This window comes from Mucilaginibacter sp. GW821-FHT07G05 (assembly GCF_059418565.1).
This window is the reverse complement of record NZ_JBWKQC010000005.1, coordinates 115,343-173,013: the sequence shown is the minus strand read 5'-3', so window position 1 is coordinate 173,013 and position 57,671 is coordinate 115,343. Positions and strand designations below refer to the sequence as shown.

The following is a 57,671-nucleotide window of genomic DNA, read 5'->3' as shown; positions in this document are numbered from 1 at the left end:
TTGCACTATTCTTATTTAGATTAATTAAAAATAATAAGCGTTTAAATCGAGCCACATTATCATCTTCCCAAGCACCATAAAAATGGGGGAGACAGGTAAGCTTCAAAAGATACAATGAATAAAAATATACTCAAATTTTTCAGGCAATTCGCGTTACCGGCAGCTATCGCCCTGCTGCTATTCTCATGCGGAAAAACCTACGATTTAAATGGAACCGATTTTCAGCCCGATACCCCGCCAAGCGATTCGGTATTCAGCAGGGAGATATTGATCCGTAACCTGGGCGATAACCTGCCTGCCGGTGATTTGCCCTTAGATAGTGAAGATCCGCTGTATTTCAGCCTCGAAAAATTTTCATCGGTACGTATTTCCTATAAAACTACCAACCGCTGGGATATGGCCTTTCATGGCAATTCGCGCAGCGAAATTGCCGGTAATAACGGTAAGGTAAGCGGTTTGGGTTATGGTTCGGCATCAGTAGGAGGTATCATCCTTACTAACCAGCCCTACAGTACCGTTACCGAAATACCCGACGATAGCCAGTTTCAAGTACCCGGCCGTTCGGGCCTGGATGCCATAGGCTTTTTCGGTGAGCCGATGGGCCATGTGGCCTACACCTTTTTTGGCAACATATTCCGGCCTGATAAAGTGGTAGGGTACTCTGACAGCAGTTACGACCCGGCCGTTCAGATAGAAGCCGCCAAATATGCCCACATGATGTATGCCCTGTCGGAAGACTTTGCCAAAGCCTTCCCGGTAACTACTAATGGCGATTCAACCAAATGCCGAACGCTGCTGGTAAGAACGGCAAAGGGCAATTACGCCAAGGTAGAAATGCTGAGCTATTACAAAAATACCATCGATCCTTTTGAGATGAACAGGGGCAAAGGTTACGCCATCAGTTTAAGATACATGGTGGTAAAGGCCGACGAAAAGCGCTTTGGGTTTATTGCCCGCCGAAAACCTATGACGGTGAATTTGAGCACCCGTACGGTTATCGTAGAAAAATAAAATGAACTATTCTTTAAATATAAATCTTCAAATAGATGAATAAATCTAAACTAAAAAACAATTATAAAACCTTTGCCCTTCCGTTGGTGGCATTGGTTGCAAGCGTGGGTATGCTGATGTCCTCATGTAAAAAGAAGGAGGTAGTACCTTATGAGCAAGATCCCGTAAACCGCATTACAACCTACCGGGTAACCAATGCCCCTGAAGCTATTAATGGCGTGGTTGATGATATAGATAATACCATTACCGTTGAAGTGCCTTATTATTTAAGCATCAATTTAATTGTACCTGAAATTAAACTTGCCGATGGCGCTACCCTTATTGATGCCCAGGGTAACAGCATAGATGTAAGGGAAAACCTTGACCCTGTTCCTTTTGATACCGTTGGTTATACCTACAGGGTTAAGGATGATAAGAACAACATTCGCAAGTATACACTCATCACCAGGATAGCCCCTTATAAAGACGCGCTTAAAATGGGTTATTTTGTAACCAGGGATGCCAATGGTAATGTAATAGCGGACGACGTAACTGAAAAGGAAGCGGCGGTTAATTCGCGTATTACAATTTTTGGTAACCTCGAATCGAGCGCTAATACGGCGAAGCTTACGCTGGTAAACAAGCAAACCAATGTAGCGGTACCTAACGCGTTGACAGTTAAATTAGTTGCCCGCAACCCTGAAACGCACTACATAACAGCCGATATATCTGCCAGTACCGATAGTGGTTACTATTACATTATTGCAGAGCACCAGGGCCGTAAAGATACTCTGCCTACCATTCACCTTGTTTATACCAAACCTTTCTTTGGTTTTTTACCTAAGCCATTAGCACAAGGTGATACGGTTACCATGAAATTGGCCACGCCAAATGAAAACGCTACCAGCAGCGGTGTAAATACAGGTGTTGCCCGTGCATACATCATACTTGCCAAATCATGGTTGGTAACGCGTCCGGCAAATTTCCCTGAAGATTTGTTTACTCAACAAATTGACCTGCAAATCATCAGCCAGAACCGTACAGAGATCAAGTTCATATTCCCTGAAGTGATACCGGCCGGTATATACGAAGTGAATATGGGATCTGGCATGGGCCAGATACAATACACCGGCTTCGGGATCTATTTTGATTTTAACAGCACGGCCTGGGGTAATACCAATTTGCTGGGCGGTATGCCTTATGCGCCTTTCGAGATCAAGCCAAAACAATAACCCTTTTATTCAATCACAATTCAAAGAAAAAATGAGAAAAATATATAGCGTACTTCCACTGCTGATACTTTTGGCCGGGCTTTGCCTTTCATCGTGTAAAAAAACTGAGTACGAATACCAAAAACGCCCTTATAATGATATTAAGGTATTCACTGTATTGAACGCCACCGGCGACTCTACTAAATGTTTCATAAGCGGTGATAGTATCACCGTTAACTGGAGCCCTGATGTAGCGCTTCCGGCAACCATTACACCTAAAATAGTAATTGACGGAAAAGCGACCATCAGTCCTGCTTCGGGTACTGCGGTACCTTTCAACAAAACCACTGTTTACACGGTAACCGCCGAAAACGGTGATGTTAAAACATACAAGCTTAACCCGTTAGTTGGTTTGCCTACGCCAATAATTTCAAGCGCTTCGGGGCCAATTACATGGTTAACAACTAACCAGATGACCATTTTTGGCGAGTATTTCCTGTCGGGTACCGATGCCTCGCAGTTGCAGGCTTATTTACAAAGGGTATCTGATGGTGTGGAAATACCTTTAACCGTTGATCGTGCCAGCATCACCAATTACGGCATGCGTGCCACCCTGCCCGATTTTTCTGCCGAGCAGGATACCGGGATGCACAAATTATTTGTTAAAGCCGGTAACCGTATAGCCAAAAGCTTTGATGTTAGGTTCATTACGCCGCCTATTACCAACATTACTCAATCCTCTAACCTGGTACAAGATGGTCAGCCTATACATTCGGGCGATAAGATCACCATTAATTATACCATGAGCGATAATTACGGTGGTAAGGTAGCCAGCTACTATCATGCAAGGAACATTGATCATATACGGTTATATTTTTCAAAAACATTTGAGATAGTAGAGATCAGAGATGGGGTTGTTAAAGGCGATAACACGGTAGAGATCACCCTGCCTAACCTTGATAAATACAAGGGTGAGTACATGACACAGTACCGGTTCATTTATAAATCGGCACCGCCGGCCGAAGCTTTGTTTTCATCATACTACCTGCGCGGGTTTCTTAGCACTACCGGTACAATTGTACAGTAGCCGCATTATATAATATTTTATATTGATGATAAAAATAATCAGCTATACCTTTTTATGCGCTCTGCTGTGCCTTATGTACTCCTGCTATAAGCTGGAAGACCCAAGGCCCAGTTACGATGACGGCCACAGCACGGTAGTACACGACCTGCCTGGTGACACGCTGGCTACCGATGGCTGGGATGATAATTACGCCAACGGCGACCTGTATTTGCGCCAGCGTTATTACACCGCCAACTGGACGGATTCTATCCGTTTTGTGCCCCGCGGTAACGAAATTATCAATGCCGCGGTAGGGGTGGATGGTAACAGCGAGGCCAATATCAAATGGCTGGCCAACGCGGCAAGTCACCCGGGTATGGTTGCCAATAACGATGCCTACCTGAATACCGCCGATGGTTACCGTTACATTTATCGCAGCAACGCGTGGTACCAGATGGGGATTGATGGCAATAGGGGTATAGCTGCAAATGATAGCATTTTTGTGAACTGGCGGGGATACATTGCAACCCCGCCGGTAAACCCGCAGCAGGGTTGGGCTTATCGTGATAACGACAATAACCGGGTTTACCGCTACAACGGCAAAGCCTGGGAGTTGATGGTGAACGATGCCAACTATAACCAGAACAACAATTTTGTACAGATAGAATACAGCAAAAGCGGAAAAGCGGCAGGCAGGTACAGCATGTTTTTGTTCCGTTTCAGGGATGGCTGGCAGCAGTTCATCCGCGACGCGGCAGATTCTGCAAGGTATCTGAAAACGGCCGATTGGGATATTGCCTTTACCGGCGAACTTAACAGTACTGTATGGTTAAATAACGGCCGTGCAAAAACGGGCCCGGGAGCGGGCAGTCCTATAACAAGGTCGTCGTTGATCATGTACGAGTACGGCTATGAGTTTATGAACGAAGCGCCCGAAGACCTGTTTTTTGATAATCGCCCTGCGGATTTCCTGCAAATCGGTTACTCGTCAGAGTTTGGTCCGGGGGTGAACCCTTGGTATGAGTTAGGCTCAACCTTTATTGCCAAACCATTGCCTTACCGGGCGTTTTATTTGCGGTTGGAAACTATTGATGCTAACACCGGTGAGCACAGTTACAAGTACGGTAAGCTGCAACTCATCAGCATGTACAAAGGCGCGCCCGAAGTACTTACCGACAGGAACTGGCCTTCGCCATACCTCACCTTCAGGTATTTTATACAGCAGGACGGAAGCCGTAATTTGAAAACAAAGGACTAATGAACAACATGCCGAACATGAAGAAACTACTCCTTTGCTTAGGTGTTTTTATTGCTGCTGTTACACAGGCCTCCGCGCAAAAGGCGGTTTTACACGGTAAAGTTACCGATAGCGAAGGGCTGGAGATACAAGGCGCTACCATTAGCGCAGGCAACACTAAAACAGGCAGTAACAACAAAGGTGTTTACGAACTGAAGAATTTGCCCGTAGGCAAAACCATAGTTACCGTAAAACATATTGGCTACGATACTTTTACTGATACCCTAATCCTTACGGCAGGCAACCAGGTGCTTAATGCTACGCTGCAAAAAAAGGATAATCAGTTAAATGCTGTAAGTGTAAGCACACAAAAGCAGGGCAACCGTAATGCCGAAACCCTGATAAAGGTAGAGAACAGCATAATGCCCGTTACTATTATCGACAAGCGCACCATTGAACTGATGGGGAGCCGCAGGTTGGATGAAGTGGTAAAAGAACAAACCGGTATCGCCATTGTAAATGATATATCCGGCGGGGCTCGTTCCGTAGGGGTGCAAATGCAGGGTTTTGGCAGTGAGTATGTGCTGGTGCTTATAGACGGGCAGCCGCTGGTAGGCCGTAATGGCGGCAATTTTGATCTGTCGCGGATCAGCGTAAGTAATGTTGAACGTATAGAGATCACCAAAGGTGCAGCCTCATTACTGTATGGCGGCGACGCCTTAGGTGGTACCATCAACGTGATCACCAAACACCAGGTAGACCGGCCAAGAGGATACCTGGCAACCAGCTATGGCACCAACGAAACCGTTGACGTATCGCTTGATGGCGAAACACCCATCCTAAACAAAAAGGGGAGTGTTGCCCTTAATACCAATTATTACCATACAGGCGGGTTTAATACCAGCCAGGGTTTAATTAAAGGTACCACAGCGCCGCCTTATGATAACTATGGCGTACAGGGCAGGTTCCGTTACCAGTTTAACGATAATAACCTGCTTTCGGTAATGGGCAGGTTTGGCTTGCGCCGCAGTTTCATGAGTAAAGATTTTGGCGTAAAGTATCAAACCCAGGATGTATTGGATGAGAAGGACATTAACCTGAGCACTAATTTTGAACATCGCTTCAGCAATCGGTGGCGTAGCATGACCCGCTATTACCTTACCCGCTACAATGCCGATATGAGCGTTACCCTGTCGCAGGGTGATAGCCTGAGCCAAAACAAGTTCGGCCAGTTGTTTAATCGTTTAGAGCAGCAGGTGGCGTACAGCATCCCTAACAAGTTAGATGTAATTACGGGAATTGGCGGTATCATTGAAAGTATCGACGAAAACATCCTGAGCGATCAAAATAATATTAAGGCTTACTTTGGCTACAGCCAGGCCAACTGGCATATTTTACCAAAGCTGGAAGCCATTGGCGGCTTACGGTACGACCATATACTGAAATACGGCTGGCGTTTAGACCCGAGCCTGGCGCTGAAATATAACTTCTTCGGCGGCTTTGTATTGCGGGCAGCGTATGGTACAGCGTTTAAAGCGCCTGATATGCGCAAGCTTTTCCAAACGTCATACAATCCGTCAAATAATTACCTGATGGTGGGTACCAACGTATTGCGTAATACTATCAATAATTTATTAGCAAGCGGACAAGTGAGCCAGTACGAACTGGAAAGCGTATATAACGAGATAAAGGGATTAGCCCTGAATGCCGAAATGAGCAAGTCGTACAACGTGGGACTGATCTGGGAGTCGAAAGACAAACTGATCAGGACTGAAACCAGCGTTTTTTATCATGATATTATCAACCAGATTAACCCGGTACTAATAGGGCGGGATATTAATGGTAACCTCATTTACTCGTACCGCAACAATGCCAGGGCATATTACAAAGGTGCGGATGTGTCTTTGACCATTACACCGCTTCCGGGCTTGCAGATCAGCGGCGGATATCAGTACCTGATCGCTAAAGACCGCAGCGTTATGGATGAGATCAGGGAGGGAGGGAAATTCTACGCGCCCCTGTTTGATCCTAACACCGGGGTGGTGAACTATCAGCCAACGGCAAGTGATTACTGGGGGATAGAAAACCGCTCGAAACACATGTTTAACGGCCGGATATTTTATACCCATGCGCCAACGCAGCTAAGCGGAAACGTAAGGGTTAGCTACCGCGGAACCTATCCGTTCAGCGATAAGAACAGCAATGGCTATATGGATCGTTTCGATACGTTTGTGAGAAATCATTACTTGCTGAATGCCGGGCTGGAAAAAAAATTCAGGGACAGAACAATCTCCGTTAGGTTAACAGTAGAGAACATCCTCGACTTTGTAGACCAGAAAGTACCATCACAACCGGGGCGGCTATTCTTCGCGGGGGTATCGTATAACCTGCGTTGATTTTATTGATTCGCGCAAAATAAAGCGGATAGCATACAAAATAAAACGGATTGCATACGCTTCTTTAAGAAATGGAAACGATATTTGCGTCTTATTTAGATTGATTAAAAATAATATCCGGATAGGATTCAATTTTAGCCAACAATGAAAAACAAAATAACTATAACACTACTGCTGGCAACCTTGGCATTCTGTTCGTGCAAAAAAAATGATGTTAGTCCGAACACGCTTTTGCAGGATGGTAAAAGCACCGTGATAACAGATTTGGCGGGCGATACCGAGGCATCTTTAGGGGAGGATATACCAGGGAAGGAGCAACGCCCGTTCTATATCTTTTTGTTCCGGTTTAAGGATCAAAAGCAGATATGGATCAAAACTAAAGCAGATTCGGCCAAGTATTTAAAAACAAATGACTGGGATATCGCCTTTACAGGATTATATAACAGTGAGGTGTATGCCAATAACGGAAGCGATGCGGTAAACCCCGGCTACGAAGGGCCTGCTGCCAATGCCGTAGTTAAGGTAGATAACACCTACGATAAAGTAACCGAAGCACCGGGCGATGACGCCTTTACGCAGAGCAGAGTTAGCGTGATCGGCCGGTCGGAGGCTGAAGGTTCGGCAGGTTGGTATAGGTATACGCTTAGTACGCACATTATGCAGCCCCTTAAAAACAGAACGTACATTATTAAGCTTACATCAGGTAAATTTGCCAAACTGGAGCTCATCAATGTATACAAGGGCAATCCACCCGCGGTTACCGATCTTTACTGGCCCGCGCCTTATTTAACTTTCCGTTACTTTGTACAGGAGGATGGAAGCCGGAACCTTAAAACGAAATAACAAAGACCGGCTAATGCCGTTCGTAATTAAACTGAAAACAAACCAAACTAATAAATATGCTTAGCACTAAAATTAAAGAAGCCACTCAAAGTGCGCACCAACAGTTGGAGAAAAAAGTGGTACTAAAACTAAAAGCTGTTCGTAGCAATGCTGATTATGCAGATGTACTGAAACACTTTTATGCATATTTCAATGCATTAGAAAATGCCATACGCCCGTATGTAACAGCAGATATACTTCCTGATTATGCTACCCGTCGTGATTCGGCTTATATTAAAAATGATATTGAAGAACTTGGCGCTGATGTAAACGAGTTGCCGCCGGTAGTTGTTCCGCAGATAGGTAACGTTGTTGAAGCCCTTGGCGCGCTATACGTTATGGAAGGCTCTATCATGGGCGGCCCGTACATTGTACAGATGCTTCAAAAAGGTGGTATTGATAAAGGTTTTTCGTTTTTCTCAGGTTACGGACAAGATACCGGCCGTATGTGGGCAACATTTACCGATGTATTAAACCATGCGGCAAGTACTGAAGCTGATGAGGCGGTAGCCATTAACACGGCAAACGAAACCTTCGCCAACTTCTCCGACGTATTTGAATTTAAGTTAGCCTAAACTGAAAAGCTCCCTGTAAATACCGGCTTCACCATTGCATAACATTCTTGTGCCTGAATAATAAGGGTACGCAAGAATGTTATGTATTGACAGGCCACTTATAGCGGGGCTTATATTTTTTATATAGCCTTGCTGTATAATTGTAGTTGGGCCACATTCAGCCGGATGGTAACACCCAATCTTACATCTATTTACCTCCCCCGGTAACATTTAATTATGATAATGTATGATATCATAATGGAAATAAATCAACCATTGCTTGTCCTATTAAAATTTAACAACAAGAAACCGAAACATATTTTATATGTTAGGCCAATACTATTAAAATAAAAATATGGCTTCAGGTTTTTTTGCAATTTTAGATGATATAGCTGCTTTAATGGATGATGTAGCAGTAGCAACCAAAGTAGCAACACGCAAAACCGCAGGCATATTGGGCGACGATTTAGCCGTGAATGCCGAAAAGGCTACCGGTTTCTTGTCTTCGCGGGAATTGCCTGTGCTGTGGGCCATTACCAAGGGTTCATTAATTAATAAAGTTATTATTGTGCCGATAGCTTTATTGCTGAATGTGTTTTTCCCGGTAGCAATCAAGGTCATACTCGTTCTCGGAGGGTTTTACCTGGCTTATGAAGGCGTTGAAAAGATAATCGAATATTTTTTTCATCACCCCAAGCCCGGGCAAAAGGTGATTGTAGAAAATCAGAATGATGATCAGGCCGAAAAAGCAAAAGTTAAATCGGCGGTAACAACCGACTTTATTCTGTCTGTAGAGATTGTAATTATAGCACTGGGTGCTGTTGCAGAAAAAAGCCTGGCTATACAGATCATAACTGTTTCGGCTGTTGCAATTTTGGCAACAATTGGCGTATACGGTATAGTTGCCTTAATTGTAAGAATGGACGATACCGGCTATAAACTAATTAAATACGCTGATAATAAAGGCTTTCTATCAAGCGTGGGTAACTTGTTGGTTAAGCTATTACCCATTATTATCAAAGTTTTAGCCTTTGTAGGCACTATTGCCCTCATCCTGGTTTCGGGCGGGATATTTACACACAATATAGACTACCTGCATCACTTACTACCTGCGGTACCCTCAATAATTAAAGAATTTTCCATTGGTATTATTGCAGGTTTAGTTGTAGTAGCAATACTTACAGGAGGGAAGAAAGTATATTCCTTATTAAGCCCACGTGCATAGTGCTTATAACGTTCGCCGGGTTTAAAAAAACATAACACCATTTAACAAAACAGCAGAAGCGGCTTATGGCCGCTTCTGCTGTTTTAAATAAATACTCCGAGTTTTAATCCTGCTTCGGGTTGCTTACCCAAACTTTATAAGCCGATGTTCCCCTGTTACCCAATGTGTAAAAAGGGATGGCGGTAAATGTTTTGGTATTGCCATTGTTGCTGCTAACAATGATTTGGGTGCCGCCTAATAATTTAGCGTCGTATGTTGGTTTAAATGTGGTGGCATTGCTGAAGCTGGAGGCATTCAGGTCGGTATTATCCGTAGTTTCCAAAGCATACACCAGTGGCCCTGATGCAAGGGCTACTTTGTTTTTAAGTGTAGCCACCTCTATGCGCGGACTTACTACCCGCGGTTGCATAGGGAGTTCGAGGGTTACCTGGTCGTTCTTTTTCCAGGCCCTGTTAACCGACGCGTAGCCCTTTACAATATTTAACGGTACCTGCTTGCCATTGATGGTCAGCTTAACATTACCTGCCTTAGTTGAGCTATACAAACCGAAAGGGTTTTCATTGCCCTGTGCCCAGCCGGGGATGCGGATATTCAGGTTAAATGCTTTAGCCTGTGTACTGCTTACCTGTAGCTGTATCTTTCCGTTGAACGGATATGCTGTAGTTTGTTTTATGCTGACATTGTTTTTACCCAATGCTACATTGGCTGTGCTGCCTATAAAGAGGTTTACATAAATGCCGTTATTATCTTTACCATAAATAAACGAAGGCAGCGCGCCCATCATTTTCAAAAACATCGGCGGGCAGCAAGGGCAGCTGTGCCATACCCAGCGAGGATGCTTGTCGGTGATCAGCGGGTTTTCGTAATGATAGTGTTGGCCATCCAACGATACACCCGAGAGTATGTTGTTGTAAAGCACCCGCTCAAACTCATCCATATATTTACCATCGGCCTGTAGTTCGTTCATCCGCTCGCTGAAGAAGCCCGCGCCTATGGCCGCGCAGGTTTCCAGGTAGGCAGATTCGGGGAGGTAATAATCATCGCCAAATTTTTCGTCGTTAGCGATAGCGCCTTGTCCGCCGGTGATGAAAAGGCGTTTGCCTATCATGTTGTTCCAGTAGTTATTAGCTGTTTCGGCGTAGCGGGCATCGTGGTTATAATTAGCTATGGTTGCAATGGCGGTGCCCAGCAGGGTAGCCCTTACCGCATGCCCCTCAATGGTTTTCTGCTCAAATACTGATGATTGATCCTGATCGTAACTGCCATAGCTTGCCCTTTCGCGCGAACCGTCGGCATCTTTGTAATTACCGCGGTGTTCAATCCAGTAGGTTACCAGTTTGTAGTAGTCATCGGTTTTTACAGGTGTTTTCAAACTTGCGGCCAGTGCAGGTTTGGTTTTAAAAAGAAGGTACATTTTAAAGAAAGCTTCCTCCGGGCCTGCATGGGCAGGTACTATATTCAGCTTAGGTGCATCACCCATTACCTTACACATATAGTTGGCCATTTTTACAGCTACCGTTAGCAATGTGGTTTTGCCTGTAGCCTGGTAATAATGTATCCCCGCTTCGGCCAGCATCCCCGCGTTGTACACGTCGTGCTGCCAGCGGTCGTCGCCGCCGTTTGTTCCCCAGCGCTGGTTAGGTTTGTTGAGGGTGGTGTAGGTGTTGATATAACCATCCGGATCGGCAGCTTGTGCTGCTGCAATCCGTTTAATATAGCCGTCAATTTTTTGCTCCAGTTGTTTATCCGGGTAGGCGATCAGCAGATCGGCCGCTCCACGGATAGTTTCATACACCAAACCATCATACCATGGCGGGCCATCACTTGTACCTATGTTCTTTTTCCCTTCGGCCACCAGGTCGAAGTTCTTAAAGGCGTTACGGGTGCTTCCGCGCTCGGCTTTTTCTTTGATCAAGTCTTCTCTATCGGGCTCGTATTTGCCCTCCAGCTTATCCAGTACATCGTAAACGGTTTGCTTATGCCAAACATCAAGCTTGGGCGACCAAAAACTATCGTCAATTTTTACCTGTCTTAAATTTAAAGGTGTAATGGTATGCTATGATTGCGCGTATGCCGTGCTTGCTAATGCAAACAGAACAGCAGGCAGCGTACTCAATATGAAGAGGGCTTTTTTCATGGGGCGTTGTATATTATCTTTCAAAGCGTAAAATGGTGTAAGAATTGGCCGGCAGATCGTGCTGAATAAGATCGCCATTAAATATACGATCATTTGTTTTAGTGCTGATAAGGTCGGGGTGTTCGGGCGTGTTTTCGGCATTAACGGCACCGCTAAGCTGGCTCACTTTTGTAGTGGGTTTCCTGTTTTTGAAACCCGCTATCTGTAAGTCGGTTTGTATTGTTTGGTTAGATGGGTTGACGATATGAATAACCAGTGTCTTGCCATCGGTGCTCAACGTAGCGGTAACATCAAGTCCTTTATCCGCATCGGATGATATGCGTAATGGCTGATGATTGCGCGCTGCCATCTGTTGTGAATAAAACGGAGGCATGCCCCATACTTGCGATGGCGTGTAAAATATCTGACCCTGATCCCAGCCGTTATCATTTTGCCCCAAAGCCTGTAGCGCGTTAGCGGCGCAGGAGGTAAGTAAAAAATCGCCATGACGGCGTACCGCGTTAAGGGTAGTGGCATGGCCAAGCGCACGGCCCAAATCGTGCCTGCCGCCGTTCTCTTCAAAAATGGCGCACTTCATTTTGTAATCAGGCACCCATTTTTTAAACAAGGCCTGCATGTTGGTTAACGTACTGTCAACCTTTAGGCCCGAGTTTGGCGCGTCCGCGTCGGTATGCACGTCCCAGTAATCGGCTTTGCCATTCAGTGCTTTAAACACGCGTTCCATATTCGCTGATCCGGGGCGCCACCATGCCGAGTTAATGAACTTTATCGACGCGTCCTTAGCGTGCATGACCTTGTGTAGAATAGTAAAGCGCTCAATATAATGGTCGTATTCGGCGGCATTATCGCCGTTAAATATTACCTCCTCGTTGCCAATTTCAAAGTACTTCACATTATATGGTTGCGGGTGTCCGTTTTGTGCCCTTTTCTTCCCCCAGGTGGTATTAATGCTGCCTTTCAGATATTCTACCATGTCGGCCGCGTCCTGTGGTGTTTCCTCAATGTTTATCGCGAAGGCGGCCTCAAAACCTGCCGCTTCACAAAATTGAAGGAAATCTTCAATGCCAAAGCTGTTGGTGGAGTAGGGGTACCAGTGCCCTTTGTAGGGTGGCCGTTTACTGCGCTCACCGATCATTTTTTTGAACCGGTAACCGGGCGCGTTAACCATGGTACCTCCGTAGCGCAAAAAGTTGAGTCCCTGCTGCTGCATTTTCACGGCGATATCGGCACGTAAGGGTAGTCCTTTAAACTGGTCTTTACCGGTGGTCATCAGCGTTACCTGGTCGGCCCAAAGCTTTCCTTTTTTAGCGATATAAAATGCGAAGCGGGCTTTAGTATCGGTAGTATTTGAGGTAAGGCGGAACTGATAAGCTTTCCACGTGCTGCTGATGTTGGCTATATTTTGTTGGGCGTAAATCTTTTTGCCATCGGCACTTTGCAAGGCCACGGTAACAGGGCCTTGCAAACCTTGTGCTTTCAGGTAAATACTGCCCGCAAAAGTTTGCCCCTTTCTCAATGCAATTCCCCAGCGGTTAAGGCTGCTGTTGGCCACACCGATAATTCCGCTTCCTCCCTCATGCACAATTACCTGCGACTGGTTGCCATTAAAAGCATGCTCCGTATCTATCGAAAAACTCCCCGATTGGGTAGTGTTAAAGCCATCCCATGCACTGCTTACGGCAGGTACCGGCGCTGCCTCGAAAGTTAGTTTTTCTGTTTTGCTACCCTGTGTTAGCGCTAATGAACGGTATTCAACTTCGGCATCAAAAGTACGTAGGGCAATTTTCCCGGCAGGTAAAGGCTGCTTTTCATCCGTGTAAACAAGTGCCGGTTCTTTGGCATCGTTTAAATACACACTTAACTTATTGACGTTAACTTCGATTTTCAGGGTAGTCCAGTCGCTGCCGTTTATATTGATCTTTTCTTCCTTAACAGGAATCCAGTTATTGAGGTGCTTTCCTAATACCAGCATTTGCCTGCGCGCGTCGATACTTACCTCGTAGCCATAAAAATTATCGGCACCCATGCCGGCCTTATCTACATTAAGCAGCAGGCCCGCATTAAGTCCGTTTTTAATAAATTTGAGTTGTACCTGTACGGTGTAATCACTGCTAAGCGGTTTGTTATTCACCAGTTTAAATCCCGGGCCGCCGTTCACTTTTATGCCGTCGTTGGTTTGTGTCCAGTTACCATCGTATACCGTCCAGTTTTTAAAAGAGGGGTTCGGCTTAGGCTCCTCAAAGCTTTCACCGAAAATGCGCTGATCATACAGTCCGCCATAAATTTCGTGGTTCACATCTTCAATACAGGAGCCGTACAGGTTGGCGGGTATATTGTTGAGTACCTGCGTGGCATTCACCGCAATGTGTGCCCGCTGGCCAAATGCAACCAAAGGCTGCATTAAAATAATGGTGTAAATAATGTTTTTTAGCAAACGGTTACGAGGTGGCATGTGTAAGTGATATTAGTTAGTTAAATTTGTTCAAAAATGGGCTATACTAAATCAATAAACTTGTACTTTGTTAGCCAATTCTGATACACATTTGATATTTTGAAACTATTTGAGGAAAAGATAATCACGGGGAACAGGTTATTCGTTGTAAAGGAAGAGCGTTTTCCGTATAACGATTTTCCGCTGCACATACATCCCGAGTATGAACTGATACTGGTGATGAAGAGCAGCGGCAAGCGTTATGTGGGTGATCACATGGCCGATTTCTTTCCGGGCGACCTCTGTTTGTTCGGCCCAAACCTGCCGCATACCTTTTATAACAAGCACCTACCCGGGGATAGGGAAGTGCACCAGATCGTTATCCAGTTTCATGAAAATTGCCTGGGCGAAGCCTTTTTTGATAAACCGCAGTTCAGCAATATTAAAACGCTTTTTAAACGGTCGGGGCATGGCATGTCGTTCAGTGGTGAAGTATGCCAACAAGCCGAATATAAAATGAAAGAAATGGTAGAGGCCGACGAAGCCGATGCCACGGCGCACCTCATCAGTATCCTTAATCTGCTGTCAAAATCGCCCGATTACCAGTTATTGTCCAGTCAACAAAAGGTATCAGCAAGCATCGAAAAGGATACCGAACGGATGAACCGAATTTATCATTACTTGTTGGATAACTTTAAGAATGATGTAAGCCTGACCGAAATTGCAGATGTGGCCAACCTTTCAACCGCCGCGTTTTGCAGGTATTTTAAACAGCACACCCGTAAAACATATTCCCAATTTGTCAACGATCTGCGCATCAGCTACGCCTGCGGCCTGTTGCAGCAAAAAGATTTGAGCGTATTGCAAATTTGCTTTGAATGTGGCTTCAACAATATATCCTATTTTAACCGCCAGTTTAAGCTGCAAACGGCATTTTCGCCTTTGCAATATCAAAAACGGTACAAGATGTATTGAAATGGTATTGCCGGCTAACTTATGGGATATACTTATTCTTTTAAGTTGAATGGATATTCTTTCTGGTTGTTTTTATATTGTTTAATTTCAAATAGTTAACTATATTGCTTGCGTCGAACAAGTATGAAACGGCACCAATTATATAAATGACCTTGTAAACCCCTGCAAGGTTGTTAGAATAGCCTATCCCGGCCTCCCCGACATGCATAGGGCCGGTAAGCGTATACATTTTTTGTACTAAGCAATTTTAGGTTTACTATGTCGAGTAAGTTTTTCTCTTTCAGCCGTAACCAGGGTGTTGTTATGGTTACCGTATTTTTTCTGGTGGCTATCGGGGCTATATATTTCTTTAAATATGTACCCAACAGGCAGCGCGAACTGGAAGAAAAGCAATTCCGTGGATTGCAAAATATTGAAAGCAATGTATCCCGAAAAATAGATAACTCGCTGGCCTTATTAAAAACGCTGAGCGATGCGTACGTGGCCGATAGTCCTAACTATCGGAGAGCAGCCGTAAAAACCTACGCGAAAAGCTTCCCCGAACAAAACTTTACGGTAGATGTAAATGTGCTCCCTGCCTCCAAAAAGCAAGACTCCAGTCAAAAAAATATCGATACCTCGTCAGTTGAATTTAATAACAGGGAAGTGATACTGCGGCTGATAAAAGAGCGAACTGAAGCAAAGATGACCTACACCATGCAGCAGTTCATGGAGCCCTTACTGTCTAAAGACATGTTTAATGAGTACATCCTTCTCAACAACAAGGATATTATTTATCAAACATTCCCGAGCGGCATTTCGGCCAACGTTATCGATTCTTTAAAAAATAGTTTCTCCAAGGGGCAAATAAAAGATGTTATTGTAAGCGGCACCACATATAAACCATTTATACAACAGCTGCATCTTAACAGCACTACTACTATTACCATAGCCGGTTTATTAACTAAAGAGAGTTACGATGCCGAAAGGAATAAACTGCCCGGCAGCGCGGTACTGCTTTTACTCACCATAGCCATTGCAGGCATACTGGCGCTACCGTGGATAAAACTGTATCAGGTTGGTAATAAAGACAGGCTTACCTGGGCCGATGGTTTGTTATCGTTCGGGGTATCTATGCTGCTGATGTCGATATTGTTTTTCGCGCTTTTTTCTTACAACAGCTCATGGCGACCGGGTGTTAAAGCAACCGAAAAATCCGGGAAGGTACTGGCAGGCAAAATTAAAAAATCGTTCGGTGCCGAAATATCCAGGGTGTATAATGTTTTAGATACCGCTGATAAACTGATCAATAAACCGGGCACAGGTAAAATTGAATCTGACGCGGTGGGCACGCTTTACGGGGCTCAGCTTAAAAAAATAACCAAAGGCATCAGCGTTAGCCAGATTTTTCAGCTGGATAAAAAAGGGATAGAGGTATACAACTGGTCGCCGGGTGGGCAGCCTTCACCGGCAGGAAACTTCTCAAACAGGGCGTATTTTCTTAATTTGAGGGATAAAAAGCCATTTTATTTAAACGGGGATGCCCGCAGTAAGTTCTCGCTGGAGCAGGTAATTTCATGGACCACCGGTACTTTTACTACTGTGCTTGCCAGGGAGTCGATAAAAAACAAAGCCGTGCCTTACATCGCTATCGCATTCGACCTGAAATGCCTCGACCGGCCAATATTACCCGCCGGGTTTATTTATTCAATTGTTGACGAGAACGGCCAGGTTTTATACCATTCTAACGTATCGCGGCAGTTGAACGAGAATTTATTCAACGAGTTTTCTGATCACACACCCTTAAAGGCGGCTATAGAGGCACGCGCCGATGTGTTTTTTAAAACAGATTATGCCGGTAAAAATTACAGTGCCTTTGTTAGCCCCATCAGCGATCTGCCTTATTCAGTGGTTATACTGGAAGATAATGCCTACACCGGTATCCGCGAACTCAATAATTTCTGCTTTAGCTATTTTATGTTGTTCGGGTTCTTTTTTATTTTGGCGATAGAATTGTTGCTGGTGTTTATTGTATCGTACAAAAAGCGTTACTACAAAAAAAGACATTTCGATATTTCGTGGATAGGCCCTAACGAGCGCTTTCATCAGCAGTACAATATTTCTTCGGTTGGTAATATCTTAACCATCATATTATTGTTTGGCGCCTTTTTCTGCACTACTTTTTTGCAGTATGTTTTCATTTTGCTGCTGGCCGCCACCATGAGCTTTATCTTTATCACTTGCCTCTATATTTTAGGTTATGATGAAGAGGACGATCCCGGTTTGATCAGCGATAAAAGAAACGGCCTGATCACGCTGGGTATTGTAATGCTTATCATCAACCTGTTCGCGGCAAATTTTACAAAAATTGTCCCGGTATTGGTTTTTCAGGGGATGTTGGGTATCATTTTACTGCTTTTAGGCTGGTACCACAAGGAGACGAAAAATAACAGATCAACCAATAACCGTGGCAGCTGGAATTTCAGCAGCAGTTTTTCATTGATGACTTTTACACGCCTTATTATCACCAGCGGCCTGCCGGTGGTTTCGTTCTATATAGCTACAACAACCTACGAGGTAAAGTTGATATCGCGTTACCGGCACACCGAGTTTTTAAAGAGCCTGCAACGGGATACCAGTATTGATCTTGACCATTTTAGCGCTGCCAGGTTTTACCTCGATTCGGTTTGGATAGTTAAGGTGGATACTGCGAGCGATACGATAAATCATGCCAATACAGCCGATGATTATTGTGCCAACGCGCTATTCAAAAAACTGATGATAGGGGCCGATGACCTGATGCCTGAAATTAAGGAGCTTGATCATGACGCGGCTGATACTTCGCTGATCTACAGCAGCCTGTTTAAGCAGGGAGTAGCAAGATCTTATTATTACTATCAAAACAAAAAACACTTCCATGTGGAGTCCGCCAACCTTTGGTATACACTGCCTAATGCTTTTGACCCCGATGATTGGTTTGTAGGGATTATTTACTGGCTTGTGTTTTTTGGAGCACTGGGTGGTTTTTGGTTTGTGCTGCACCATATTTTACGAAAGCTATTCGCCCTCAACATCACCTCCGAAGCTTATTGGGATGATATTGATACGCTGCTGCTCACTCATAACACACTTAACTCATTGGTGTTCCTTATCGGTTCGCCGGGTTCGGGCAAACTGGGGAAGGTAAAGAAGCTTATTGAAAAAGAGCTCATAAATGATAAAAACGGCAACCCTATTATTGATGCCGGCGACGATCAGCGGGATCCTACTTTTATTGTGATAGATATGATCCTGATTCCTAATGGAGAAGATAGCGAAGAAGAAAAGCAGCTATGGGAAGATATTTTGAAGAAGGCAGATAAGGATCAGTATAAATTGATCATCGTTAATCACTTTGAATACGATATTAAAAACCCGAAAACCAATACGATCAAACTGAACCTGTTGGAAGCGCTGCTGCAAAAAAATAAGAGTAAGTTACTGGTGATCTCTACCGTGCACCCGGTTAACTTTTTAGATTCGCTTAACCAGGAGCAAAGCGACAAAGCAAAAGACCAGCGGCAACCCGAGCATGAACTGGAAAGATGGCATGTGCTTTTAGGTCATTTCAATATCGCTATTGAACGACTTAAAAACTGCGAAATCAAATTTAGTGACGACATGGCTGCCTGGGAACGCATGTTGTTATACGAAACCCGTAACACCCACTTCCTGCAACGCCTGCGCGAACCTGTACTGGAAAAATTGAAAGAGAAGCAGGCAGAGAATTTAAAGAAAGGCGAGCAGATAAAAGAACTTGACGGCGACTCATTATCGGCCAAGCTGGGAGTAACCTCACACTATTTTTATATGTACGTGTGGCAATCGCTCACTAAGGAAGAAAAGTTTTTGCTGTACGATTTGGCCGAAGACGGCCTGGTAAACCCATACGACGATTATAATCTCACACTGCTGATAAGCAAAGGGTTGATTATCAGGGAAAATAATATCCTTAAGATCTTTAATAACGAGTTCAGGAATTTCATACTTACCGCTATAGGCCATGCCGAGGTAGTGCAAATTCAGCAGCAAATTAAAGATACCGGCAACTGGGGCAAGCTAAAAGTACCGTTGCTGATACTGATCGTAGCTGTTCTTATCTTCCTGTTCACTTCACAAAAAGAAGCCTATTCTACACTGCTCAAATACCTGGCTATTATTACCGCCGGTGTACCTATTGTATTGAATACGTTATCATTGTTGAAACCGAAACCAAAGGATGGTGGTTCAGGAACGTAATTGAGGGTTATAAATAAGTGCTATTAAAAAGTCGTCATTGATTTTTAATTGCTTTGGGGCTTTGAAGGCTAAATGAGAATGGCTCACACGCACTCCACTGTCATGCTGAGGAACGAAGCATCTATCGTAGATAAGCATAGCGAAGAAGATTCTTCAAACGTTTAGAATGACAGGTTTTTTAACATATCATGGGTAGGAACGAAGCAATATTTACTTAGGTTGTTCTTGTGCTATAATTAATGTTAGTCTGCTCTTGGGCGCAGTGCCCCATTACTTTTGAGGGCAAAAGTAACAAAACCCTTGTCCAGCAAAAGGCTTCTTTGCCGCACAAGGCCATCCCCTGCAAATCAGTCAGAACTTAGGGCTGGAACTTTTGCGCCATGCTTCGCCGCACATTTCCTCCCCACATGCAACAAGTTCCTATGCCCGCCTTTGCGCTCATGGCCTCCACAGTTCTGCCCGTTTTCGCCCGAAGCTGTTTGCTGACGAGAAAAGGAATGATATAAAAATATAAAGCTCTCTCCTTTGGAGAGGGTTGGATGAGGCAAAACAATAGCCTAACCCTTACACAAACGCCGCCACTCCATTCTTATACCTCGATACACGGTCGCTTAGGCCGTTGTAGCCGCCGTTTATTTTGCGGGTGATCAGTTTAAAATGATCGAGGTTGGGGCGTTCTTCTATTGATGTATGGATATTGATGTTATCGGCGATAGCGTTTAATGCGCGGTTATTCCAAAACCAGCCGGCGCTTAATGCGGCGTATTTTAACTGTTGCGGACTGCACACATCAATATTTTTACCGCCAAGCAAGGGTGGATTATTCACAAAATCCTCACCAAAATCGGTACCGAGCCATTTGTAGTTTCCACGGCCGGTTATTTGTATCAGGCCGCGACCTTTGTAGCGTATGCCATCGCCCGGGTGTGTATTACCTAAATCGGTACGACCTTCGTAAGCACGCCCGCTGGCCAGTTCTTCGGTGAAAAATAACCCGGCACTTTCATGGCCCAATTGGGCTAAAAAGCATAGCTGTCTTATCGGCGTGTTGATCTGGTATTTTGTGCAGGCGGCGGTAATGTAAGGCAAAAACTTTTGCGCGTTATTTAAAGTGCTGCCGGTGGCGGCTTTTATCTTTGCTGCATCCAGCGTTACCGGTGCCGCGGGGGTAAATAGTGCTACACCACTTCCCGAATAAAAGAAACCAGCGGTATCCTGGTACCATTTACCCAACGATGGATTGGGGATGTTGGCTACGTCTACTTCCTGTCCGTCAAATTCAAAGCCTTTTGCTACTTTTTCAACAATGCTGGCATCATCGGGTAAACTTGCCGGGATTGATCTGCGCTTGTTGAGTACGGTTGCGGTTACAATATAATGTGCCATTTTTGTGATTGTTTAATGTATGTTGTTGTAATACTATGCTTCTTTCTTTGGCTCGGGTTTGTTGCCATTCCCGCGCAGATTGGCTACCTTATTAAGCAGTTCGAACCAAAACGGCGCGCCCATCATTATGGCCAAAATCGTTGCTGCCAATCCCGCCACCTTGGTTGGTATGAGCCACCAGCAAAACACACCTTGACTGTTTTTAAAAATGCGGTTGTTCCAGCCCAAAGGTATCGCATCATCCAGCGCCGCCTCAGCCGAACGTAATGTATTCACACGGGCAGATAAAGTATCAGTGATCTGCTGCATAGTTTGGGCGGTAGTATCATTGGTAGCATGCGCGGTTTTCAGGTTTTGTACTTGTTTTATCAGTGCGGTATCCTTAGTGGCGGCATAAGCCTGGCCCGCTACATGCGCTCTCGCTGTAGGGTTGCTATATAAATATTGTGTAATGCTAACGGTATCGGCATTTAAAAAAAGCACAACCACTACCGATGTCCAAAAGGTAAACGGACGGGCGAGCCTTGTTTTTAAAGAACCGCTTACCCGCTGCATGTTGGTATCGTACCAGGTTTCTACCTTTGATTTGAATAGGTCTATCTCACTGGCTGTTTTTGTGCTTATGGCAGCATAGTTGGCTTTTGCTTCGCTGGCATAGCTTAGGAGCACACGCCTTAGTTCGGTTGGCAGGGCATCGCTGTTTTCTATTGATGTAACAATGTTAGTAAGATCGTGGGCGATACTTTTAGGGTTCTTTTCATCAAAGGTCACCTTTTCCAGCAGCGCCTCGGTAAAGTTGCGGGCATCCATGTACGAGTTTGACGAGCCTTTTGAGGATAATGCCGTGGTAGAGCAGTGATCCATAATAGCCTGCCCCAGCAATTCTTTTTTTCCGCTTGAGGTTGTAATTTCTTTATCAAAAATTGTTAACAGCCATTTTTCGAGCATTTTGGCGCGATACTTTCCAACGGTAATTAAAATTTCAACCATTGAACTGCAAATAATACTCAGCAGGAAATAGATAAATATAATACCTACAACCAAATCAAGAATAGGAAAGCCACTCATAAATTATATAGTGATTAAGGGTTTACTTAGTAGCAGCCGGGAATAACCGAACCGGGGTATAGTTCGCCATGTAATTGGTGTTATAATGTTAAGTATATTCTTTTAATTTTTAATGAATTTTTTGTTAAAATATAATTGATAATCAAATGATTGAGATGATTTATGTGCAATGGTGTGAGGTTTTGAGAAATGGCATGTCTGTGCATGAGTATTTGTAGGAATGATAACATTTTATCGGCACCTGCAAAATGTCGCATTTATTCAATGGCAGGCCTGGTGCAAGGGGTAGTTTTGCAGTGTTAATAAATTAGTTTACACATTAAAAATCAATAACATGCACACCCAACCAGACCTTACGGCTATGGAGCCGGGAAAACAATTTATAGTTTTCGGGCACTTTTTTAACATGCTGGTAACCGGCGACGAAACCGATGGCCGCTATTTTATTTATGAGGATGTAACGCCTCCGGGTGCGGGCCCGCCGCCGCATACCCATCCGGATGAAGAGCTGTTTTACATTATTGAAGGCGACTATGAGTTTATCCTGAACGATCTGTCGAAACCATTTAAGGTAGCGCCGGGCAAACTGGTGAAAATACCTGCAAATGCCGTGCATTGCTTTAAAAATGTAGGCACAACACCGGGCCGCACCATTACCATGCTGTTACCCGGCGAGTTGGAACAATATTACCGCGCGGTAGGTACACAGGTATTTGATGCCAACCAAATTCCCGACCTGTCGAAAACACCCGACTACGCCAACATGGATCTGTCGAAAGCATTCGCGCTGGCACCGGAGCATAACGTACATTTTGTAGTGCCCGAGGGCGTTTAAATCGAAAAGTGTTTGTCTTTTCTTGTTTGTTTACGGGCGATGATGCAAATCATCGCCTTTTTAATACATCAATTGTAACATTCGCGCCTGTTTTTAAGTCTTGGTAGTAATAATGAATTACAGGGAATACGTACCAACAACCGTTTTACAGCCTTATATTGATTGTTACTGGTATTGCGAGATGCAGGCATCAGCCGGCGTGGAGGTACCCGTACAACGTTGTATCCCATTGGGTACCGTTGAATTGATCGTTCAGATCAACCTGAAACCCTGTACCATTATGGATACTGACGGGGTTTATCGCGACAGTGCCGGCATTTATTTTACGGGGCTTTATACTGATGCCGCCTTCTGGAAACCGTCAACCGATAATGCCATGTTCGGCATACGCCTGAAACCCGAAAGCCTTATCGAGCTATTTAAATTGCCCGCTAACCTGCTGGTAAATAAGGTAATTAATGCCGAAGATTTGCTTGGTAAATCGGCAAAGCTGATGTGTGATGAAATGACGGGTGTTTTTGATGTGAGCCGCCTGATACAGATAGCCGAGAAATACCTGCTTGCCCTGGCTTGGAATATCGACAATCGCCATAACTATGTGGTAGGGGCTTGCCGCCTCATTCGCAGTACAATGGGCAGCCTTTCTGTTGAAAACATGAGCGAACGGCTCTACATCAGCAAACGCCAGCTGGAACGTTGCTTTAAAGACCAGTTTGGTACCAGCCCTAAGACCTATCAGCGTATTATCCGCTTCAGAAATGCTTATACACGGGTAAGGCTGGCAAGAGAAAGCCGCCTGCGGTGGACGGAGATCAGTTACGCGGCGGGCTATGCAGATCAGGCACACTTTATTCGCGATTTTAAAGCCTTTACAGGCGAGCTGCCCACCACACTTGTTGAAAATACAGACGCCTTTTTTCAAACACTCGAAGTTTCTGCGGCATTATAATCATCATAATATTGCTAACTGTTTAATTGGCAACGATTGCGTAAATAAATACCTGCTAAATCGATTGGTTTTTATCACTCTGCTTATAAATTGGCTGTATAATATTTTACGTCAGGTAATTGACGTATTTTTAAATAAGCCAATCATAAACCAATTAAACTCAAATTAAGCAATGGAAACTCAACCATTATTAAATGGGAGCAGGCGTTTTGCAATGTTCGCTATGTTATTGTGCGCATTTTGCTCTGCCCAAATAACCTTCGCTCAAACCAATGAGCCGTTTGCACCTGCCATATTGCCCGGCAATGGCCTTAAACATTTCGATTTCTTTTATGCAGGCGAGGCACAAGCCCGCAACATGTACATTGTGCGTAATGGCAAAATAACCTGGGAGTACATTGATACCACCGGCAGGGGCGAAATAAGCGATGCCATATTAATGGCCAATGGCAATGTGCTGTTCGCGCATCAGTACGGTATCACCCTAATTAACAAGGCCAAAAAAGTGCTTTGGCATTATGATGCTCCTAACGGCTTTGAAACCCATACTGCCCAGCTTATAGGTGCCGAACATGTAGTATTTGTGCAGAACGGGAACCCGGCTAAGGTTATCGTGATCAACATTAAAACTGATAAGGTGGTGAAGGAATTTACGTTGCCTTTTAAAAGCGGCACCCACGGACAGATCAGGCATGCACGTTTAACCCCTGCGGGTACCCTGCTGGTAGCACACATGGATTTGGGCAAGGTTAACGAGTATGATAGTAACGGTAAAATACTTTTATCAATAGATGTGCCGAGTGTATGGTCGGCAGCGCCGTTAAAGAATGGTAACATATTGGTGGCCAGTAACCAAAACTTTGTAAAAGAAATTACACGCAAGGACGAGGTGGTTTGGGATATACAATTGAAAGAAATCCCCGGCTACAAAATAACCGACCCGCAACTGGCTGTTCGCCTCCCGAACGGGAATACACTGATAAACAATTGGTTTAACCAATGGGATAAGAAACTGGATGTTAACAATGTGCCGGTTCAGGCTATTGAGGTTACTCCGGATAAAAAGATAGTATGGGCATTACGTTCATGGGTTACACCTGTAAACCTTGGCCCGGCAACTACAATTCAAGTACTTAATAATACTGATAATGGTACCGAAAAAGCCTATTTTGGCGATATCAGGTAAATTGTGGTAATTTATATCAACCCTTATAAATACTAATGAAACGAATATTGGTGCTTTTGTTCCTGATGACGGCTTTAACCGCCTTTGCTCCTGAAAAGAAGCTGACGTGGATGGCTATTGGTGATTCGATTACCTACCACAACGGCAAACCCGAGGAAACCAAAAACAGGATAACAAAAGGATATATGGATAGGGTAGTTGAAAAGCTGCCCTACATACATTTTGCCAATCATGGTCATGGTGGTTGGACGGCCCGGAGCATTGCTGACAATATTAATAACCTGGGCTTGGAAAAGGCCGATTTTTATTCGGTGTTCTTAGGAACGAACGACTGGTGGACGGGTTTGCCAATAGGTACCATGAGCAATTATGAGCATGCCACCGGTAACCAAACTGTGTATGGCGCCTATCGTACCATTATCAATAAGATCCGCAGCTTGAACAGCGACGCGGTTATTATCCTCATCACCCCAATGCAGCGTACCGATTTTGTTGACGTGAATAATTCGTCGAGCATTATCTACGGTTCTTATAAGGCTAAGGATGGCCGCTTTTTATCCGACTACGCCGATGCTATTAAGGCTATAGCCAAAGCAGAAAATTTTAAACTGGTTGATTTGTATTATAAAAGCGGCATTACGCCAAAAAACGCGGTGAAGTACCGCCGCCTGCGCGACCCCAAGACCGGCGAGTATAAAAATTATACTTATCCCGATTATATCAATATTCCGTTTAATCCCGCTACCGATGATTACCCTTACCCGGTTGATGCCATGGATATGACCTACGACGGTTTGCACCCATCAGACAAAGGGCATGCGCTGATTGCCAAAATGCTGGTTAAAATAATGGAGAAATATTGATTTTGTTAGATTTAGTAAATCGGTTTTATGAATAGTTTGCTAATTTAGCAAGCTATGAAACCATTTATATCCTGCCTGTTATCCGTTGTTTTATTATTTGCTTTTAAACCATCATCGCTGCAAGCGCAGCAAAAAGATGGTGCCGTAATTGCCGGTGATTTTGCCGATCCGTCGATCATTAAAAGCGGTAATACGTATTACGCGGTAGGTACTTCGTCGGAGTGGGCGCCGCATTTCCCGGTTTACACCTCAACCGATCTGAAGAGCTGGAAACAGACAGGTTATATTTTCGATAAGGCCCCGGCATGGACGTCCGGTTCGTTTTGGGCACCCGAGTATTATAAGATCAACGATACCTATTACATCTACTATACGGCCCGCCGAAAATCTGACAATACTTCGTTCATCGGCGTAGCCACCTCAAAATATCCCGACAGGGGCTTTACCGACCATGGTATTATTGTTGAATTTGGTAAGGAAGCGATAGACGCATTCATTATAAAAGATAATGGTCAGTTGTATATTACCTTTAAAGCTTACGGTCTTGATGACCGCCCGATTGAAATATTAGGTTCCAAATTGTCTGCCGATGGCTTAAAACTGGAAGGCGAAACGTTTTCATTATTGAAAGATGAACCACGCATAGGCATGGAAGGGCAAAGCATCATCAAAAAGGATGGTTATTACTACCTGTTCTATTCGGCGGGTAACTGTTGCGGTGTACAGTGCAGTTACAACGTGAGGGTAGCGCGCGCTAAAAATTTCAAAGGCCCTTACGAGGTTTACGGCAACAACCCTATACTCACAGAAAATGACAACTGGAAATGTATGGGCCATGGTACCTTCGTAAAAATTAACGATAATAAATACGAATACCTGCACCATGCCTACAATAAAAAAAGCACGGTTTTCACCGGAAGGCAAGGTTTGTTATCTGAACTGAGCTGGCCAAAAAAAGGTGGCTGGCCGGTGTTTAAACCGCAGGTAATTGCAGGGCCGGCGGTAGGCAATATCAACGAAACCTTTACTGCTGCTACACCAGGTAAATACTGGCAGTGGGATTTCCGTAACTCGTGGCCGGTAGTAAAACAGCAAAAAGGTGTGTTGCATTTATCGGGCAAGGTGAAAGCGGGCAACGAAACAGGGATAGTTTTAACCGCCAGGCCGGTATCGGGTAGTTTTGAAATGACCACAACCGTTGCCAACCATAACGAAGCGCTTAAAGGCCTTGCCTTTTATGGCGATGCCAACGCGGCTATAGGTATTGGCACCAGCGGTGATAAAGTAATTTTATGGCAGGTAAAAGATAATAAATACACCATATTGGCCGAAGCAAAGGCCGCCACAGGCTCACCGGTACAATTAAAACTCTCGCTGAACAATAGCACTACTTGCAGTTTCTTCTACAAGCAAGGCAACGGCGAATGGCAACCCTTAACTTTAGCTACACCTATCGACATTAACTTTTTACCCCAATGGGACAGGAGCCCCCGCGCGGGCCTGCACTTTAAAGGCAATGCAGCGGAGGAAGCGCAGTTTTCGGCGTTTGGTGTTGTAAATAAGTAGATCTGCGAGGTAGATTAAAAGTATCGTCATTGAGAGGAACGAAGCAATCTCTACTTAGGTTTCACTTATGCTATTATTAACGTTAGCCTGCTCTTGGGCGCAGTGCCCTATTACTTTTGAGCTCAAAAGTAACAGACTAAGCGAAGCGATCTCATGAGCACCTATAAAAAACAAATAAACAGCAAATAACGGCTTGTCCAGCAAAAGGCTTCTTTGCCGCACGAAGCCATTACCCTGCAAATCGGCCAGAACTTGGGGCTGGAACTTTTGACCCATTGCTCATTCCTCCCCACATGCAACAAGTTCGCTATGCCCGCCTTTGCGCTCATGGCCAACAACAGTTCTGCCCGCTTTCGCCCGAAGCTGTTTGCTGACCTTAAAGTTATAAATCCTTGTTTTTAACTTAACCTTGGCTTCACACGCGGAAGATAATCTTGTAAGATTCTAATCACTTTTTAATTTATCACATGAAAAAAATCTTACTAAGAGCTCTTGTAATTTCTGTAGTGGCCTCAACCGGCTGTTCAAAAGATCATAATGATACTCCCGTAACGCCTATTACCTATCCTGATATGGCCGAGGCCGTTGATCCTACGGTGTTGTTCACCACCTCTGCCGGTGTAAAAGTTTACAATGGCGGCTTCGGTTCAGCCGTTGCTGCTGATCCAAATTCACCGGATGTATTTTACATGCTTACCGACCGTGGCTCGAACGTAGCGGGTACGGCAGCTAATTCTATCATCATCGGTAAACCCGATTTTGATCCGCAGATAGGTAAATTCAGGTTGAAAGATGGCAAGCTTTATTTAGAGCAGGTAATTGAACTTAAAAATAGCACAGGCGGTAAACTGAACGGTTTACCAAACCCGGCAGGCATGGGTGCATCAGGCGAAACCGCTTACGACCTAAACGGTACCGTTATTGCGCCAAGCGCTGACGGTATAGATTCGGAAGGTTTGGTAAGGGCAGCCGATGGCACGTTCTGGATCAGCGATGAGTACGGTCCGCACATTGCGCACTTTGATGCTACCGGTAAAACTATTGAGCGTATCAACCCGTTTGGTACAGGTACCGGCGGTCGTAAAATTCCGGCTGTATTTGCCAATCGCAGGGCTAACCGTGGTATGGAAGGTTTGGCCATTACACCTGATGGTAAAACATTGGTAGGTATGATGCAATCGCCAATGTACAACCCCAATAAAGCTGCTGTAGCAAGTTCGGTAGTATTGCGTATCCTTACTTTTGATATAGCTACCGCTACTACAAAACAATACGCTTATTTAATGGATAACACTACCCTTACCGGTGTAAGCGATATCGTAGCTGTTAACGCAACCACCTTTTTAACCATTGAGCGCGACGGACTTTTCGGCGGTAATGCCACCAGCCCGGCTACGTTTAAAAAAGTGTTCAAGATTGATTTGAGCGCCGCTACCGATATCTCTGACCCTGCAAACGGGCCAACCGGTAAATTATTCGGTGGCAAAACGGTTGAAGAGCTGAACAACGCCGCCGGCTTAGAAGCCGTGGGTATTAAACCGGTTACCAAAACATTAGCGGTCGACTTATTGAAAGATCTGCCATCTGTTTATCCGCACGATAAGGCCGAAGGTTTGGCCTTGTTACCGGGCAATATCCTGGTTATTTCAAACGATGACGACTTTGGTGTAGTGGATAACGGTGCAAGCGGTTTCGCGCAAAAAATACTGCCATTAACCAATTCGGTTGATCGTAACCGTTTATATTTCTTTAAACTGAAATAATAAACTCATACAAAAATATGAACGGGGCTGTTACATCAATGTAGCAGCCCCGTTTTTTGTTACGATGTAAACTTTAACCAATTGCTGTAAAAAATTACCTAATTTTACTACACCACCGCGGGTGCTTTCATAAAAGAAATCACCGGTGATTTTAAATTGACTATACAAGACCTCTTTAATTTAATTCGTTTTGAACACGACGAATCGGCTTTTAACGCGTTATACCGTACACAAGTGGTTAAGCTTTCGCGTTTTGCCCGCTCGTTTCTGGATGATAACGAAGCCTGCAAAGAGATAGTGAACGATGTTTTTTTACGCATGTGGCTCAACCGCGATAGCTTGCACCAGGTGCGCAATGTGCAGGTATACTTATATGTATGTGTTAAAAATGCCTGCCTTAACTACCTGAAAAGTGTTTCATCGCGCAAGGTACGCGAGTTAACGGTTGCCGGAAAACTGTATTTCCGGCTGGATGCCGACCCTTCCGAACTGCTCATCAGTAAAGAGCTCCACCTTGAAATTACCAGGGCCATTAACAACTTACCGCCCCGTTGCAAACTGATCTTTAAAATGGTGAAGGAAGACGGCCTGAGCAGTAATGACGTGGCCGCGATACTCGAACTCTCCAATAAAACCGTATTTGCCCAACTGGCCATAGCCCTAAAACGCATCGAAGGCGTTGTTAATTCGTACCAATAAACGGTTTCTTCCAAAAAAATAAAAAAAGTTTAAAATGCCTTAGGAAAATACCCGGGCGTAGTTGTCCTTGCTTCAGAATATTATGGGAAAGTCACGATTTACCGAGCTGATGGCCAAAAGCCTTGCAGGTTCGGCCAGCGAAGATGAACTGAAGGAGCTTGAGCGGTTCCTTGAGCAATCTCCGCGCTATAAAAAAATGCAGCAGGTAACCAATGCCATTGTTCAGGATGATAACGAAGCCGAAAATATAAATGTTGAATCGCAAATAGAAGAGCTGTGGGGCAGGATCAACAACGCGGAGCAGAACGAAGAAGTTGTTCAGCTTAGCGAAGCCCCTGTAAGGCATATCAGCATTATGAGATGGGCAGGCGCCGTGGCCGCCATGCTGGTGATAGCCATATCAGTTTTCTTTTTTTATAATCGTAAGCAGGAATCGATAAAGATCGCCTACCAAACAATTAATGTTCCTCTTGGCAAGGTAATGCAGGTCACACTGTCCGACGGTACAAAGGTTAAACTTAATGCCGGCAGCCATTTCTCGTACCCTGCAACTTTTTCGGGTGCTAAGCGCGAAGTTAAATTAGATGGAGAAGGTTTTTTTGAGGTGACAAAAAACGCGGATATGCCCTTTTTTGTACATACCACCGGTATTACGGTGCGTGTATTGGGCACCGTATTCAACGTAAAGGCCTACGGTGCTGATGCTAAAATAGAAACCACGCTTTTAGAAGGTAAGATACAGGTTGAACTGGCCGGTGATAGCGAAAAGAAGATCATCCTTACCCCGCACGAAAAACTGACGGTTAATAAAACGCTTACAGCCAACCAGGCAAAAGCTATTGGTAACGAAGTTTCACCTATAAAATATGAAGTGGCCGCCTTGCCCGAAACAGGGGAGAGCGTATATCCGGAAAATGCCTGGATAGAGAACAAGATCATGTTTGCCAATACCAGTTTCGATGAGGTGGCTTTAGCTATGGAGCGTAAATACAATGTGCACATCATATTTAAAGATGAAGCGCTGAAGAAAGAGCAGATCAGCGGTGTACTGGAGAATGAGAGCCTGCCGAAGGCGCTGGGATTGTTGAAGCAGATAACCCCTTTGCAAGCAAAAATGGTTAATGATACCGTTTACCTGGGGCGTAAATAAAAGCAAAAACTAATTAAAATAATAACTTAACCCCTAAAGTATGAACAAAAAAAATTACCTGACAGATTCCTGAAATTACCCGATATAAATAAGGGAAGAGTTACGACCTCTTCCCCTTAAAAATCTGGGATTTAGTATTGAGAGTAAGACGATTTTCGACGGCGACTTACTCTATCCATTAATTTTCAAAACAAAAGTAATGAAAAAATTAAGAAGGGCATTTGCCAGTCCGGGTGCCTCTGTATGCCTAAAAGTTATATTGCTAATGAAAGCAACTTTCCTTTTAATTCTTGTTACGTGTATGCAGGTTTCCGCGCATGTGTACTCGCAGCAAAAATTTACCCTTAGTATAAAGCAAACGGAAGTGAGCAGTATACTAACCAAAATGCAAAAACAAAGCGATTATCGCTTTTTTTACAACTACGCTGCGCTCAAAAAGCTGGGCAAGGTTGACGTGGATATTAAGGATGCCACTGTTGAACAGGTTTTGGCGCTTATTATCAGCAATAAACTATCCTACAAGTTCTCTGACGATCATGTGGTGGTAATTTCCACACCCGAAGCCGCCGATAGCCAGGTAGCCATAAAAGGTAAGGTAGTTGATACCGCCGGGGTTGAGCTGATAGGTGTTACCGTGCGTTTGCAAGGTACTAATATTGCTACTTCAACTGATGTTACCGGTGCCTTCAGCATTGAGGCGCCTGTTAATGGTATACTGGAGTTTAGCTACATAGGTTACGAAAAAAAGCTGGTAACCATTACGGGTAATCAGCCGCTTAACGTTACTATGAAAAGCCTGCCATCATCGCTTAATGAAGTGGTGGTAGTAGGTTATGGTACCAGTAAAAAGGTTGATATCACAGGTTCGGTAGCCAGTGTAAAGGGTGCCGACTTGCAGAATTTACCGGTAAGTACTGCTGCCCAGGCACTTGAAGGCCGGGCCAGTGGTGTTAACATTGTACGTAACGATGGTTCGCCGGGTGCCGCGCCAAGCATCAGGATCCGGGGTACAGGTACGCTTAACGATGCCAACCCGCTCATTATTATTGATGGTGTGCCTACAAGCAATCCCGACGCGTTAAATGATATTAACCCTAATGATATCGCTTCGGTAGACATTTTGAAAGATGCTTCGTCGAGTGCTATCTACGGTACACGTGCTGCTAACGGTGTGGTATTGGTAACTACTAAAAAGGGTACTTACAGCCAAAAGCTCTCAACCACAGTTAATTTTTACAGTGGTTTTTCAAACTCTACTAAATACATCAGCTTGTTAACAGCGCCCGATCTTTATCAGCTTAAGCGTGAGCGTTACACTAATGATGGTCAGGATATTCCAGATATCTGGAACGATAACTATTACGCTACACAGCGTACAGATTGGCAACGTGCCATTATGGGTACAGGCCATGTTACCAATGGTGATGTGAACATACAAGGCGGTAACGATGTATCAAACTATTACTTTTCTACCTCTATATATAATGAGAAGGGTATTATCGATAAGTCGGACTTTAAACGCTACAGCGTTCGTATCAACTCAGAACACAAAGTAAAACCATGGTTAAAACTGGGCGAGAATGTACAGCTTACCTTTGCCGATAATAACGGCTTTGATAACAACAACTCACAAACAGGCTTAATCTTCTCGGCATTGCGTTTTAATCCGGCAATCCCATTGGTTAACCCCGATGGTACCTATGGTACAGCGAAGGCCAACAGCCAGTTAGGCGATATCAATAGTCCGTATTCAACCATTCAGCAAGCCGATAGGTTTAACCGTAAATACAGGGTGCTGGCCAACGCCTTTGCTGAGGTTAGTATTATTAAGGATTTGAAATTCAGGGTTAATTATGCTTTTGACGGTGCTATTGGCCGCGCTTATAATTTCAGCATTGCCGATGTTAACCAGGTAAGGCAAACTACCGCTTCAACTTTAACACAAACTGAAACTGAAGCATCTTCACAACTGGTAGAAGGATTTTTAACTTATGATAAGCAACTGAATAAAAGCCATATAACACTTACCGGTGGTGTTTCGTACCAAAACTTTAAAGGCAGCGATTTTAGCGCAGGCCGCGTGGGTTTTGATGACACCTCATTTGACCAGCGTATACTTAATAACGGAACATCGCTGCTTAATGCTACCGGAAGCTTTGCACAGCCATCTTCGCTGGCATCGGGTTTCGCAAGGGGTTTTTATGATTACGACGGTCGCTTCTTGGCTACTGTAACCTTCCGTGCTGATGGTTCATCACGTTTTGCTCCCGGTAACCGTTGGGGATATTTCCCTGCATTCTCATTGGGTTGGAGGTTATCTAACGAGCCATTCATCAAAAAGATCGACTGGATAAGCAACCTGAAATTAACAGGCGGCTGGGGCGAATTGGGTAATCAAAGTGTGAGGCCATTTCAATACCTTAGTTTGATTACTGTTAACAATACCTATGGTAATGGCGGTTATGCTTTCGGTGGTACCGGTGTAAGTGGTTCGGCAATTACTACTATCGCTAACCCCGATATCCATTGGGAGCGTACACAAATGACTAACATCAGCTTGGAAGCCGGTTTCCTGAATAATCAATTGAATGGTACGTTAACCTATTTCAATAAAAACACACAGGATATGTTAACAACGCCTCCATTGGTGGGTACTTATGGTTTGGTATCAATCCCTGATCAGAACATAGGTAAAATGAATAACAAAGGTATTGAGGTTGAAGTAAATTACCAGGGTGGCAATGAAGTGAAATATAGCATAGGCGCCAATGCCGCGTTCATCAAAAACAAGGTAACGCAGTTAAATGGTGTTGGTAGTTACGTAGGTTCAACAGTGTACGGGCGTTCGAGCCAGGAAATTTCCAGAACTTATGAAGGACAGTCTATCGCGTCTTTTTATGGATGGAAAACAAACGGGCTTTACCAAACGCAAGCCGAAATTGACAGCGACCCAGCCTTGGTAAATGACTCGCGTAAAGCAAGTATAAAACCGGGTGATGTTCGTTTCCTCGATTTGAATAATGATGGTGTAATTGACGGATCTGACCGTACCAACATAGGTAACCCCAACCCAAATGTAACCGCGGGTTTACAGGGTAGCGTAAAATATAAAGGGTTTGATTTAGCAGCCAATTTTACCGGCGTATTTGGTGTAAGCCTTTACAATGCCGACAGGATGCAGGGTATAGACCCTACCTATCCGTTCAATATGTATGCAGAAACCCTTAACCGCTGGACCGGTCCCGGAACCAGCAACACCATACCGCGTATGACGCTTGATGCCGCTAATAATAATTATCGTACTTCTGACCTGTTCGTTGAAAACGGCAGCTATTTCAGTATGAAGAATATCACTATCGGTTACACCTTGCCGGAAAGCTGGGCTAAAAAAGCCGCGTTAAGCAGTGTAAGGTTCTATGCATCGGGCCAAAACGTGTTTATGATAACCGGTTACAAAGGTTACACGCCTGAACTTGGTTATACCAACGGCAATGTGCAAAGAGGGGTTGACGTAGCGCAATACCCTGCCGTACGTACAATTACATTTGGTGCAACAGTTAAATTATAACCTCATGAAAGCAAAACATATAGTATATATAACAATGGCGCTGGTTATTACTTTAACCACTGCCTGTAAAAAAGCGCTTGACCTTAATCAGAAAGGCGTGTACAATACCGATAATTATTTCAGGAACGAGGCTGATGCCGTAAATGCTATAACAGGTATTTACAGTTTGCTGGAGGGCGAAGATTATATATCACACGCCGAAACCACTTTCGATATAGCGTCTGACGATTACTGGCGCTCTGGCGACCACAGTGAAGACGAAGCGATTGAAAACCTTACCTACGACGCTTCAAACGCGCAGGTAAGATATAGCTGGAAATGGAAATACGAAACCGTTAACCGTTCAACCAACTGTATCATCAACATAGCCAAGATCACCAGTATCACCGATGCCATTAAAAAACGCAGCATGGGCGAGGCTTACTTTTTCCGTGCTTTTGGCTACTGGCGTTTAATGGTAATTTATGGTGAAGTGCCTATCATTACCGAAGATGATTATACCAATAAGAATTTCAATGTGCCCAAATCATCTGTTGAAGATGTACGTAAACAAATTGAGTCTGATTTGAAACAGGCTGTTGACATGCTGCCGGAAAGCTATGGCCCTACAGATAGGGGCCGTGTAAGTAAAGGCACCGCGTTAGGCTTGCTTACCAAGCTGTATATGTATTGGGAAAAATTCCCTGAAGCCATAGCCGCCGGTCAGCAGGTAATATCAAATGCCAACTACGCGCTTGCCGCCAATTACCAGGACAATTTTACCCGTGCTAACGAGAACAGCAAAGAGATACTCTTCGCGGTGCAGGCAGTACAAAACGTAATACAAAACGATTATACCATTTATTACATTCCGCGTGCATGGGGTGGTTATGGTTTTAGCCAGCCGCTGCAAGGTTTGGCAGATGAATTTGAGGCTAATGACCCGCGCAAAGCCGCTACGCTGTTAAGCGTTGGCGACCAGATGGATTTGGGTGATGGTAAAGGTTTAACCACATTCACTGCCGATCTTTCTGCTACAGGTTACAGCTTCCGCAAATACGCGGTATTTAATACCGAGGCAGCAGGTGGTGGTCCGGATCATACTTACGCGGTGCCATTGATGCGTTCGGCAGATATTTACCTGCTGGTAGCCGAAGCGCAGATTAGAACACAAGGCGCAGGCGCAGGCGACGCGTTGATCAACCAGGTACGCAGACGTGCATCGGCAGCATTGCCGCCGGTATCAGGCGCGGGCATGACCCAACTTATCCACGAGCGCCGTGTTGAACTGGCCGGAGAAGGCGAACGCCACCAGGATTTGATGCGTTGGGATAAAGCGCAAATTGTTGATATAGCAGCTATTTATAACCTGCCGGTATCAAAAGCGCCGCTTGACAGAAATAAGACGATTAACTTTATACGCCCTAAGCACTACTACTATCCAATTCCGCAAGAGGAGATTGATAAGAGTAAGGGCGTTTTAGTTCAAAATCCTAACTTTTAAATAAAGTATACCCGGTAATTGCCGGCAGTAATATTAATTTGAGCAGATCAGCTAATTTACTGCCGGCAATTTTTTTAATATCAACCCCATAAAAACTCATTTTAATAATGATGAAGAAAGGCCTGTTTACACTTTTTGCTTTTTTGTTGAGTTTCCCATTGTTCGCCCAGGTAGATCAAAAGGCGATGACCGATTTTATAGAACGGGTGATCCCCGGCAGGGCATCGGCCTTTGTTATTGAGGAGATACCGCAGGTAAACGGCAAGGATGTGTTTGAACTGGATGCCAGGCAGGATAAGATAGTATTACGCGGCAACAATGGACTTTCGGTAGCTTCGGCATTGAACTACTATTTGAAAAACTATTGTTTTTGCGATATCGGCTGGAATGGCACCAACTTAAAACTACCCGCCACACTGCCCACGGTTACCAAAAAAGTACACAAGGCTACGCCATATACCTATCGTTATTACCTTAACTATTGTACGTTTAACTACACCATGGCCTGGTGGAACTGGGAACGCTGGCAAAAAGAGATAGACTGGATGGCCCTTAACGGTATCAACATGCCGCTGGCCATTACCGGCGAAGAAGCGATATGGCAGGAGGTTTATAAAGAAATGGGCTTTACCGATAAAGAACTGGATGCCTTTTTTAGTGGCCCGGCTTATTTTTCGTGGTTTTGGATGGGGAATATTGATGCATGGGGTGGTCCGCTGCCGCAGCATTGGAAAGATACCCACAAGCAATTACAAAAGCAGATATTGGAGCGCGAACGTTCATTCGGTATGAAACCGGTATTGTCATCTTTCACCGGGCACGTACCGCCATCGTTTAAAGATAAATTTCCGCAGGCTAAAGTTAAAAAGACCAATTGGGATGCCGGTTTCCCGGATGTATATATCCTCGATCCGGATGATGCCCTGTTCGAAACCATCGGCAAAAAATATATCACCGCACAAACCAAAGAATTCGGTACCGATCACCTGTATTCGGCCGATACCTTTAATGAGAATATTCCGCCTACAAATGATTCAACGTATTTGGATGGCATGAGTAAAAAAGTATTCAGATCGATGACCGCTGCCGACCCAAAGGCGGTATGGGTAATGCAGGGCTGGATGTTTCATTACAACAACAAATTTTGGCAGCCGCAGCAAATTAAAGCCTTACTGAACGCGGTGCCCGATGACCAGATGATCGTGCTTGATCTGTACAGCGAATCGCACCCGGTATGGAACCGTACCGAGGCTTATTATGGTAAACCTTGGATCTGGAACCTGCTGCAAAACTTTGGCGGCAACATCAGCATGTTTGGCCGTATGCGCCATGTGGCATCTGATCCGGCTGTTACGCTGCACGACCCGGAATCTAAACGGATGATGGGTATTGGTTTAACTCCCGAAGGTATTGAACAAAACCCGGCGTTGTTTGCCCTTATGCTGGAGAACGTTTGGCGCGATACGCCTATTGATGCCGATGCCTGGTTAAAGAATTATGCACTGCGCCGTTACGGCAGCAATAACAGCAAGGCCGACGAAGCGTGGCATATATTACTGAACACGGTTTACAGCGGCCCGCTTACCGAAGGTGGTAACGAATCTATCATAGTAGCGCGCCCAACTCAAAAGCCTGTGGTAGACAGGGTGCTCACCAAAATAGCTTATGATCCTAAAGAACTGGCCAAAGCATGGGGCCTGCTGGTAACCGCTGCCGACAGCCTGCAACAAAGTGATGGTTTTCAATACGACTTGATTGATGTAACAAGACAGGTTTTGGCTAATTACGCCACGCCTTTGCAGCAAAAATGGGTAGCGGCCTATAAGAACAATGACGCGGCCGAGTTTAAAACACAAAGCGCGGCTTTTTTACGCTTAATGGATGATATGGACCAGCTATTAGCCACCCGTAAAGATTTTCTACTGGGTAAATGGATCAGCGAAGCACGTGCCAATGGTGTTACCACCAAAGAACAAGACCTTTACGAGTTTAATGCCCGCGACCTGGTAACTCTTTGGGGCGATAAAGAAAGCGGCCTGCGCGAATACTCGAACAGGCAATGGGCCGGGTTGATCAAAGGTTATTACAAACCCCGTTGGGAACTGTACTTTACCGGTTTAAGCAAGTCTCTGGCTGCTAAAACGCCATTTAATGAGACTGCTTTTGACAAGCAGGTTAAAAACTGGGAGTGGCAATGGGTAAATAAGCACGATAATGCCTATCCAAACGCTACCAAAGGCAACCCTGTTGATGTGGCGAAGGCGATGTTTATTAAATACAGCAGCATTATAGACGCCGCTTATTAATGAAAAGATATTTATTTTTTATTACCGTTTACCTGCTGCTATATCCCGCTATAACGAGGGCGCAGCAGGTGAACGATCATATATTTAAACCCGCACCGGCCGCTAAATCATTTATTGATTTTGATAGCAAGGGCTTCATGGTGAATGGCAAGCGTACCTTCCTGGTATCGGCAGGGTTGGAGTATGCGCGGGTGCCAAGGCAGCTTTGGCGCGACCGATTAATGCGTATAAAACGTGCAGGTTTTAACTGCGTGGAGGTGTACACGATATGGAACTTTCACGAACCGGTTGAAGGCAAGTTTAATTTTAGTGGCGATGCCGATCTCGACGCATTTCTGAGCATAGTGAAGGAGTTGGGTTTGTATTCCATTGTGCGGGTTGGGCCGTATTACTGTGCCGAGTGGGACAGCGGCGGCTACCCGATATGGCTCAAGTTTAAAAAAGGGCTGCGCGTGCGCGAGCATAACGCGCTTTTTGAGCAGTATGTTGATCGCTTTTTTGATAAGCTGCTGCCGATCGTATTTAAGCATCAGATCAACCATAATGGCTCGGTGATATTAATACAACTGGAAAACGAGCACCCGCAGGGTTGGGGTACCGATATGCCCGATGATTACTTTAAGCATTTGCAAACCAAAGCGCTATCAATGGGGATGGAAGCGCCGTACTTTTTCAGCGGCCTGCACCACGCCAGCGACCCGGCGGGTGATGGGCATTTGGATGACGCGAAACGACCCAATCCCTGGTTTTCTACCGAGTTTTGGAGCGTTTGGTATAACCAGTATGGTGCCAAACCTGCCGATGCCGGTGTATATGATCGCCGTACCTGGAAGATCATCGCCCATGGCGGCAACGGTTATAATTACTATATGGCGCATGGCGGCTCAAACTTTGGTTATACCAATAATGATGAGGATGCCGCCTCGTATGATTACGGCGCGGCTGTTGGGCAGGCCGGTGACCTGCGGCCAATTTATTATGCCTTTAAGCGGGCTTCCTGGTTTTCGCGGAGCTTTGAGGATGTACTGGAGAACAGCGTAAATGATTCCGCATCGTACAGTAAAATAATAGCTGATACCGCGTTAAAAGTCAGCGCGCGCAAAAGCCCTGAAGGTAGTCTGATCTTTATCGACAACCCCGGTAAGCAAGCCATAACAGCGAAGCTGAACATTGATTCTGTTAACGATTTCAACTTGAACATTTCTCCCGGCGAGATCTATCCGCTGGTGCATCAATACCGCCTTAATCAGCAGGTGACACTTAACCGGGCGCTTACCCGGATATACGCCATTGTAAAACAGGGCAATACTACTACCCTAATTACCGATGCCGAACAGGGCGCAAGGCTGTATCTGGATTTTACTGTGCAATCGGCACCCGATATGTTATCTCCGGCTTTTAAGCTTACGGGTAATCGTTTACTGCTTGATGAGTTGATGCCTGCCATCGATCAGCCCAAAGAATACATGTTTGAAACCGGCGACCAAATAGTGCGCGTTTTGGCCATGAACAGGGCCTGGACAGACAGGACTTTTATCGATGAATCAACCGGGCAAAATTTGATAATCAGCGGAGCCGACTATGTACATGATATTAAGCTGAAAGGCACACAACTAACTGTCGAAACAGAATCTCCGTTATCGGCAAAAGAACAATATCCCAAGCTGTTATATACAGGCGATAAAACCATCAACCTTAACGAACCGGTTATACCTGCTATTGCTCCGGTTAAACCTGTTGCATTAAGCAAATGGACTACCAAAACCGGCTGGCTTTCGGCAACAACTCATTGGACCACATCCGCGAACCCATTACCTATGGGTGCCGATGCCGATGTTACCGCCGATGCCTGGTACAAAACAAGCTTGAAAGTTGCAGCCACCGGCAAATACATATTGCAGGTGAAAGGCAACGGCAGGGGGCAAGCTTTTATTGATGGCAAAGCCGCCGCCAACTGGAAACTGAACGAAGGTGAGGTATCGCTCAACCTTAAAAAAGGAACGCATCAACTAACCATATTCACTGCGCACGAGGGCAGAGATAAGCTTGCCGCATACATCGGTCCGCTTGATGAGGTAGATAGCAAAGGCATTTTCGGCCCGGCGCTTATAAAAGCAGGCGGTCCGTTCATTAAAGAATTGACAGATTGGTACTTTGTAAAAGCCGCCAAGAACGACGATAAAAAAGGTCCGCCTGCTTTTAGCACTTCTTCATACAGCAAATATAAAATTGGTGCCGATGTGTTTAATTTGAGCGAAGGTTACGCGTGGTTTCATAATGTTATCGCTCCGCAGCATACATCAAAAATAGTGTTGCAGTTTAAAAGCGTTGATGAAAACGCGGTGGTGTTTATCAACGGTAAAGAAGTTCATCGTCACGTTGGCTGGAACCAGCCTTTCGAGATAGTGATAGACGATGCAGCAATACTTAAAAATGCCATCAATCTGGATGTGTTTATCGAAAACTATTCTAATGAGGGCGGGATAGATCAGCCAGTGAAGATCAACACCATTGGCAATGTGCCTGCCATAAGCGGATGGCAAATGAAGGGCGGTCCCGGTAGTATTGAAGGTGGTTGGAAAGCGATGCAAGTGAATAGTAAAGCTACTGATCGCCCGGTATTTTATCGTACCATGTTTACAGTTCCTCCGTATAAAAACCATACTTTAATATGGCGCTTCAACCCAAAAGGTTTAGGCCATGGCTCTGTTTGGGTGAACGGACATAATTTGGGCAGATATCCCGAAAAGGCAGCCGCGCCGGGTTTATATATCCCCGAATGCTGGCTCAACGCAGGCGCTAACGAATTAGTGGTTTATGATGAGGACGGTAAAACACCGCTTCAAACAAGCATCTTTTTAGAGCCTGAAGCAAGCCGTAAAAAGGTGAATATAATTGCAGATATTAAATAAAAAAATAGATCATAAAGATGACTGCTACCAGCCAAAGATTTACCGCGCTCGATGTTTTTCGCGGTATGACGATATGTTTCATGATCATTGTGAACGCTCCGGGTTCGGGCGCAGCGGTGTGGGCACCGCTTGACCATGCCCAATGGTTTGGTTTTACACCTACTGACCTGGTTTTTCCGTCGTTCCTTTTCGCGGTTGGTAACGCGCTGAGCTTTTCAAAAAAGAAATACGAAAGCGATGTGGCTTTCATCACCAAAATACTTAAACGTACGCTCATTATCTTTTTACTGGGTTACCTTATGTACTGGTTTCCGTTTATGCACCGTACCGGCGAGGGCTGGGCGTTTAATGCTTTGGCCACCACGCGTATTATGGGGGTGCTGCAACGTATTGCGCTCTGTTACTTTTTCGGTGCACTGATCGTGCATTATTTTTCGCGCAAGGCCGCGGTGATCATCTCGGTGCTGGTATTGATCGCGTACTGGCTTATCCTGCTGTACTTTGGCCCGCAAGGTGCCGAGTATACCATGCTGGGCAACGTAGGCACCAGTTTTGATATTTTTGTAATGGGCAACGCGCACCTGTACCATGATAAAGGCGGTCCGATAGCTTTTGATCCCGAAGGGTTGTTAAGCACGTTGCCCGCTATAGTAAATGTAATAGGCGGTTATTTGGCCGGAGCTTTTATTCAGCAAAAAGGGAAAAACTACGAGAGCGTGGCAAAGCTGTTTATATACGGCGCGGCGCTTATTTGCATCGCTTTGTTTTGGGGGCAGTTTTTCCCTGTCGCTAAAAAACTGTGGACAAGCACCTTCACCTTGTTAACCATCGGTATCGATCTGGCTATACTGGGCTTACTGCTCTTTATTATTGAGATAAAAAATAAGAATATAGGTACTAACTTTTTCCTCACGTTCGGTCGTAATTCGCTGGCTATTTACCTGCTATCCGAACTGTTATTTACCGTTATCATCACCATCAGGGTGGGTACAGATCTTAGTCTGTACGATTGGATAAACCAGGTGCTCTTTCAGCGGGTGTTCCCGGGTTCGTTTGGTACTTTGTGCTTTGCACTTTGCTATATGCTACTGTGCTGGCTGGTGGCTTACGTGTTGGATAAAAGAAAGATCTACGTTAAAATATGAAGCAGCACTGTAGTACACTGTTAAAAATCAAGCTGTTTTTGTTGCCGGTATTGCTGTTTGTGATGTTGCAAGCCAACGCGCAACCTGCCGGTGAAAACCATTTGCAATACGTTAACCCTTTTATTGGTTCGGCTAAAAGCGATGTGCCCACACGTTGGGGAAGCGCGGGTGGAACTTATCCGGGGGCTGTAGCGCCATCGGGCGTGATCCAGTTGAGCCCTGAAACGCGATTAACAGGGGCAAGGGGCTACAATTATGCCGATTCTGTCATTTACTTCTTCAGTTGTTTCGGGCACATGAGCGGCTTTCCGGAAGGTTCGGCCGGTAAACTGCATATCATGCCGGTAGTAATCGGAAGCAAACTTACATCGGGCAATTACAGTCGCAGGTTTACACATGCTGATGAAACCGCTTCGCCGGGGTACTATAAGGTAACTTTTAACGATGATAATACCATTGCTGAAGCCACCGCTACCGCCCGTACGGGTATGTTTCGCTTTACATTTAGCAAAGGCAATCAACCACAAATTTTTATTGCTGATGCAGGTGAATTAATCTTTCCATCGAAAACCGAATTGCACGCCGTGAACAGGAACACAGTACTGCTTTTTTCAGAAGCCTATACTGCCAAACAAAAGTTACCCAATGGCTGGCTATTTACCTTTGCCAAAGCAACGGCTGCCAATAAAGTATTAACAATAAAACTAAGCACATCCACTATTGACTATGCTTCGGCGAAGCAAAATATTGAAAGTGAGATTGGCAAGCAGGGATTCGATGCCGTACGCACGCGAACTGTTGCTGAATGGGCTAAAAATCTATCGGTAGTTGATGTTGAAGATAACAACGAGCAAAATAAATCGGTGTTTTATACCGCGTTGTACCATTCTTTGCTGATACCCTGGGTAATTGACGATGCCGACGGACGCTATAAAGGCGGTGACGGCAAAGTCTATAAACGCAGTGGCGCTAACCAATACGGCGCGTTTTCACCATGGGATACCTTCCGCTCGTTGCACCCTTTGCTTACCTTGCTTTATCCCGATAAACAGCAGGACGTGATATTATCGATGTTGGATATTTATAAGCAAACGGGCTACCTGCCCATTGAATCGATGACAGGTAACCACAGCATCCCTATCCTTGTGGATAGCTACCTTAAAGGGATAACCGGCTTTGATAAGGCATTGGCTTATAAGGCCATGAAAAAGAGTATTGTAGATGGCCCTTTTCTGCAAAAGGATATGGTAAGCTATCACAATAATGGCTACATCCCGTTTACGTTTGCCGAATCGGTAACGCGCACGGTGGAGTACGCTTATGACGATTGGGCTTTATCGCAGTTTGCCAAAAACGTAATGCACGATGACGCTACCTATAAACTAACGCAAAAACGGGGCTACAACTACCGCAACCTGTTTAACACAGGTGACAGGCTGTTTTTGCCCCGTAACCAGGATGTTATAAAGTTACAGCCCGGCATGTCGGGATATAAAGAGGGCGACAAATGGGTATATGGTTACTTTGTGCCCCATAATGTACAGGACCTCATCAATTATACCGGCGGTGCTGAAAGCTTTGCCCAACGGCTGGATTCGGTACTGACGAACGAGGTTTTGTATTTTGATAACGAAACGGTATTTCATGTGCCTTACCTGTTTAACCAGGCGGGTATGCCGTGGCTAACGCAAAAATGGTGCAGCAAAATTATGCTCGAAAGGTTCGGTAACTCACCCGGCGGTTTGCCCGGTAATGATGATCTGGGTTCTACCTCAAGCTGGTATGTGTTCAGTGCCATGGGCATCTATCCTTCAAGCCCCGGCAGGCCGTATTACAGTATTGGCACGCCGCTGTTTAAATCGGTTACTGTGCATCTGCCCAATAAAAATAAGCTGACTGTCACCAGCGATCAGAATGGGGCTTACGTGCAATCTTTAAGAGTAAATGACGCGGATTGGCAGCAGTTGATCATCCCGCATGATATATTGTTAAAAGGCGGCACAATAGCATTCAACACTGCTGATAAGCCAACCAACTGGCCGCGCAGCAAACTAACAACAGAGCTATCCGAAACAAAAGTTCCGGCGGTATTTACCGTGCGAAGTTTCGCGCCGTCGCTTACAAAGGCCTTACCTAACGAGCTTTTTTACATAAGGTTTTCGCTGACAAATGAGGGAAGCAAAGGATTGAAAAAAGTTATCGTTTTAAAAGACGGACAGCCTTATGCTTATAAGAATTGCCTGGTTGAGCAAGGCGTAACTGTGAAAGATTCTATCGGCATCAGGCTTTATGCCACAGGTAAACACGCGCTGGCTATAGAAGGTTTAAAACCGGTATCGGTAGAAGTGCTGAACAGCGATCTTAAACCTGAACAGGCCTTTGATATAATATCACTTACTGTAAAGCCGATGGTGAAGCTGAATGAAGAGCAGTATTTGCAATATAGCATTCAAAACATCGGCGGAAAACCCAATACTTACTATTTGCCAATATTGCGGAATGATACCTTAGTGATGACCGATACCGTAACTATTAATCCGGGGGAAAAGAAGGAATTGAAGCATATATTATCAACCACGCATGCCGGCTTCCAGCAAATGAGTGTGAGCGGTAAAAAGATAGTTTACAAAGTTTACAGCCATAGAATGGATGCCTTGTTATTGCAGCTTTCGCCTGTGCAGTATACGACCAATGGTTTGCTGGCCGATTCATCGGGCTTTAATAATAACGGGCATATTGTAACCGCTAAGCCGGTAAAAAGCGGCAAACTGCTTTTCGATGAAAGTACCCACATTGAAGTACCCAACGCAGCCGCACTTGATGAAATGGATGAAAGTTTGAGCATGATGGGCTGGATATTCCCAACGGGGAGTGAGCGTGGTTTGGTAGATATTATCACCAAGGGCGACAGCCATGTGTTGCAGGTGACCGACCAGAAAACGCTAACCTTTTTTGCCGGTGGCTGGGGCCGTGGCGATTGTACGGTAAAACTGCCTGCCAACTGGAAAAATAACTGGCACCACATAGCAGGCGTATGCAATGGCAAAAAGCTGGAATTGTACATTGACGGTATATTAGCCGGTACTACCATAGCAGATGAGAACGCGAATCTATCCAACACCAGTAAATGGTTTTTAGGGCAAAATGAAGAGTTTCCGGGAGAGCGTATTTTTCACGGACGATTAGATAAGGTAAAGGTTTACAAGTCGCCACTTAGCGCTGCCGAGGTTAAGGCTATCTTTACTGCCGAACAAAAAATTGTTAAAAGTTCAAATTAGGCTGTGCTGAAATAGGCTTATGTAGTATATTCGCCAACCCCCGCAAAGTATTACTACAAACCTAAAACATGCAAAAAATTATTGCGCGCTTAAAAATTTGTGTGCCTTTGCTACTGCTATGCTTTGGCACCTGCACATTATTTGCCCAAACTAAAACGGGCAAACATTTTTCAAATACCAAAGGGATAACTAAGGGTAAAACCTGGTTTGTAAACCCCCAAACCGGGGATGATAAAAACACGGGTACCGGTAAGCAACAAGCCTGGAAAAGCTTTGTACCCGTTAACCGCCTGCAACTTTCGGCAGGCGATGTGGTGGAAGTTTTGGCAGGAGGGGAGTTCAGGCAGTCGTTAGTAATAAAGGGGAAGGGAAATAAGCAAGCGCCTGTAACTGTAAAACTGGCCCCCGGCAGGTATGATCTCTTTCCGGATGACGCCGTGAAAAAGCAGCTGCATATTTCAAATACAAACGATAAACCTTACGAACCCAAAGCCATAGCGCTCTTTTTTGATAACTGCCGTTATGTGCAGGTGCAGGGTACCAGGGCTAATATAGTGCTGCATGGCAAAATGCTTGAAACGCTGGTTGACCATTGCGATAATATCAGCATCACCGGCCTGAGCTTTGATTATAACCGGCCTACTGTATCTGAATTAAAGGTTATTGATGTAGGTGATGGTTATGCCGATGTTACTATTCATCCGGATTCAAAATTTAGTATTAAGGACAGCCTCATTACCTGGATAGGCGATGGCTGGAGCTATCAGCCCGATGGTTACTGGCAGGTGCTTAACCCGCAGAGTAATGACCTGCAACGTATGGATATGCCCATGAAGGAGCTTCGTTTTGTTGCAGGCGAAGGGCGTAATGCACGCATCTATTTCAAAAATAATCCCGGTTTTGTAAAGGGCAATATCTACCAAAACCGGGATGTAACGCGGGATTGCGCCGGTGTGTTTATGCGCTACAGCAGCAACATCAAGCTAAATAATATCCGCATTTATTTTATGCACGGCATGGGCATGGTAAGTCAGTATTGCCGCAACATTAAAATGGATAAGGTGGTGGTAAAGCCTGCCGAAAACTCCGGGCGTACCTGCGCGGCATGGGCGGATATATTACACTTTTCGGGATGCAGCGGCAAGATAGAAGTGGCTAACTCATACCTGTCGGCAGCTAATGATGATGCTGTTAACGTGCATGGAACCCATCTGAAAATAACAAAAATACTTGCGCCCAACCAGGTGCAGGTTAAGTTTATGCACGGACAAACATTTGGTTTTGAAGTCTTCGCCGCTAAAGACAGTGTAAGTTTTATTAACCCGGAAAGTCTGTTGACTGTTGAAGACAATGTTGTTGATGTAGCAAAACAACTTAACGATAAAGAGTTTTTGCTCACGTTTAAAAAGCCATTATCAGGTAGAGTAAAAGAGGGGTTGGTGGTAGAAAATGCTACAGCTACACCGCAGGTTTGGATACATCATACCACGGTAACCCGCATACCTACACGCGGCATACTCACTACCACAAGGCGCAAAGTGCTGATTGAGCATAACATCTTCGAGCAAACACACATGAGCCCCATTTTTATTAGTGATGATGCATCGAGCTGGTTTGAATCGGGTATGGTTACCAATGTAACCATCAGTCATAATAACTTTAACCTCTGCGGTGGTCCGGTTATTTTTATTCACCCCGAAAATACGGTTAATGGCCCTGAACCCGTACACGCTTATATAAACGTAACGAACAACACCTTTCAGCTAAAGGATAAAGAACTGTTTGCCGCTAAAAGTACTACTCATATAACTATAGCCAACAATACCATCAATGTGGCTAATGCTGCCGATGTGAAGGATCTTTTAAAGTTGGTTGATTGCAGTAACGTGGCAATTACCGGAAACAAACTGATCAATAAATAAGCTTATTTCATAGTTTACAGCAAACAATAATGGCAAGGTGTTAAGCCCTTGCCATTTCTATTTTAAAGATATTGGTGTATCAATAAATAACTAAAGTATTTACAACAGTTGCAGTAGCAAGCGCAACGGGCACTTTATCATACCAACCCTTTATTGATAGCGGCAAGTCATCATGGTTGGGTTTAGCTGTTTTACTATCGCGTAGTACGTACCAAAATGATATATCTTTCAATATAGAATCCTTTACTTTTAGTTCGTCGGGCTTTTTGCCGGTGAGCAGTATCAGCTTGTTTTCCTTACCAATCACTATTAAGGATACCCTGGTTAAGAAGCTGTAACAGGTAGCGTTATCCGGGTTTATCAGCAGGTAATTAATGTTATGGAATTTCTCTTTACTGATACGTGCGCCCCATTTGGCCTTGAACACCAGTACGCCATTATCAATGTGCGCCGGTGTGCCACCTAAAATAATCTGGTCGCAGCCCAGTTCATAGGCTCTTTGAATAGCCTGCCAGTAAAGCGCTGCCACTGCTCCTGAATGCACCAGCGCCGAATCGCCGTTTAGCCATCCCATTTGCGATAGCGTGTATTTACCATCGTTAAGCAGCGTAAGCATAGAAGCCACACATACATCGTTATGGTATATGTTGATGAACTCCGATCCTTTTTGCCTTAGCTGCTCTTTAAGCGCGTTTATTTGAGTAATGTAGGCACCTGTATCGTGCCTTAGCTGCATGGCAGGCAGGTGGTAGTTATGGAAAAAGGTTTCAACCCAGTTGATGTCGGTTGATAGGGCATGCGTATAACCTTCGCGTTTAATGCGGCTAAGATCAGACCGGGCAGATTTTGGCAGCGCGTTGCGGTACTCGTCAAATGTTGCAGGCAACGGAATAATGAGCCAAACCAGGTCGGGTACCATCAGGGTATCTTCAACGGGTACTTTCAGCAGCATTTTTTCTGTTACTACAACTAAGCCGGTATTGTTAAGCCGCTCTTTTTGCGTAGCGATATTATTTGAAAAATACTTTCGGGTAAGGCTGAAATTTTGCGAGCCTAAATATTGTTTTACATAAGGCCTGCCATGCCCCAGTTCGCCTATTACCGCGAATGAGGATTGCTTACTCTGCGGATCGGAAAATAAACCATAAAAGTAACGGATATAAACACGATCGGCTTTATGTTTGATTTTATTGAGTATGGATATAAGCATAGGTTCTTCAACGTAATAAAGTGAATGTTTTAAATTAGGTCTCTTTTTAAGGGAAACTGAAATTGTCATTAACTTAATATGCCGGCATAACCGTTGCGTTAAAAGCAGCCATGTAGCATGCCATTAACAAACAGTATGTTAACATATACGTGGTATTTAAGAAATGGTCAGTTATAAAAGGTTGCCGACGTGGGGACTGTCGATTAAACTTTTTAACACATTTACAACTAATAAACTACCTGCCGCCGAGATGTTTTATCTTAGGATCGCTTGTTGCATTAGCGCCGGTATTTTCGAGCAGGTGGGTGTATTTGATCAAGAGATCGATATACTTATCTTTCCACTTTTCGTCTTCACGATGATCTGTTGGTTGTTTCGCCTGCGTGCGTTGTTTAAGATCTTCAGCAGCAAATAATCCCGGAAATTCTTCCGAGAAATCATAATTCAACGTTACCGCTATGCGGTAAATGACGGGCTCACTCAACTGTTCCTGTTTGAACCAATTGTAAATGGTTCTACGGTCAACACTTAAGCTCCTGGCTAAATCACTTATATTGATGCCGGTCTTTCTTACAAAGTTTTCAACTAATTTTCCGCGGTGTTTGTTCATGGTTGTAGGTGAAGAAAGTTTGCAACAATCAGGCCAATTTGTTTATGCAAAGCATTTTACAACATCTGGTTGTGTGCCTGCTTTGCTTATCTACTGGTTAATATACATAATTTATCCGAAAATAAAAATGGGGAACGATTGTAGTGAAACAATTTACACAAAGTGTGAAAAATATTACTCATTTCCCGTAATTTTTCTCGTTTGGATTAACTGATCGATTAATTTGTGTGGTGTAACATCTATTCATCGGTTTCCGAAAAGGAAATACACAAACCATCGATAAGAAAATTTTATCTTTTGCGCCATAAAGTTAACATGCTTCCTTTCGCTAAACGATAGCTATGTTTTACTGTGTCCGGATGCTTAGCGCTTAACCCGTTATATAATACACCGGTGTTTTTAATCCGATGTATCGGTTCCGTTTTTTCCGCCTCCTGATAGGCCGAAGGCACCCATTCAGGCCTGATCTGTTTGTTGCTCATCGTAACTGTTTCTTTATCATGATAAATTTAAACAATAAGGGCTGCTTTTAAACCATAGTATTAGCATAAAACGTGTTATTTAATTACAACAACCGGTTGTAAAAACGGGGATAATACCACGCAAAACGGGTGAAATCACTATCGGTAAAATAATGGCCGCGTTTTAATATTGTATAAGTAAAAACAACGCTCTCTCATGAAAAAATTTGTAATTGAACGCCACTTGCCGGGTGCAGGTAAATTAAGCAGCGAAGAACTTGCGGGCATCACCCAAACATCATGCGCCGTGGTTGATGGCTTAGGCAAACCTTACCACTGGGTACAATCATTCGTTACCGACGATAAGATATACTGCATACACATAGCCGAAAGCGAAGAGGTAGTACGCGAACACGCTGCTAAAGGCAACTTCCCTGTTACGTCGGTTGCCGAGGTAAAGGCGGTTATTGATCCTACAACAGGTAATTGGTAGGAGGTATAAAAGCAAAAGCCGCTATCGGGTAGCGGCTTTTGCTGAACGTGGATTTATGATTTCCAGATCTTGAATGTATTTGCATACCGGTTGCCCGTATCCCTGATCAGTATCAGCAGGTCGTCCTGCCGTGAGGGGAAGTAGGCCTCGATGATTTGTTGAATACGCTGCAGCAAAAGCCCCAGGCGTGTTTCGAAATCGGTTGAGGGAATGCTTATTTCTATCTGTATTCCACGTATGGTAATTGTGTATAATTCTTTAAGTTCGGTTTTCAGTAAACTGGCAACCTTACGCTGTAACTTTTTCATTTTTTTGATAAAAGCGCATTGGTTAATTAATATATGCAGAAGAACTGGTGTTATTATTCGGCTATTTCAACATCATCAAGTGTGATAAAGCGAGCAATGCCCAGGTAATCAACCCATATACTCGACCAGCCACAACCGTCGTAACCTAAAAAGGTCATGTGGGGTTCGTCTTCGCGGAAGCCTTCAAATCCTCTGCCTATGTACAATAACCTTGTTTGAACTGTTAAATGGTGCTTACTCATCCTGTTTTTCTGTTAAATGATTCATAAATTGTGTACTGTAGCCATTAAAATGTTTCCGTGCTATACCGCTATTCATTTAAAGCAGGTAGATTGATGCTTCAAATTTTAATGCGGCGCAGGAATGATCTTTAATTGACGGTACTACCAGAACCCGTGAAAAGGATAGAGCATTAAACGGTTTGCCGACCGTATGTACGTATCAGTTAAATTAATTTTAACATCAACGCTAACGGGGTAAACTTTTAAAGAAGGGGTGCCTACGGGGACTAACAAAACAAAAGGTTCTGTTACCCGGTGTATAGAATTACTTAAAGGACAAATGATCTGAACATCCAGTTCCTGGTCGCTTTGCGGGTTCAGGATGGCTTGTCGGTACGCGTCGGCTTTCAGGTTGATAACGGCACGCAGTGGTATAGCGCATGCTATTGAAGCTATGCTCAGGAAAACTATCAGTAAGAGAAATTTACCCGGCTTTAAACGCATATAAACAAATATACATGTAAAGCGATAGTTTTACTCCTTTTAGTACTAATGCTTTGTAAAAAAAAAGTTACAAGGCGCTTTTTATTTAAAAGCGCCTCATTACTAGCCTAATGCCTCATTTAACGCTATAATGGCCGTTTTAAATGATTCGCGCGAGATGAGGAACTGAATGTTAACCTTGCGCAACGCGAAACCGGCGCTTATAATGTTGATATTGTTTTGGGCCATGGCGTTCGCGCTTTTAGCCAGTAATCCGGGCTGATCCATATTGCTGCCCAGCAGGCAAACCATGGCAACGTTATCTACCGTTATTTTTTCAAAAGCAGCTTCCAGATCGGTGATCAGTTCCTGCTTAAAATCGGCCTCCCATATCACTATGGAAATGCTGTTGGCACTGGTAGCCTTAAAGGTGTAACTAATTTTATGCTGAAAAAAAAGCTGCATGATCTGTAAATCGCTGCCCACGTTGCCTACCATCAATGGGTCGTACACATCGATCAGCATCAGTTTGTCAATCCCGGTGATCACTTCCACACGTTTTTGTTCCGATACGTATTCGCGGGTGATGAGTGTACCCGGATGTGCCGGTTCAAAGGTGTTTTTAATGCGAAGGTTAATGCCGTTTATTTCCAAAGGTTTTGATGCCTTCGGATGTATGGCCTCCATACCTACGTCGGCCAGCTGATCGGCAATGTCGTAATTGGTATAACCCACGGGTTTGCAATTTTCGATACCCACAATGCCCGGATCGGCGGTAGACAGGTGGTACTCTTTATGAATAATGGCTTCCTGCGGTTTCAGTATCTCGGCAATCTTGCTGAATGTCACTTCCGAATATCCTCGGTCAAACTCGCGCATAATGCCCTCGGTACCTTTGGTATAACCGGTAACAATGCAAATGCACTGCTCCAGGTCTATGGTTGAAAAAGCTTCCTTAATACGCTGGTCTATGGTAAACGGGCGCTGATCGTCAAACCCGCTCAAATCGATCAGGCGTGTATTAATGCCTCTGCTTTGCAGTATATTGGTAAGGTTAAATGCCGAATGCGTTTCGCCAATCGAGGCTAATATTTCTCTCGCAGCCAATAAAATACCTTCGCGGCTTACATAGCCCGAAGCCAGTATATTGGCCAGGTTTTCGAGGTAGGTTTGCGCTACCTGTATATGTTTTTCAATAAAGGTATCGGCGACGTTCAAATCAAGGCCGAGGTATACATATTGTTGATTGATGGCTTTCAGGCGCACCACCAGCTCCTGCAAAGGGGCATGGAAGTCTTCGTGTTTGGCTATGCGATGATAAACGCCCGGTTCGGCCGTCTTCTTATTTTCCAGCAGCATATTGGTTACGCCCGAAAAAGCCGATACCACAAAAACGCGGTTATATAATTGCTTGCCGGTACGCTCGTAAAGTACAATGTTATTAATTACCTGTTCAAGTGCACTCATCGAAGTGCCGCCTATCTTTTCAACTGTTAACATCTTTATTATTGCTTTGGAAGGGCCGAAGCTATAAATTTTTCAATAAAATTTAGCGGATTTTATGATGTTATCCACTTGCAGCCATGCTTATAATGCGTTAAACAACTGATAGTGTATCGGCCTATAACAAACCGGGCATAAGCATGTTAATGTTTTTTAGAGTAGATTGCTATTTTTACATACCGGTTAAAATATACCTATGAAAGCTTTTTTTAGTTCGCTGGCCTTATGTGTATTGGCTTTAGCCATGATCTTCTTTAAAAACCCGAAGGATAAGGCTGTTGCTCCAGCCCCGCGACCCAATATTATTGTAATTATGGCCGATGATATGGGCTTTTCGGATATTGGTTGCTATGGCGGCGAAATACCCACGCCTAATATTGATGAGCTTGCAGGCAAGGGGGTAAGGCTATCGCAATTTTATAATAACGCGCGGTGCTGTCCCACGCGGGCCAGCTTGTTAACCGGTTTGCACCCGCACCAGGCAGGAGTAGGCCGTATGGCCGAAGACCCCGAAAATATTGACGCGCATAATGAAGGCGTTGATGGCTATCGCGGCTACATCAGTAAAAACACGGTCACCATTGCTGAGGTATTGAAGTCGGCAGGATATCATACCTATATGTCGGGCAAATGGCATGTGGGTATGCACGGTAAAGAGAAGTGGCCTATGCAGCGCGGCTTTGAAAAATTCTACGGTATATTATGCGGCGGATCGAGCTATCTGCATCCTTTTCCGCCACGAGGTATAACAACAGGTAATGGCGATATGCAGTATGATTTCCCCGAGGGGTATTATACAACCGATGCCTTTACTACACAGGCAATAAGCTTTATTAATGAACAGGCCGATGCCAAACCCTTCTTTTTGTACCTCGCGTATAACGCGCCGCATTGGCCTTTGCAGGCTAAAAAAGAAGATATAGCGCTGTTTGCCAATAAATACAATATCGGGTGGGATTCGGTACGGCACGAACGTTTACGTAAACAGCTCGAAATGGGGCTTACCAAATCCGAATGGGGGCTTGCTCAACGCGAAATGCGCCCCTGGACTGAGCTTACCAAAAAAGAACAGGAAAATGTAGCATACCGCATGGCCGTTTACGCCGCGCAAGTATACAGTATGGATCAAAACATTGGCAAGCTCATCAGTAGTTTAAAAGCTAAAAAGCAGTTTGATAATACGCTAATCATTTTCCTGTCGGATAACGGCGCTTGTGCCGAGCCTTACAAAGAACTTGGCGGCGGCCCGATGGCGGAGGTGAATGACCCGCTAAAGTTTTGGGCGGTATCGTATGGTACCGGCTGGGCCAACGTATCAAACACACCCTTTAAAAAATGGAAGAACCAGGCTTATGAAGGTGGCCTGGCAGCACCGTTTATTGCCTGTTGGCCAAACGGCATAAAAGCGCAGGCCGGTAAATGGAGCAACACGCCATATCATGTTATTGATATGATGCCCACCTTTATAGAATTGGCCGGGGCAAAATATCCTAAAACATATAATGGCAATAACATTATCCCTAACGAGGGTATCAGCATGGTGCAGGCCTTTAAAACAGGCAGCGGTAAAACACATGATTATTTTTATTGGGAACATGAAGAAAACTGCGCCGTAAGGCATGGTAAATGGAAAGGAGTAAAGCGTCTGCCTAACGGACGATGGGAGTTATACGATTTGGAACATGACCGCACCGAACGCAATAATATTGCGCAGCAGCATCCCGATATAGTGAAAGATCTCGACGAAAAATGGCAAACTTGGGCCGATACGCATAAGGTGTTCCCGAAAGGGGCAGGTTATTATAAATCGAAATAGGCGCGTTACGCAAATATGCGGTTATTAAGGTTATTGGTAGTGATGAGCAAATAGGCTGGCCGCCCGCCATCACCTTTTAAGGGTACAATATCCAGCTGCCACCAGCTCTCGGTAAATTCGCCGGCATCAACGGATGGTATGTTGTAGTAAAAGGGTTCGGTGATGACTATTTCGTTGGTTTCTACAGCCTTTAACAGCGCTTTAAATAAGGTGTTAACGCCGTCGCCGCCTTTGTCGGGATTAAAGGCTTCCCATAGGTACCAGCCGGTAATATCGCGGTGATGGGTATAGGTAGCATGCTTGTAGGCTTCGTTGTAGGCCAGAATAGTAAAGTTTGGTATATCCGCACGCAAAATGATCCTCGGTAAGGTGGTATCAAATAGGGCAGATATCTCAAGTTCTTTAAAGTTCATGTGGCGCGAACTTGTATACGGTGACAAATTAAAAATTGATTTGTTCAGCACTCGTTCATTTTGTTCACAGGGTTGAACTGGAAATCACCTTTTTCAGGACAGTGCAGGAAGGTTGCTGCAAAACCGATAACTACTTTAGTAAAATGGTTTGCACTGAAGTGAAGCCAGGTATTTTATAGTATACAAGTTTCACCAATTGCTTTTATAACCTATTATTCAAACAAAAACCCTCTAATCAACCGGTATTCGGGTATCGCCCGGATGTCCTTTCTTTATTATCACGCTAACCACATGATCAAACTCAGAACCATCAAAAAAACTACCCTGTTATTGTTGTTAAGCACTGTCACAGGTATAACGCTTTGCTCATTTTTAGTTATACGGCCGGATGGCAATACTCCGCCTGCCGATAAGAAACCCAAGATTGTTAACATCGTAAATTTTATACGCCTGCTTGAGCCCCGTGATGCTAACATTACGCAGGATGTGCTTTACCAAACCGTGGTAAAGCAGGTAGATATCATGAAAAAGTATAAATTGGGCGGTACATTCCTGCTGCAATACGACGCGCTGATCGATCCCCGGTATCAAAAACTATTGAAAAGCCTGCCCCGTGGTACTTATGAAATTGGCGCCTGGTGGGAGCTGCCTCAGCCGCTGATAGAAAAAGCCGGACTAAAATGGCGTGGTCGTTACCCATGGGACTGGCATGCCGATATTGGCTTTTCTACAGGGTATACCCCGCAGGAACGCGAAAAGATAATTGATGTTTATATGAGCGATTTTAAGAAGATCTTCGGCTATTATCCAAAATCGGTAGGGTCGTGGTTTATTGATTCGCACTCGCTTAATTATATGTATGATAAGTATAAAATTGTAGCATCAAGCAACTGTAAAGATCAATATGGTACCGACGGATATACCCTTTGGGGCGGTTACTGGAACCAGGCTTACTATCCCAGCAGGTTAAACTCATATATGCCTGCGCAAAACGAAAAGAACCAGTTGCCGGTGCCTATCTTCAGGATGCTGGGCAGTGATCCTGTTCGTCAGTACGATACCGGTCTGGAATCAAGCAGGCAGGGGGTGATCACTCTTGAACCCGTATACCCCGAAGCCGGTGGTGATGAGGGCTGGGTAAAATGGTTCATGAAAGAATTTGTAGAGGGTGAATCTCTTGCCTTTAACTATACCCAGGCCGGGCAGGAAAACTCCTTTACCTGGGATGCTATGGCCAAAGGCTTCGAAATTCAAATGCCGCTGATTGCCCGCCTGCGCGATGAGGGCAAAATAAAGGTGGAAACCATGGAAGCATCGGGCTTATGGTTTAAAAAGAACTTTAAAATAACGCCCGCCACATCATTCACCGTAAATAAAGATATTGAGGGCAGCGATAAAAAAACAGTATGGTTTAACAGCCGTTTTTACAGGCTTAATTTACTGTGGGAAAATGGTAACCTGCGTATCCGCGATATTCATTTGTTTGATGAGAAATTTCCATCGGCATACACTACTCAAAAAGCTACCTCAAACGAGTGCTCATTTTTTACATTGCCTGTGGTTGATGGTTATATATGGAGCAAAAAAGGCCAACTGGCGGGGCTTCGTTTTAAAACAATTGTAAATGGTAAAGAGGTGCTGTTACAGGGTGGCGACCCTATAATAACTAACCCGGCAACCGGCAAACTGCATATCTCATGGCCGCTAACCACCTTTGCAGGTTCGCTTGAAATGGATATCGACGAAAAACAATTAAGCATTAACCTGAAAGGTGCCCATGGCGAAAAATGGCTGGTTGACCTCAGTACGGCCGATGGCATTAAGTTGCCGTTTGAGGGCATTAGCGCGAATAAAGTGAAATGTAGTTTTGAGGGAATGGACTATGCCATAACAGCCCCTGTAGGTTCATTTGAAACGCAAAAAGATAATGGATTGTTCCGTATGCTGCCTGCAAACGGGGCATTGGTGTTAAACTTGTCTAACGGTAATGCAGTTCAGTAAAGTTTAGCAGGCGATATAAATATTGTAAAAAACACAGACAGTTGAGGAAGGTTTATGGCAGTTTATGCTATAAATTGCAGCAGCTTTATCCCAATTATACCCTGATGAATAAACTATTGTTTACCATTTTATTTTTCTGCTTTGCAGGATTAAACGGTTTCGCGCAGTTAGGCGTCACCCAGTTACGTACCGAAAATCAAAAAGATCCGCTTGGTATTGACGCCAAAACACCACGCTTTAGCTGGCAGGTATTGGCCGGTAATAAACGGAATGTATTACAAACCGCTTACGAAATAAAGGCCGGTGCCGTACAGGGGGACAAAACACTTTGGCAAAGCGGAAAAGTTACTGCCGATCAATCATTATATATACCATATCAGGGCACCGACCTGAAAGCCGGCGAACAATATTACTGGCAGGTAAGGATCTGGGATAATAACGGCCGCGTTTCGCCATGGAGCGCTAAGGCTACCTGGCGTATGGGCCTGCTTACACCTGCCGACTGGAAAGCCAAATGGATAGGGCCGGGTTATGCCGGTGATGTGGTGGGCAAACCAAGTCCGCTGATGCGTAAAAGCATTTCGCTTACCAAAAAGGTTAAAAGCGCGGTAGCTTACATTACATCACACGGTTTTTATGAAGCTCAGATCAACGGTAAAAAAGTAGGCGATGCTTATTTAACCCCGGGCTGGACAAGCTATAACAAACGCCT

Annotated in this window: 40 protein-coding genes (1 of these 40 cut by a window edge); 29 read left to right on the top strand and 11 right to left on the bottom strand. The window is 44.6% G+C overall.

Features of this window, described 5'->3' with window-relative positions:
• Window positions 1-114: 114 nt before the first annotated feature.
• From AC07NA_RS14515 to AC07NA_RS14480, 8 genes are all read left to right on the top strand, one after another.
• Window positions 115-1,011, top strand: a complete 897-nt coding sequence (locus AC07NA_RS14515; RefSeq protein WP_494898264.1) for an HmuY family protein — start codon at window positions 115-117, stop codon at window positions 1,009-1,011.
• A gap of 35 nt (window positions 1,012-1,046) precedes the next feature.
• The gene (locus tag AC07NA_RS14510) at window positions 1,047-2,222 is read left to right on the top strand and encodes a hypothetical protein (RefSeq protein WP_494898263.1); all 1,176 of its coding nucleotides are present in this window, start codon (window positions 1,047-1,049) and stop codon (window positions 2,220-2,222) included.
• A 31-nt stretch (window positions 2,223-2,253) separates the two neighbouring features.
• Window positions 2,254-3,288: an SGBP N-terminal domain-containing protein gene (locus AC07NA_RS14505; protein WP_494898262.1), complete on the top strand. Its 1,035-nt coding sequence runs from the start codon at window positions 2,254-2,256 to the stop codon at window positions 3,286-3,288.
• A 25-nt stretch (window positions 3,289-3,313) separates the two neighbouring features.
• Window positions 3,314-4,525 carry a hypothetical protein gene (locus AC07NA_RS14500; RefSeq protein WP_494898260.1) on the top strand — a complete coding sequence of 404 codons (1,212 nt, stop codon included), beginning with the start codon at window positions 3,314-3,316 and terminating at the stop codon, window positions 4,523-4,525.
• Between the two features lie 17 nt (window positions 4,526-4,542).
• The gene (locus tag AC07NA_RS14495; protein ID WP_494898259.1) at window positions 4,543-6,900 is read left to right on the top strand and encodes a TonB-dependent receptor; all 2,358 of its coding nucleotides are present in this window, start codon (window positions 4,543-4,545) and stop codon (window positions 6,898-6,900) included.
• A 144-nt stretch (window positions 6,901-7,044) separates the two neighbouring features.
• Window positions 7,045-7,743 (top strand): HmuY family protein, encoded by a 699-nt coding sequence (locus AC07NA_RS14490; protein WP_494898258.1) that lies wholly within the window; start codon window positions 7,045-7,047, stop codon window positions 7,741-7,743.
• A gap of 56 nt (window positions 7,744-7,799) precedes the next feature.
• Window positions 7,800-8,357 (top strand): biliverdin-producing heme oxygenase, encoded by a 558-nt coding sequence (locus tag AC07NA_RS14485; protein WP_494898257.1) that lies wholly within the window; start codon window positions 7,800-7,802, stop codon window positions 8,355-8,357.
• Between the two features lie 334 nt (window positions 8,358-8,691).
• Complete coding sequence (locus tag AC07NA_RS14480; protein ID WP_494898256.1) at window positions 8,692-9,561, top strand: DUF808 domain-containing protein; 870 nt, start codon at window positions 8,692-8,694, stop codon at window positions 9,559-9,561.
• A gap of 103 nt (window positions 9,562-9,664) precedes the next feature.
• Here the strand turns inward: AC07NA_RS14480 and AC07NA_RS14475 are convergent, their stop codons facing one another.
• Window positions 9,665-11,581 carry a glycoside hydrolase family 127 protein gene (locus AC07NA_RS14475; protein ID WP_494898563.1) on the bottom strand — a complete coding sequence of 639 codons (1,917 nt, stop codon included), beginning with the start codon at window positions 11,579-11,581 and terminating at the stop codon, window positions 9,665-9,667.
• 130 nt (window positions 11,582-11,711) lie between these two features.
• Window positions 11,712-14,150: an alpha-L-arabinofuranosidase family protein gene (locus AC07NA_RS14470; protein WP_494898255.1), complete on the bottom strand. Its 2,439-nt coding sequence runs from the start codon at window positions 14,148-14,150 to the stop codon at window positions 11,712-11,714.
• A 99-nt stretch (window positions 14,151-14,249) separates the two neighbouring features.
• On the opposite strand from AC07NA_RS14470, the gene AC07NA_RS14465 reads away from it, so the two are divergent.
• Both AC07NA_RS14465 and AC07NA_RS14460 read left to right on the top strand, forming a co-directional pair.
• A complete protein-coding gene (locus tag AC07NA_RS14465; protein WP_345211226.1) occupies window positions 14,250-15,104 on the top strand; it encodes an AraC family transcriptional regulator in 855 nt (284 codons plus the stop codon).
• A gap of 258 nt (window positions 15,105-15,362) precedes the next feature.
• Window positions 15,363-19,361: a cache domain-containing protein gene (locus tag AC07NA_RS14460; protein WP_494898254.1), complete on the top strand. Its 3,999-nt coding sequence runs from the start codon at window positions 15,363-15,365 to the stop codon at window positions 19,359-19,361.
• Window positions 19,362-19,925: 564 nt separating this feature from the next.
• Here the strand turns inward: AC07NA_RS14460 and AC07NA_RS14455 are convergent.
• Both AC07NA_RS14455 and AC07NA_RS14450 read right to left on the bottom strand, forming a co-directional pair.
• Window positions 19,926-20,747, bottom strand: coding sequence for a glycoside hydrolase family 19 protein (locus AC07NA_RS14455; protein ID WP_494898252.1), 822 nt, complete (start codon window positions 20,745-20,747; stop codon window positions 19,926-19,928).
• Between the two features lie 33 nt (window positions 20,748-20,780).
• Window positions 20,781-21,815, bottom strand: a complete 1,035-nt coding sequence (locus AC07NA_RS14450; protein WP_494898250.1) for a hypothetical protein — start codon at window positions 21,813-21,815, stop codon at window positions 20,781-20,783.
• Window positions 21,816-22,149: 334 nt separating this feature from the next.
• Here AC07NA_RS14450 and AC07NA_RS14445 point away from each other — a divergent pair, with 334 nt between their 5' ends.
• The 15 genes from AC07NA_RS14445 (at window position 22,150) to AC07NA_RS14375 (ending at window position 47,440) form a co-directional block, all read left to right on the top strand.
• Window positions 22,150-22,650, top strand: coding sequence for a cupin domain-containing protein (locus AC07NA_RS14445; protein ID WP_345211222.1), 501 nt, complete (start codon window positions 22,150-22,152; stop codon window positions 22,648-22,650).
• Between the two features lie 112 nt (window positions 22,651-22,762).
• Window positions 22,763-23,599 carry a helix-turn-helix domain-containing protein gene (locus AC07NA_RS14440; RefSeq protein WP_494898249.1) on the top strand — a complete coding sequence of 279 codons (837 nt, stop codon included), beginning with the start codon at window positions 22,763-22,765 and terminating at the stop codon, window positions 23,597-23,599.
• 172 nt (window positions 23,600-23,771) lie between these two features.
• Window positions 23,772-24,785: a YncE family protein gene (locus AC07NA_RS14435; RefSeq protein ID WP_494898248.1), complete on the top strand. Its 1,014-nt coding sequence runs from the start codon at window positions 23,772-23,774 to the stop codon at window positions 24,783-24,785.
• 35 nt (window positions 24,786-24,820) lie between these two features.
• The gene (locus tag AC07NA_RS14430) at window positions 24,821-25,648 is read left to right on the top strand and encodes an SGNH/GDSL hydrolase family protein (RefSeq protein ID WP_494898247.1); all 828 of its coding nucleotides are present in this window, start codon (window positions 24,821-24,823) and stop codon (window positions 25,646-25,648) included.
• A gap of 54 nt (window positions 25,649-25,702) precedes the next feature.
• Window positions 25,703-27,214: a glycoside hydrolase family 43 protein gene (locus tag AC07NA_RS14425; protein WP_494898246.1), complete on the top strand. Its 1,512-nt coding sequence runs from the start codon at window positions 25,703-25,705 to the stop codon at window positions 27,212-27,214.
• Window positions 27,215-27,681: 467 nt separating this feature from the next.
• Complete coding sequence (locus AC07NA_RS14420) at window positions 27,682-28,977, top strand: esterase-like activity of phytase family protein (protein ID WP_494898245.1); 1,296 nt, start codon at window positions 27,682-27,684, stop codon at window positions 28,975-28,977.
• 156 nt (window positions 28,978-29,133) lie between these two features.
• Entirely contained in the window at window positions 29,134-29,676 is a 543-nt protein-coding gene (locus AC07NA_RS14415; RefSeq protein WP_494898244.1) for an RNA polymerase sigma-70 factor, read from the top strand.
• Window positions 29,677-29,758: 82 nt separating this feature from the next.
• Window positions 29,759-30,826, top strand: a complete 1,068-nt coding sequence (locus AC07NA_RS14410; RefSeq protein ID WP_494898243.1) for a FecR family protein — start codon at window positions 29,759-29,761, stop codon at window positions 30,824-30,826.
• 199 nt (window positions 30,827-31,025) lie between these two features.
• The gene (locus AC07NA_RS14405) at window positions 31,026-34,394 is read left to right on the top strand and encodes a TonB-dependent receptor (RefSeq protein WP_494898241.1); all 3,369 of its coding nucleotides are present in this window, start codon (window positions 31,026-31,028) and stop codon (window positions 34,392-34,394) included.
• A gap of 4 nt (window positions 34,395-34,398) precedes the next feature.
• Window positions 34,399-35,877, top strand: a complete 1,479-nt coding sequence (locus AC07NA_RS14400; protein ID WP_494898240.1) for a RagB/SusD family nutrient uptake outer membrane protein — start codon at window positions 34,399-34,401, stop codon at window positions 35,875-35,877.
• 107 nt (window positions 35,878-35,984) lie between these two features.
• Entirely contained in the window at window positions 35,985-38,183 is a 2,199-nt protein-coding gene (locus tag AC07NA_RS14395; RefSeq protein ID WP_494898239.1) for an alpha-N-acetylglucosaminidase, read from the top strand.
• On the top strand, window positions 38,183-41,095 hold the full coding sequence (locus AC07NA_RS14390) for a beta-galactosidase (protein ID WP_494898238.1): 2,913 nt from the start codon (window positions 38,183-38,185) through the stop codon (window positions 41,093-41,095). The genes AC07NA_RS14395 and AC07NA_RS14390 overlap by 1 nt, the downstream gene beginning before the upstream one ends.
• Window positions 41,096-41,112: 17 nt before the next feature.
• Window positions 41,113-42,240: an acyltransferase family protein gene (locus AC07NA_RS14385; protein ID WP_494898237.1), complete on the top strand. Its 1,128-nt coding sequence runs from the start codon at window positions 41,113-41,115 to the stop codon at window positions 42,238-42,240.
• Entirely contained in the window at window positions 42,237-45,518 is a 3,282-nt protein-coding gene (locus AC07NA_RS14380) for a GH92 family glycosyl hydrolase (RefSeq protein WP_494898236.1), read from the top strand. The genes AC07NA_RS14385 and AC07NA_RS14380 overlap by 4 nt, the downstream gene beginning before the upstream one ends.
• Window positions 45,519-45,586: 68 nt before the next feature.
• Entirely contained in the window at window positions 45,587-47,440 is a 1,854-nt protein-coding gene (locus tag AC07NA_RS14375; RefSeq protein ID WP_494898235.1) for a right-handed parallel beta-helix repeat-containing protein, read from the top strand.
• A 79-nt stretch (window positions 47,441-47,519) separates the two neighbouring features.
• Here the strand turns inward: AC07NA_RS14375 and AC07NA_RS14370 are convergent, their stop codons facing one another.
• Window positions 47,520-48,650, bottom strand: coding sequence for a GNAT family N-acetyltransferase (locus tag AC07NA_RS14370; RefSeq protein WP_494898234.1), 1,131 nt, complete (start codon window positions 48,648-48,650; stop codon window positions 47,520-47,522).
• 235 nt (window positions 48,651-48,885) lie between these two features.
• A complete protein-coding gene (locus AC07NA_RS14365; protein WP_494898233.1) occupies window positions 48,886-49,260 on the bottom strand; it encodes a hypothetical protein in 375 nt (124 codons plus the stop codon).
• A 678-nt stretch (window positions 49,261-49,938) separates the two neighbouring features.
• Between AC07NA_RS14365 and AC07NA_RS14360 the strand changes: the two genes are divergently transcribed.
• The gene (locus AC07NA_RS14360) at window positions 49,939-50,214 is read left to right on the top strand and encodes a DUF4242 domain-containing protein (RefSeq protein WP_345211204.1); all 276 of its coding nucleotides are present in this window, start codon (window positions 49,939-49,941) and stop codon (window positions 50,212-50,214) included.
• 53 nt (window positions 50,215-50,267) lie between these two features.
• Here the strand turns inward: AC07NA_RS14360 and AC07NA_RS14355 are convergent, their stop codons facing one another.
• The 4 genes from AC07NA_RS14355 to AC07NA_RS14340 form a co-directional block, all read right to left on the bottom strand.
• A complete protein-coding gene (locus AC07NA_RS14355; protein WP_345211203.1) occupies window positions 50,268-50,522 on the bottom strand; it encodes a hypothetical protein in 255 nt (84 codons plus the stop codon).
• Between the two features lie 53 nt (window positions 50,523-50,575).
• Complete coding sequence (locus AC07NA_RS14350) at window positions 50,576-50,764, bottom strand: hypothetical protein (protein WP_345211202.1); 189 nt, start codon at window positions 50,762-50,764, stop codon at window positions 50,576-50,578.
• Between the two features lie 141 nt (window positions 50,765-50,905).
• Window positions 50,906-51,247 (bottom strand): hypothetical protein, encoded by a 342-nt coding sequence (locus tag AC07NA_RS14345; protein ID WP_345211201.1) that lies wholly within the window; start codon window positions 51,245-51,247, stop codon window positions 50,906-50,908.
• Window positions 51,248-51,349: 102 nt separating this feature from the next.
• On the bottom strand, window positions 51,350-52,726 hold the full coding sequence (locus AC07NA_RS14340; RefSeq protein ID WP_494898232.1) for an aspartate kinase: 1,377 nt from the start codon (window positions 52,724-52,726) through the stop codon (window positions 51,350-51,352).
• A 199-nt stretch (window positions 52,727-52,925) separates the two neighbouring features.
• Here AC07NA_RS14340 and AC07NA_RS14335 point away from each other — a divergent pair, with 199 nt between their 5' ends.
• Window positions 52,926-54,545, top strand: a complete 1,620-nt coding sequence (locus AC07NA_RS14335; RefSeq protein ID WP_494898231.1) for an arylsulfatase — start codon at window positions 52,926-52,928, stop codon at window positions 54,543-54,545.
• Between the two features lie 5 nt (window positions 54,546-54,550).
• On the opposite strand, the gene AC07NA_RS14330 is transcribed toward AC07NA_RS14335, so the two are convergent.
• Window positions 54,551-54,958, bottom strand: coding sequence for a PAS domain-containing protein (locus AC07NA_RS14330; RefSeq protein WP_494898230.1), 408 nt, complete (start codon window positions 54,956-54,958; stop codon window positions 54,551-54,553).
• A 291-nt stretch (window positions 54,959-55,249) separates the two neighbouring features.
• Between AC07NA_RS14330 and AC07NA_RS14325 the strand changes: the two genes are divergently transcribed.
• Both AC07NA_RS14325 and AC07NA_RS14320 read left to right on the top strand, forming a co-directional pair.
• A complete protein-coding gene (locus AC07NA_RS14325) occupies window positions 55,250-56,959 on the top strand; it encodes a DUF3863 domain-containing protein (RefSeq protein ID WP_494898229.1) in 1,710 nt (569 codons plus the stop codon).
• A 104-nt stretch (window positions 56,960-57,063) separates the two neighbouring features.
• Window positions 57,064-57,671, top strand: partial view of a family 78 glycoside hydrolase catalytic domain gene (locus AC07NA_RS14320; protein ID WP_494898227.1) — the 5' end (the start) only. The gene runs 2,122 nt beyond the window's last position; the window shows 608 of its 2,730 coding nt (coding positions 1-608); its start codon is at window positions 57,064-57,066; its stop codon lies off the right edge, out of view.

Excerpts from the sequence above, each read along its gene's own strand:
- AC07NA_RS14515 (WP_494898264.1), top strand. The coding sequence starts at position 115 with ATGAATAAAAATATACTCAAATTTTTCAGGCAATTCGCGTTACCGGCA.
- AC07NA_RS14510 (WP_494898263.1), top strand. The coding sequence starts at position 1,047 with ATGAATAAATCTAAACTAAAAAACAATTATAAAACCTTTGCCCTTCCG.
- AC07NA_RS14505 (WP_494898262.1), top strand. The coding sequence starts at position 2,254 with ATGAGAAAAATATATAGCGTACTTCCACTGCTGATACTTTTGGCCGGG.
- AC07NA_RS14500 (WP_494898260.1), top strand. The coding sequence starts at position 3,314 with ATGATAAAAATAATCAGCTATACCTTTTTATGCGCTCTGCTGTGCCTT.
- AC07NA_RS14495 (WP_494898259.1), top strand. The coding sequence starts at position 4,543 with ATGAAGAAACTACTCCTTTGCTTAGGTGTTTTTATTGCTGCTGTTACA.
- AC07NA_RS14490 (WP_494898258.1), top strand. The coding sequence starts at position 7,045 with ATGAAAAACAAAATAACTATAACACTACTGCTGGCAACCTTGGCATTC.
- AC07NA_RS14485 (WP_494898257.1), top strand. The coding sequence starts at position 7,800 with ATGCTTAGCACTAAAATTAAAGAAGCCACTCAAAGTGCGCACCAACAG.
- AC07NA_RS14480 (WP_494898256.1), top strand. The coding sequence starts at position 8,692 with ATGGCTTCAGGTTTTTTTGCAATTTTAGATGATATAGCTGCTTTAATG.
- AC07NA_RS14470 (WP_494898255.1), bottom strand. The coding sequence starts at position 14,150 with ATGCCACCTCGTAACCGTTTGCTAAAAAACATTATTTACACCATTATT.
- AC07NA_RS14460 (WP_494898254.1), top strand. The coding sequence starts at position 15,363 with ATGTCGAGTAAGTTTTTCTCTTTCAGCCGTAACCAGGGTGTTGTTATG.
- AC07NA_RS14455 (WP_494898252.1), bottom strand. The coding sequence starts at position 20,747 with ATGGCACATTATATTGTAACCGCAACCGTACTCAACAAGCGCAGATCA.
- AC07NA_RS14450 (WP_494898250.1), bottom strand. The coding sequence starts at position 21,815 with ATGAGTGGCTTTCCTATTCTTGATTTGGTTGTAGGTATTATATTTATC.
- AC07NA_RS14445 (WP_345211222.1), top strand. The coding sequence starts at position 22,150 with ATGCACACCCAACCAGACCTTACGGCTATGGAGCCGGGAAAACAATTT.
- AC07NA_RS14440 (WP_494898249.1), top strand. The coding sequence starts at position 22,763 with ATGAATTACAGGGAATACGTACCAACAACCGTTTTACAGCCTTATATT.
- AC07NA_RS14435 (WP_494898248.1), top strand. The coding sequence starts at position 23,772 with ATGGAAACTCAACCATTATTAAATGGGAGCAGGCGTTTTGCAATGTTC.
- AC07NA_RS14430 (WP_494898247.1), top strand. The coding sequence starts at position 24,821 with ATGAAACGAATATTGGTGCTTTTGTTCCTGATGACGGCTTTAACCGCC.
- AC07NA_RS14425 (WP_494898246.1), top strand. The coding sequence starts at position 25,703 with ATGAAACCATTTATATCCTGCCTGTTATCCGTTGTTTTATTATTTGCT.
- AC07NA_RS14420 (WP_494898245.1), top strand. The coding sequence starts at position 27,682 with ATGAAAAAAATCTTACTAAGAGCTCTTGTAATTTCTGTAGTGGCCTCA.
- AC07NA_RS14410 (WP_494898243.1), top strand. The coding sequence starts at position 29,759 with ATGGGAAAGTCACGATTTACCGAGCTGATGGCCAAAAGCCTTGCAGGT.
- AC07NA_RS14405 (WP_494898241.1), top strand. The coding sequence starts at position 31,026 with ATGAAAAAATTAAGAAGGGCATTTGCCAGTCCGGGTGCCTCTGTATGC.
- AC07NA_RS14400 (WP_494898240.1), top strand. The coding sequence starts at position 34,399 with ATGAAAGCAAAACATATAGTATATATAACAATGGCGCTGGTTATTACT.
- AC07NA_RS14395 (WP_494898239.1), top strand. The coding sequence starts at position 35,985 with ATGATGAAGAAAGGCCTGTTTACACTTTTTGCTTTTTTGTTGAGTTTC.
- AC07NA_RS14390 (WP_494898238.1), top strand. The coding sequence starts at position 38,183 with ATGAAAAGATATTTATTTTTTATTACCGTTTACCTGCTGCTATATCCC.
- AC07NA_RS14385 (WP_494898237.1), top strand. The coding sequence starts at position 41,113 with ATGACTGCTACCAGCCAAAGATTTACCGCGCTCGATGTTTTTCGCGGT.
- AC07NA_RS14380 (WP_494898236.1), top strand. The coding sequence starts at position 42,237 with ATGAAGCAGCACTGTAGTACACTGTTAAAAATCAAGCTGTTTTTGTTG.
- AC07NA_RS14375 (WP_494898235.1), top strand. The coding sequence starts at position 45,587 with ATGCAAAAAATTATTGCGCGCTTAAAAATTTGTGTGCCTTTGCTACTG.
- AC07NA_RS14370 (WP_494898234.1), bottom strand. The coding sequence starts at position 48,650 with ATGCTTATATCCATACTCAATAAAATCAAACATAAAGCCGATCGTGTT.
- AC07NA_RS14365 (WP_494898233.1), bottom strand. The coding sequence starts at position 49,260 with ATGAACAAACACCGCGGAAAATTAGTTGAAAACTTTGTAAGAAAGACC.
- AC07NA_RS14360 (WP_345211204.1), top strand. The coding sequence starts at position 49,939 with ATGAAAAAATTTGTAATTGAACGCCACTTGCCGGGTGCAGGTAAATTA.
- AC07NA_RS14355 (WP_345211203.1), bottom strand. The coding sequence starts at position 50,522 with ATGAAAAAGTTACAGCGTAAGGTTGCCAGTTTACTGAAAACCGAACTT.
- AC07NA_RS14350 (WP_345211202.1), bottom strand. The coding sequence starts at position 50,764 with ATGAGTAAGCACCATTTAACAGTTCAAACAAGGTTATTGTACATAGGC.
- AC07NA_RS14345 (WP_345211201.1), bottom strand. The coding sequence starts at position 51,247 with ATGCGTTTAAAGCCGGGTAAATTTCTCTTACTGATAGTTTTCCTGAGC.
- AC07NA_RS14340 (WP_494898232.1), bottom strand. The coding sequence starts at position 52,726 with ATGTTAACAGTTGAAAAGATAGGCGGCACTTCGATGAGTGCACTTGAA.
- AC07NA_RS14335 (WP_494898231.1), top strand. The coding sequence starts at position 52,926 with ATGAAAGCTTTTTTTAGTTCGCTGGCCTTATGTGTATTGGCTTTAGCC.
- AC07NA_RS14330 (WP_494898230.1), bottom strand. The coding sequence starts at position 54,958 with ATGAACTTTAAAGAACTTGAGATATCTGCCCTATTTGATACCACCTTA.
- AC07NA_RS14325 (WP_494898229.1), top strand. The coding sequence starts at position 55,250 with ATGATCAAACTCAGAACCATCAAAAAAACTACCCTGTTATTGTTGTTA.